The sequence below is a fragment of the Amycolatopsis sp. NBC_00438 genome (genome assembly GCF_036026695.1).
Lineage (GTDB): Bacteria > Actinomycetota > Actinomycetes > Mycobacteriales > Pseudonocardiaceae > Amycolatopsis.
Window position 1 is genome coordinate 6,711,957 of the sequence record NZ_CP107923.1, and the last position, 56,779, is coordinate 6,768,735.

The 56,779-nt window shown below is 70.1% G+C and carries 57 protein-coding genes (1 of these 57 running past the window's edge); 31 read left to right on the plus strand and 26 right to left on the minus strand.

The window, feature by feature from the left end:
- The 5 genes in view from OG494_RS30070 to OG494_RS30090 are tightly spaced (at most 10 nt apart) and all read left to right on the plus strand, a layout consistent with a single transcriptional unit that may run on beyond the window.
- Positions 1-137, plus strand: the 3' portion of a protein-coding gene (locus tag OG494_RS30070; protein WP_328444407.1) for a DedA family protein. 466 nt of this gene lie to the left of the window's left edge; the window shows 137 of its 603 coding nt (coding positions 467-603); the start codon falls outside the window, past its left edge; the stop codon is at positions 135-137.
- Complete coding sequence (locus OG494_RS30075) at positions 134-2,275, plus strand: phage holin family protein (RefSeq protein ID WP_328444409.1); 2,142 nt, start codon at positions 134-136, stop codon at positions 2,273-2,275. Before OG494_RS30070 ends, OG494_RS30075 begins: the two co-directional genes overlap by 4 nt.
- Entirely contained in the window at positions 2,272-2,502 is a 231-nt protein-coding gene (locus OG494_RS30080) for a glutaredoxin domain-containing protein (RefSeq protein ID WP_328444411.1), read from the plus strand. The genes OG494_RS30075 and OG494_RS30080 overlap by 4 nt, the downstream gene beginning before the upstream one ends.
- Positions 2,499-2,729 (plus strand): putative acetyltransferase, encoded by a 231-nt coding sequence (locus tag OG494_RS30085; RefSeq protein WP_328444413.1) that lies wholly within the window; start codon positions 2,499-2,501, stop codon positions 2,727-2,729. Before OG494_RS30080 ends, OG494_RS30085 begins: the two co-directional genes overlap by 4 nt.
- Before the next feature lie 10 nt (positions 2,730-2,739).
- The gene (locus OG494_RS30090) at positions 2,740-3,510 is read left to right on the plus strand and encodes a methyltransferase domain-containing protein (RefSeq protein ID WP_328444414.1); all 771 of its coding nucleotides are present in this window, start codon (positions 2,740-2,742) and stop codon (positions 3,508-3,510) included.
- Here OG494_RS30090 and OG494_RS30095 read toward each other — a convergent pair.
- Entirely contained in the window at positions 3,473-4,282 is an 810-nt protein-coding gene (locus tag OG494_RS30095) for a TetR/AcrR family transcriptional regulator (RefSeq protein WP_328444416.1), read from the minus strand. The genes OG494_RS30090 and OG494_RS30095 overlap by 38 nt on opposite strands.
- Positions 4,283-4,358: 76 nt before the next feature.
- On the opposite strand from OG494_RS30095, the gene OG494_RS30100 reads away from it, so the two are divergent.
- The 3 genes from OG494_RS30100 (at position 4,359) to OG494_RS30110 (ending at position 9,180) form a co-directional block, all read left to right on the plus strand.
- Positions 4,359-6,632, plus strand: coding sequence for an excinuclease ABC subunit UvrA (locus OG494_RS30100; RefSeq protein ID WP_328444418.1), 2,274 nt, complete (start codon positions 4,359-4,361; stop codon positions 6,630-6,632).
- The gene (locus OG494_RS30105; protein ID WP_328444420.1) at positions 6,629-7,429 is read left to right on the plus strand and encodes a siderophore-interacting protein; all 801 of its coding nucleotides are present in this window, start codon (positions 6,629-6,631) and stop codon (positions 7,427-7,429) included. Before OG494_RS30100 ends, OG494_RS30105 begins: the two co-directional genes overlap by 4 nt.
- A gap of 854 nt (positions 7,430-8,283) precedes the next feature.
- Positions 8,284-9,180: an aminoglycoside phosphotransferase family protein gene (locus tag OG494_RS30110; protein ID WP_328444422.1), complete on the plus strand. Its 897-nt coding sequence runs from the start codon at positions 8,284-8,286 to the stop codon at positions 9,178-9,180.
- Positions 9,181-9,403: 223 nt separating this feature from the next.
- Here the strand turns inward: OG494_RS30110 and OG494_RS30115 are convergent, their stop codons facing one another.
- From OG494_RS30115 to OG494_RS30125, 3 genes are all read right to left on the minus strand, one after another.
- Entirely contained in the window at positions 9,404-10,597 is a 1,194-nt protein-coding gene (locus OG494_RS30115) for a cytochrome P450 (protein WP_328444424.1), read from the minus strand.
- Between the two features lie 104 nt (positions 10,598-10,701).
- The gene (locus OG494_RS30120) at positions 10,702-11,265 is read right to left on the minus strand and encodes a TetR/AcrR family transcriptional regulator (RefSeq protein ID WP_328459063.1); all 564 of its coding nucleotides are present in this window, start codon (positions 11,263-11,265) and stop codon (positions 10,702-10,704) included.
- A gap of 153 nt (positions 11,266-11,418) precedes the next feature.
- Positions 11,419-12,123 (minus strand): SDR family oxidoreductase, encoded by a 705-nt coding sequence (locus OG494_RS30125; protein ID WP_328459064.1) that lies wholly within the window; start codon positions 12,121-12,123, stop codon positions 11,419-11,421.
- Positions 12,124-12,223: 100 nt separating this feature from the next.
- Here OG494_RS30125 and OG494_RS30130 point away from each other — a divergent pair, with 100 nt between their 5' ends.
- The gene (locus OG494_RS30130; protein ID WP_328444426.1) at positions 12,224-12,715 is read left to right on the plus strand and encodes a winged helix-turn-helix transcriptional regulator; all 492 of its coding nucleotides are present in this window, start codon (positions 12,224-12,226) and stop codon (positions 12,713-12,715) included.
- Between the two features lie 187 nt (positions 12,716-12,902).
- The gene (locus tag OG494_RS30135; protein ID WP_328444427.1) at positions 12,903-13,466 is read left to right on the plus strand and encodes a snapalysin family zinc-dependent metalloprotease; all 564 of its coding nucleotides are present in this window, start codon (positions 12,903-12,905) and stop codon (positions 13,464-13,466) included.
- A gap of 120 nt (positions 13,467-13,586) precedes the next feature.
- On the opposite strand, the gene OG494_RS30140 is transcribed toward OG494_RS30135, so the two are convergent.
- From OG494_RS30140 to OG494_RS30155, 4 genes are all read right to left on the minus strand, one after another.
- A complete protein-coding gene (locus tag OG494_RS30140) occupies positions 13,587-14,144 on the minus strand; it encodes a GntR family transcriptional regulator (protein WP_328444428.1) in 558 nt (185 codons plus the stop codon).
- Complete coding sequence (locus OG494_RS30145) at positions 14,141-14,284, minus strand: hypothetical protein (protein ID WP_328444429.1); 144 nt, start codon at positions 14,282-14,284, stop codon at positions 14,141-14,143. Before OG494_RS30145 ends, OG494_RS30140 begins: the two co-directional genes overlap by 4 nt.
- Positions 14,285-14,357: 73 nt before the next feature.
- Entirely contained in the window at positions 14,358-15,308 is a 951-nt protein-coding gene (locus OG494_RS30150) for an acetylxylan esterase (RefSeq protein ID WP_328444431.1), read from the minus strand.
- Positions 15,308-15,460 (minus strand): hypothetical protein, encoded by a 153-nt coding sequence (locus tag OG494_RS30155; protein WP_328444433.1) that lies wholly within the window; start codon positions 15,458-15,460, stop codon positions 15,308-15,310. Before OG494_RS30155 ends, OG494_RS30150 begins: the two co-directional genes overlap by 1 nt.
- 29 nt (positions 15,461-15,489) lie before the next feature.
- Between OG494_RS30155 and OG494_RS30160 the strand changes: the two genes are divergently transcribed.
- Positions 15,490-15,624, plus strand: a complete 135-nt coding sequence (locus tag OG494_RS30160) for a hypothetical protein (RefSeq protein ID WP_328444435.1) — start codon at positions 15,490-15,492, stop codon at positions 15,622-15,624.
- Between the two features lie 104 nt (positions 15,625-15,728).
- Positions 15,729-16,892 (plus strand): AAA family ATPase, encoded by a 1,164-nt coding sequence (locus OG494_RS30165; RefSeq protein WP_328444437.1) that lies wholly within the window; start codon positions 15,729-15,731, stop codon positions 16,890-16,892.
- 117 nt (positions 16,893-17,009) lie between these two features.
- Here the strand turns inward: OG494_RS30165 and OG494_RS30170 are convergent, their stop codons facing one another.
- Positions 17,010-18,014, minus strand: a complete 1,005-nt coding sequence (locus OG494_RS30170) for a LacI family DNA-binding transcriptional regulator (protein ID WP_328444439.1) — start codon at positions 18,012-18,014, stop codon at positions 17,010-17,012.
- Between the two features lie 156 nt (positions 18,015-18,170).
- Between OG494_RS30170 and OG494_RS30175 the strand changes: the two genes are divergently transcribed.
- The 9 genes from OG494_RS30175 to OG494_RS30215 all read left to right on the plus strand — a co-directional run bounded on the left by OG494_RS30175 (position 18,171) and on the right by OG494_RS30215 (position 28,961).
- Positions 18,171-19,247, plus strand: a complete 1,077-nt coding sequence (locus OG494_RS30175; protein ID WP_328444441.1) for an ABC transporter substrate-binding protein — start codon at positions 18,171-18,173, stop codon at positions 19,245-19,247.
- Entirely contained in the window at positions 19,247-20,803 is a 1,557-nt protein-coding gene (locus tag OG494_RS30180) for a sugar ABC transporter ATP-binding protein (protein WP_328444443.1), read from the plus strand. Before OG494_RS30175 ends, OG494_RS30180 begins: the two co-directional genes overlap by 1 nt.
- On the plus strand, positions 20,796-21,758 hold the full coding sequence (locus tag OG494_RS30185; RefSeq protein ID WP_328444445.1) for an ABC transporter permease: 963 nt from the start codon (positions 20,796-20,798) through the stop codon (positions 21,756-21,758). Before OG494_RS30180 ends, OG494_RS30185 begins: the two co-directional genes overlap by 8 nt.
- Positions 21,755-22,729, plus strand: coding sequence for an ABC transporter permease (locus OG494_RS30190; protein ID WP_328444447.1), 975 nt, complete (start codon positions 21,755-21,757; stop codon positions 22,727-22,729). Before OG494_RS30185 ends, OG494_RS30190 begins: the two co-directional genes overlap by 4 nt.
- 31 nt (positions 22,730-22,760) lie before the next feature.
- Positions 22,761-25,256: a LamG-like jellyroll fold domain-containing protein gene (locus OG494_RS30195; RefSeq protein WP_328444449.1), complete on the plus strand. Its 2,496-nt coding sequence runs from the start codon at positions 22,761-22,763 to the stop codon at positions 25,254-25,256.
- A gap of 211 nt (positions 25,257-25,467) precedes the next feature.
- Complete coding sequence (locus OG494_RS30200) at positions 25,468-26,376, plus strand: DNRLRE domain-containing protein (protein ID WP_328444451.1); 909 nt, start codon at positions 25,468-25,470, stop codon at positions 26,374-26,376.
- A complete protein-coding gene (locus OG494_RS30205; RefSeq protein WP_328444453.1) occupies positions 26,373-27,797 on the plus strand; it encodes a hypothetical protein in 1,425 nt (474 codons plus the stop codon). The genes OG494_RS30200 and OG494_RS30205 overlap by 4 nt, the downstream gene beginning before the upstream one ends.
- A 107-nt stretch (positions 27,798-27,904) precedes the next feature.
- Positions 27,905-28,300, plus strand: a complete 396-nt coding sequence (locus tag OG494_RS30210) for a carboxymuconolactone decarboxylase family protein (protein ID WP_328444455.1) — start codon at positions 27,905-27,907, stop codon at positions 28,298-28,300.
- A gap of 10 nt (positions 28,301-28,310) precedes the next feature.
- Entirely contained in the window at positions 28,311-28,961 is a 651-nt protein-coding gene (locus tag OG494_RS30215; protein WP_328444457.1) for an epimerase, read from the plus strand.
- Between the two features lie 47 nt (positions 28,962-29,008).
- Here the strand turns inward: OG494_RS30215 and OG494_RS30220 are convergent, their stop codons facing one another.
- Positions 29,009-29,680, minus strand: a complete 672-nt coding sequence (locus OG494_RS30220) for a TetR/AcrR family transcriptional regulator (protein WP_328444459.1) — start codon at positions 29,678-29,680, stop codon at positions 29,009-29,011.
- 59 nt (positions 29,681-29,739) lie between these two features.
- On the opposite strand from OG494_RS30220, the gene OG494_RS30225 reads away from it, so the two are divergent.
- The gene (locus OG494_RS30225) at positions 29,740-30,303 is read left to right on the plus strand and encodes a TetR family transcriptional regulator (protein WP_328444461.1); all 564 of its coding nucleotides are present in this window, start codon (positions 29,740-29,742) and stop codon (positions 30,301-30,303) included.
- Here the strand turns inward: OG494_RS30225 and OG494_RS30230 are convergent.
- Positions 30,296-30,712, minus strand: coding sequence for a PGPGW domain-containing protein (locus OG494_RS30230; RefSeq protein ID WP_328444463.1), 417 nt, complete (start codon positions 30,710-30,712; stop codon positions 30,296-30,298). The genes OG494_RS30225 and OG494_RS30230 overlap by 8 nt on opposite strands.
- A complete protein-coding gene (locus tag OG494_RS30235; protein ID WP_328444465.1) occupies positions 30,679-32,139 on the minus strand; it encodes a serine hydrolase domain-containing protein in 1,461 nt (486 codons plus the stop codon). Before OG494_RS30235 ends, OG494_RS30230 begins: the two co-directional genes overlap by 34 nt.
- 142 nt (positions 32,140-32,281) lie before the next feature.
- Between OG494_RS30235 and OG494_RS30240 the strand changes: the two genes are divergently transcribed.
- The 3 genes from OG494_RS30240 to OG494_RS30250 are packed head-to-tail and all read left to right on the plus strand — an operon-like array spanning position 32,282 to position 33,682.
- Complete coding sequence (locus OG494_RS30240; RefSeq protein WP_328444466.1) at positions 32,282-32,617, plus strand: ArsR/SmtB family transcription factor; 336 nt, start codon at positions 32,282-32,284, stop codon at positions 32,615-32,617.
- Positions 32,614-33,081, plus strand: a complete 468-nt coding sequence (locus OG494_RS30245) for an SRPBCC family protein (RefSeq protein WP_328444468.1) — start codon at positions 32,614-32,616, stop codon at positions 33,079-33,081. Before OG494_RS30240 ends, OG494_RS30245 begins: the two co-directional genes overlap by 4 nt.
- Position 33,082: 1 nt before the next feature.
- Positions 33,083-33,682 (plus strand): dihydrofolate reductase family protein, encoded by a 600-nt coding sequence (locus tag OG494_RS30250; RefSeq protein ID WP_328444470.1) that lies wholly within the window; start codon positions 33,083-33,085, stop codon positions 33,680-33,682.
- On the opposite strand, the gene OG494_RS30255 is transcribed toward OG494_RS30250, so the two are convergent.
- Together OG494_RS30255 and OG494_RS30260 are read right to left on the minus strand one after the other, a co-directional pair.
- Entirely contained in the window at positions 33,670-34,260 is a 591-nt protein-coding gene (locus OG494_RS30255) for an FMN reductase (protein WP_328444472.1), read from the minus strand. The genes OG494_RS30250 and OG494_RS30255 overlap by 13 nt on opposite strands.
- Positions 34,257-35,354 carry an LLM class flavin-dependent oxidoreductase gene (locus OG494_RS30260; RefSeq protein WP_328444474.1) on the minus strand — a complete coding sequence of 366 codons (1,098 nt, stop codon included), beginning with the start codon at positions 35,352-35,354 and terminating at the stop codon, positions 34,257-34,259. Before OG494_RS30260 ends, OG494_RS30255 begins: the two co-directional genes overlap by 4 nt.
- Before the next feature lie 114 nt (positions 35,355-35,468).
- Here OG494_RS30260 and OG494_RS30265 point away from each other — a divergent pair, with 114 nt between their 5' ends.
- The 3 genes from OG494_RS30265 (at position 35,469) to OG494_RS30275 (ending at position 42,778) form a co-directional block, all read left to right on the plus strand.
- The gene (locus tag OG494_RS30265; RefSeq protein WP_328444476.1) at positions 35,469-36,776 is read left to right on the plus strand and encodes a hypothetical protein; all 1,308 of its coding nucleotides are present in this window, start codon (positions 35,469-35,471) and stop codon (positions 36,774-36,776) included.
- Between the two features lie 132 nt (positions 36,777-36,908).
- Positions 36,909-38,960, plus strand: a complete 2,052-nt coding sequence (locus OG494_RS30270; RefSeq protein WP_328444478.1) for a DNA gyrase/topoisomerase IV subunit B — start codon at positions 36,909-36,911, stop codon at positions 38,958-38,960.
- A gap of 29 nt (positions 38,961-38,989) precedes the next feature.
- A complete protein-coding gene (locus OG494_RS30275) occupies positions 38,990-42,778 on the plus strand; it encodes a DNA topoisomerase (ATP-hydrolyzing) (protein WP_328444480.1) in 3,789 nt (1,262 codons plus the stop codon).
- Positions 42,779-42,830: 52 nt separating this feature from the next.
- On the opposite strand, the gene OG494_RS30280 is transcribed toward OG494_RS30275, so the two are convergent.
- The 6 genes from OG494_RS30280 to OG494_RS30305 all read right to left on the minus strand — a co-directional run bounded on the left by OG494_RS30280 (position 42,831) and on the right by OG494_RS30305 (position 48,736).
- Positions 42,831-44,009: an acyl-CoA dehydrogenase family protein gene (locus tag OG494_RS30280; protein WP_328444482.1), complete on the minus strand. Its 1,179-nt coding sequence runs from the start codon at positions 44,007-44,009 to the stop codon at positions 42,831-42,833.
- A complete protein-coding gene (locus OG494_RS30285; RefSeq protein WP_328444484.1) occupies positions 44,006-44,875 on the minus strand; it encodes an SDR family oxidoreductase in 870 nt (289 codons plus the stop codon). The genes OG494_RS30280 and OG494_RS30285 overlap by 4 nt, the downstream gene beginning before the upstream one ends.
- The gene (locus tag OG494_RS30290) at positions 44,875-45,711 is read right to left on the minus strand and encodes a MaoC/PaaZ C-terminal domain-containing protein (protein WP_328444491.1); all 837 of its coding nucleotides are present in this window, start codon (positions 45,709-45,711) and stop codon (positions 44,875-44,877) included. Before OG494_RS30290 ends, OG494_RS30285 begins: the two co-directional genes overlap by 1 nt.
- The gene (locus OG494_RS30295; RefSeq protein WP_328444493.1) at positions 45,708-46,139 is read right to left on the minus strand and encodes a type II toxin-antitoxin system Rv0910 family toxin; all 432 of its coding nucleotides are present in this window, start codon (positions 46,137-46,139) and stop codon (positions 45,708-45,710) included. The genes OG494_RS30290 and OG494_RS30295 overlap by 4 nt, the downstream gene beginning before the upstream one ends.
- 7 nt (positions 46,140-46,146) lie before the next feature.
- Entirely contained in the window at positions 46,147-47,331 is a 1,185-nt protein-coding gene (locus OG494_RS30300; RefSeq protein WP_328444495.1) for a lipid-transfer protein, read from the minus strand.
- 97 nt (positions 47,332-47,428) lie between these two features.
- Entirely contained in the window at positions 47,429-48,736 is a 1,308-nt protein-coding gene (locus tag OG494_RS30305) for a family 1 glycosylhydrolase (RefSeq protein ID WP_328444497.1), read from the minus strand.
- A 221-nt stretch (positions 48,737-48,957) separates the two neighbouring features.
- On the opposite strand from OG494_RS30305, the gene OG494_RS30310 reads away from it, so the two are divergent.
- Positions 48,958-50,133: a PepSY-associated TM helix domain-containing protein gene (locus OG494_RS30310; RefSeq protein ID WP_328459065.1), complete on the plus strand. Its 1,176-nt coding sequence runs from the start codon at positions 48,958-48,960 to the stop codon at positions 50,131-50,133.
- On the plus strand, positions 50,130-50,474 hold the full coding sequence (locus tag OG494_RS30315) for a hypothetical protein (RefSeq protein ID WP_328444498.1): 345 nt from the start codon (positions 50,130-50,132) through the stop codon (positions 50,472-50,474). The genes OG494_RS30310 and OG494_RS30315 overlap by 4 nt, the downstream gene beginning before the upstream one ends.
- A gap of 63 nt (positions 50,475-50,537) precedes the next feature.
- Here the strand turns inward: OG494_RS30315 and OG494_RS30320 are convergent, their stop codons facing one another.
- Together OG494_RS30320 and OG494_RS30325 are read right to left on the minus strand one after the other, a co-directional pair.
- The gene (locus OG494_RS30320) at positions 50,538-51,827 is read right to left on the minus strand and encodes a ThuA domain-containing protein (RefSeq protein ID WP_328444499.1); all 1,290 of its coding nucleotides are present in this window, start codon (positions 51,825-51,827) and stop codon (positions 50,538-50,540) included.
- 31 nt (positions 51,828-51,858) lie between these two features.
- Positions 51,859-53,685 (minus strand): glycoside hydrolase family 3 protein, encoded by a 1,827-nt coding sequence (locus OG494_RS30325; RefSeq protein ID WP_328444502.1) that lies wholly within the window; start codon positions 53,683-53,685, stop codon positions 51,859-51,861.
- A 145-nt stretch (positions 53,686-53,830) separates the two neighbouring features.
- On the opposite strand from OG494_RS30325, the gene OG494_RS30330 reads away from it, so the two are divergent.
- Positions 53,831-54,154 carry a mycothiol transferase gene (locus OG494_RS30330; RefSeq protein ID WP_328459066.1) on the plus strand — a complete coding sequence of 108 codons (324 nt, stop codon included), beginning with the start codon at positions 53,831-53,833 and terminating at the stop codon, positions 54,152-54,154.
- 193 nt (positions 54,155-54,347) lie between these two features.
- On the opposite strand, the gene OG494_RS30335 is transcribed toward OG494_RS30330, so the two are convergent.
- From OG494_RS30335 to OG494_RS30350, 4 genes are read right to left on the minus strand one after another with little or no spacing between them, the layout of a single operon-like run.
- Entirely contained in the window at positions 54,348-54,851 is a 504-nt protein-coding gene (locus tag OG494_RS30335) for a YbaB/EbfC family nucleoid-associated protein (protein ID WP_328444504.1), read from the minus strand.
- A 5-nt stretch (positions 54,852-54,856) separates the two neighbouring features.
- The gene (locus OG494_RS30340) at positions 54,857-55,237 is read right to left on the minus strand and encodes a YbaB/EbfC family DNA-binding protein (RefSeq protein ID WP_328444506.1); all 381 of its coding nucleotides are present in this window, start codon (positions 55,235-55,237) and stop codon (positions 54,857-54,859) included.
- Positions 55,238-55,246: 9 nt separating this feature from the next.
- On the minus strand, positions 55,247-56,374 hold the full coding sequence (locus tag OG494_RS30345) for a C40 family peptidase (protein ID WP_328444507.1): 1,128 nt from the start codon (positions 56,372-56,374) through the stop codon (positions 55,247-55,249).
- Positions 56,371-56,709, minus strand: coding sequence for a hypothetical protein (locus OG494_RS30350; RefSeq protein ID WP_328444509.1), 339 nt, complete (start codon positions 56,707-56,709; stop codon positions 56,371-56,373). Before OG494_RS30350 ends, OG494_RS30345 begins: the two co-directional genes overlap by 4 nt.
- Positions 56,710-56,779 lie beyond the last annotated feature (70 nt).

The following is a 56,779-nucleotide window of genomic DNA, read 5'->3' on the forward strand; positions in this document are numbered from 1 at the left end:
GCATCTTCGATTCACCGCTCATCGCGACGCTGCTGGCGACGGTGCTGGTCCTGCTGGTCACCGTGCTGCTGAACCTGATCGCCCGCTGGCGGCGTGCCAAATCCGAGGCGAAAGAGAAGACGGGAGACCGAGCTTGACGACGACCGCGCCGAAGGGCCGGCTGCTGCGGGGCGGCCGGGCCGTCGCCCGCGTCCTGCTGGTGTGGGCGGCGGTGACCGGCGCGCTGCGCCTGCTCGACGTGCTGCTCTCCGGCTTCCGGATGACGCACTGGTGGCAGCCGACGGTGTGCGCGCTGCTGCTGGGACTGCTGGTGGCGTTCGTCTGGCCGCTGGTCATGCGGATCGCCTACCCGCTCGCGTTCGTCACCTTCGGCCTCTTCGGCTTCCTGCTGCTCGGCGCGGGCACGCTCGCCGTGTTCAAGACCGTGCCCGGCGTCGAGATCCTCGGCTTCCGGACGGCGGTGATCGTCACCGTGGCGATGGCCGGCGTCGGCGCGCTCATCTCCAGTCTCCTGGCCATCGACGAGGACGAGATCTTCTTCCGCCGCGCGAATCGCCGCCGTCGCCGGCACGCCGCCGAGCCCGCCGACGCCGAACAGCCGCCCGGTGTGGTGTTCCTGCAGATCGACGGACTCGGCTACGACACCGTCCGCCGCGCGATCCGCGACGGCGACATGCCGACGTTCGCCGCGTGGCTCGCCGAGGACAGCCACACGCTGACGCAGTGGCACACCGACTGGAGCTCCCAGACCGGCGCGAGCGTCTGCGGCATCCTGCACGGCTCCAACCACGACATCCTCGGGTTCCGCTGGTACGAAAAGGATCGCGACCACGTGATGGCGTGCGCGCACCCGACCGACGCGGCCGAGATCGAACGGCGCCACTCCGACGGCCGCGGCCTCCTCTCCGGCGACGGCGCGAGCCGCGGCAACCTGTTCTCCGGCGACGCCGACCACGTCAGCCTCACCATGAGCTCGATCCCCGTGCTGGTCCCGAAAGGCCTGCGCCACCGGCACCGCGACCGCCTCGGCGCGGGCTACTACGCCTACTTCGCGAACCCGGTCAACGCGCTGCGGACGTTCGTCGTCGCGCTCGCCGACGTCTTCCGCGAGATCAGCGCGTCGGTCCGCCAGCGCCGCGCCGGCGTCGTGCCGCGCATCCCGCGCGGCGGCTGGTACCCGCTGGCCCGGCCGGGCACGACGGTGATCGCGCGTGACGTCGTCGTCTCGGCGATCCTCGGCGACATGCTGGCCGGACGCCCGGTCGTCTACGCCGACTTCCTCGGCTACGACGAGGTCGCGCACCACTCCGGCATCGAGCGGTTCGACACGCTGTCGGTGCTGCGCTCGATCGACCAGCAGATCGCCCGGCTGCACCGGGCGAGCCGGCTGGCGCCGCGCCGCTACCACGTCGTCGCGCTGTCGGACCACGGCCAAACCCAGGGCCAGGCGTTCTCGCAGCGCTTCGGCGAGACGATCGAGGCGTACGTCGGCCGGCTGTGCGGCGGCTCGCCGTCGCCAGCTTCGGGCAAGCGCCGCCAGGCCGAGAGCTGGCAGATCAACGCCGCGCTCGCGGAGGCCACGAAGAGCGGCGGCCTGATCGCGCGCCGGCTGCGAGGCCGCGTCGAGAACGCCGAGGGCGGCGAGGACCGGCCGCGCACGGAGTCCGGCTCCCCCGGCGCGGTCACCCGCGTGGCGCCCGGCGTCGTCGCGGTCGTGTCCGGGCACACCGCGATGGTGTCGTTCACCGAGCACGAGGGCCGCGTCGAGCTGGAGACGATCGAGCGCGAGTTCCCCGACCTGCTGCCGTCGCTGGTGGACCACCCCGGCGTCGGGTTCCTGCTGGTGCGCAGCCGCGAGTTCGGCCCGGTGGTGCTGGGCCGCGACGGCTTGCACCGGCTCGCGACCGGCGTCGTCATCGGCGAGGACCCGCTGCTGCGCTACGGCCCGCACGCCGCGGACCTGGTGCGGCGCGTCGACACGTTCCCGCACTGCGCCGACGTGATGATCAACAGCAACTACGACCCGGAGACGGACCAGTCGTCGCCGTTCGAGACGCACGTCGGCTCGCACGGCGGCCTCGGCGGCCCGCAGCAGCGCGGTTTTGTCGTGCACCCACGGGAATTCCCGCCGCCCGGGGACGTCGTCGGCGCGGAAGCGCTGCACCGGGTGTTCCGCGGCTGGCTGACCCACCTGGGCCACCCCTCGCCCGCTCCCGCTCCCGCCCCGGCCCCGGCTTCGGCCGAAACCCCTGTCGCTTCGGAGGTCTCTTCGTGAAACTGACGGTCTACGGTGCTTCCTGGTGCCCGGATGTCAAGCGCAGCCGCGCGTTGCTCGACCGCGAAGGCGTCGAGTACTCCTATGTGGACGTCGAGGCGGACGCGGCCGCCGAGACGCGGGTCCGCGCCCTGCAGGACGGCGAGCGCCGGATTCCCACCATCGTCTGGGACGACGGCACCTTCCTGGTCGAGCCGTCCGACGAGGAGCTGAGCTCACGGTTATGAAACTGCTGCGAGAGTTGCCGATCGGCACGCGAGTCGTGGTGCGGTACCGGATCGAGGGCGGTTTCACCGACGCGCTCGGCCTGCTGGTGGCCCGCGACGAGTCGACGTGCACGGTGGAAACCCGCCGCGGCCCGGTCGTAGTGGACTTCGACGCCGTCGCCCTGGCCAAGCCGGTGCCGCCGGCGCCGGTCCGGAAATCGGCTGGCGGTCCCCCGGCGTCCCTGTGACGATCGGGCCATGACGAGCTTCGACGACCTGGTGGCCGAGGCCGGCGCGGTGTCGGTGGACGGCTGGGACTTCTCGTGGCTCGACGGCCGGGCCTCGGAGCAACGGCCGTCATGGGGCTACCAGCGGCTGCTGGGCGAACGCCTGAGCGGCGTCCACGCGGCTCTCGACCTGGAAACGGGCGGCGGCGAAGTCCTGGACGGCTGCCCGTCCCTGCCACCGTTGATGGCGGCGACGGAGTCGTGGCCGCCGAACGTCGCGGTGGCGTCCGCGCTGCTGCGGCCACGCGGAGTCGTCGTGGTGGCGAGTACGGACGAGCCACCGCTGCCCTTCGCGGACGACCTGTTCGACCTGGTCTCCAGCCGCCACCCGGTCCGGACGTGGTGGGCGGAGATCGCCCGGGTGCTGCGCCCCGGCGGGACGTACCTCTCCCAGCAGGTCGGCCCGGCGAGCGTGTTCGAGCTGGTCGAGTTCTTCTTGGGCCCGCAGCCGGCGTCGTCGCGCGAGAGCCGGCACCCGGACCACGCCGTCGCCGCGGCTGCGGAAGCGGGCCTCGAGGTCGTCGACCTGCGCTCGGAGTCGCTGCGCACCGAGTTCCGCGACATCGGCGCGGTGGTCTACTTCCTGCGCAAGGTGATCTGGATGGTCCCGGGCTTCACGGTCGAGCAGTACCGGCCGCGCCTGCGGGAACTGCACGACCTGATCGAGCGCGACGGCCCGTTCGTCGCCCACACGACCCGGTTCCTCATCGAGGCCCGGAAGATCGAGGCTCGGAAGCCCTGACGATCGCCGCCTCGACGCCGTCGAGCAGCAGCTCCAACCCCGCTTCGAACGACAGCCGTGCCTCACGCTCCAGATAGGGCTCGCCATCCGGGACCGCGGCCGTGTCCGCGCCGAGGGCCGACACCGTCGGGAAGCGAGCCGGGAGATCGGGGACCAGCTCGCCGAGCAGCGCCGACCGGGCGTACCACCAGTCCTCTTCGGACTGCCCCGTCTCGCGCGACGCCTGCCGGGACTCGGCCGCCGACTGGACCGAGCCGCGCACGACGTTGAACAGCGCCGACACCACCCAGCGCACCTGCGGCAGCGGCAGGCCCGTCTCCGCCAGGACCCGCAGGAGCGTCTCCTGCACGTGGAACTCCCCCGGCCCGAGCACCGGCCGCGCCGGGGAGACCTGCAGCAGCCACGGGTGGCGCAGGTGCAGGTCCCACAGCTCGTCCGCCAGAGCCAGCGCCGCCGCCCGCCAGCCGGCCGCCAGGTCCTGGTCGGCGGGCAGTTCGCCGAGCGTCCGGTCGTACATCAGGTCGACGAGCTCGGTCTTGCCCGGCACGTACGTGTAGAGCGCCATCGCCGTGCGCCCGAGCCGTTCCCCGACCGAGCGCATGGACAGCGCCCCCATGCCGTCGGCGTCCGCGATCTCGATCGCCGTGCCGACGATCGCCTCGACGGACAGGCCCGGCTTGGGCCCGGGACCGGTGCGCGGGGCGCCGACGCGCGGACCCCACAGCAGCTCCATGGACCGCCGGGCGTCGCCCTGACCGGCGAAGACGACCACCTTGCCGACTCCTTACAGCCTAAAGTATTGTGACCTGAGCAATCACCTTACAGCCTAAAGTATCAAGAAGGACGGTATGACCTCACCCAGGCGGGCCGCCGACACCCACGACGTGATCGAGGTCCGGGGGGCCCGGGAGAACAACCTCACCGGCATCGACCTGGACATCCCGAAACGCCGCCTGACGGTGTTCACGGGCGTGTCCGGCTCCGGCAAGTCGTCCCTCGTCTTCGGCACCATCGCGGCCGAGTCGCAGCGCATGATCAACGAGACCTACAGCGCGTTCCTCCAATCGTTCATGCCGAACCTCTCGCGTCCGGACGTCGACCTGCTCGAGAACCTCAGCGCCGCCATCGTCGTCGACCAGGAGCGGATGGGGGCCAACTCCCGCTCGACCGTCGGCACCGCGACCGACGCCCACACGATGCTGCGGATCGCGTTCTCCCGGCTCGGCGAGCCGCACGTCGGCACGTCCGGCGCGTTCAGCTTCAACCTGCCCGAAGGCATGTGCCCGGCGTGCGAAGGTCTCGGCCGGGTGTCCGACCTCGACGTCCGTGCCCTGCTCGACTTCGACAAGTCCCTCAACGACGGCGCGATCCAGGTTCCCGGCTTCACGCCGGACACCTGGTACGTCCAGACCTACCTCGCTTCCGGTTTCTACGACCCGGACGCCAAGATCCGGGACTACACCCCGCAGCAGCTCGACGACCTGCTGCACAAGGACTCCTGCAAGGTGAAGGTCGGCAAGACCAACGTCACCTACGAGGGCCTCGCGGTGAAGGTCAAGCGGCTCTACCTGCACAAGGACACGGAGTCGCTGCAGCCGCGCCTGCGTGCGTTCATCGAGAAGGCCGCGGCCTTCAGCACCTGCGCCACGTGCGGGGGCGCCCGGCTGAACCAGGCCGCCTTGTCGTCGACGATCGACGGCAAGAACATCGCCGACTGCTCGGGCATGCAGATCAGCGACCTCGCCGAGTTCGTCCGGAAGCTCGACGAGCCGTCGATCGCGCCGCTGCTGGGCAACCTGCGCGACACGCTCGACTCGCTGGTCGAGATCGGCCTCGGTTACCTCTCGCTGGACCGCGAGTCGGGCACGTTGTCCGGCGGTGAGGCGCAGCGCGTGAAGATGGTGCGCCACCTGGGTTCGAGCCTCACCGACGTCACCTACGTCTTCGACGAGCCGACCGTCGGCCTGCACCCGCACGACATCGAGCGGATGAACAACCTCCTTCTCTGCTTGCGGGACAAAGGGAACACGATCCTGGTCGTCGAGCACAAGCCGGAGACGATCCGGATCGCCGACCACGTCGTCGACCTCGGCCCCGGTGCGGGCAAGGCCGGCGGGCGGCTCTGCTACACCGGCGACCTCGACGGCCTGCGCGCGTCCGGCACGCTCACCGGCCGCCACCTCGACCACCGCGTCACCCTGCGCCCGGAGGTTCGCTCACCCACCGGGCGGATCCGGATCACCGGCGCCAGCCTGCACAACCTGCGCGACGTCAGTGTCGATGTCCCGCTCGGCGTGCTGACCGTGGTCACCGGCGTCGCCGGCTCCGGGAAGTCGTCGCTGATCCACGGTTCGCTGACGCACCGCGACGGCGTCGTGGTGGTCGACCAGTCGGCGATCCGCGGTTCGCGGCGGTCGAACCCGGCCACCTACACCGGCGTGCTCGACCCGATCCGGACGGCGTTCGCCAAGGCCAACGGGGTCAAGGCGAGCCTGTTCAGCGCCAACTCCGAAGGCGCGTGCCCGAAGTGCAAGGGCCTCGGCCTGGTGTACACGGACCTGGCGATGATGGCCGGTGTCGCGTCGGTCTGCGAGGAGTGCGAAGGCAAGCGGTTCACACCAGACGTCCTGACGTACACCTTGCGGGGCAAGAACATCAGCGAAGTGCTCACGATGCCGGTCACCGAGGCCCGCGAGTTCTTCCCGTCCGGCAACGCGCGGGCGGTGCTGAACCGGCTCGCCGACGTCGGCCTCGGCTACCTGACGCTCGGGCAGCCGCTGACGACCCTCTCCGGCGGTGAGCGGCAGCGGCTCAAGCTGGCGATCCGGATGGCCGAGCACGGCTCGACGTACATCCTCGACGAACCGACGACCGGCCTGCACCTGGCCGACGTCGACCAGCTGCTCGCGCTGCTCGACCGGATCGTCGACGCGGGCAACACGGTGATCGTCATCGAGCACCACCAGGCTGTGATGGCCCACGCCGACTGGCTGATCGACCTGGGCCCCGGCGCCGGCCACGACGGCGGCCGGGTGGTCTTCGAGGGCACCCCGGCTTCGCTGGTCGCCGACGCCACCACGCTGACCGCCCGCCACCTGCGCGAGTACCTGGGGAAGCCGTGAACAGCACCGGATTGCTCGAGGTGACGGCAGTCCGGCGGGTGACCCCGCGCACGGTGCGCGTCACCTTCACCGGCGAGGGCCTCGACGCACTGGAGGCGTGGCCGGACCAGCAGCTGAAACTGCTGTTCCCACCACCCGGCCGCCCGGTGCGGCTGCCGGCCGCCGAGGACGACGTGATGCGCTGGTACCAGGCGTACCTCGAGATCCCCGAGGACGAGCGCCCGGTGATGCGCAGTTACACCGTGCGCGCCCGGCGCCCGGAGCAGGCGGAGATCGACGTGGATTTCGTCCTGCACGGCGACGAAGCGGGCCCGGCCACCAGCTGGGCCGCGGCGGCGGCCCCGGGTGACGTCCTCGGCCGCTACGGCCCGGACGCGCTCTACCGCCGCCCGCTCCCTTCGGGCGACGTCGTACTGCTGGCCGGCGACGAGACGGCGATCCCCGCGGTGTGGTCTTTGCTGTCCGAAGTGGACAATGCCGTGGTGTTCCTGGAGGTCCCGGACGAGGCTGAGGAACAGCCGATGCCCGGTGACGTCCGCTGGCTCCACCGGGACGGCGCTCCGCACGGGACGAAGCTGCTCGAAGCCGTGCGCGAAGCGAAGGTCGACGGCTCGGCGGGCGCGTGGCTCGCCGGGGAAGCCGGGACGGTCCGCGCGCTGCGCCGCCACTTGGTCGGCGAGCGCGGCATCGACAAGGGTGCCATCGAGTTCACCGGGTACTGGCGCCGCAAGCTTACCCAGGACGACGCGCCCACGCCCGAAGACCTGGCCGACGCGGCCGAAAAGCTCGGCGGCTGAGCAGGGACGCCGCTCGGACTGGCCGATCGGCAGACGTACTCGGCCATGCCCGGACCACCACGGCCGACGGCCGGTGAAGTCGCCACGCAGACGACCGACCGGCCCACCCGGCTGTGCAGCGGATGGCCCGACGGCCATCGCGCGGTCCGCACCGCTCGAGCCGACGCGACCGAAAAACTCGGCAGCGGCCGAGCGGAGACGCCACTCGGACCTACCGATCGACAGAACTGCTCGGCCATGCCCGGACAACCACAGCCGACGACCGGTGAAGTCGCCACACAGACGACCGACCGGCCCACCCGGCTGCGCGGCGGATGGCCCGGCGGCCACTGCGCGGACCGCACCGCCCGAGCCGACGCGACCGAAAAACTCGACAGCGGCCGAGGGAGACGCCACTCGGACCTACCGATCGACAGAAGTGCTCGGCGATGCCCGGACAACCACGGCCGACGACCGGTAGCTACGGCTACGGCCACGGCCACGGCCACGGCCACGATCGACCGGCCGATGCGGCCGCGCGACCGGCAATGCCGCAACCGCTGCAGGGGAACACTGCCCGAGCCAAGCGGCCTCGCGGCGGCGTTGCCCGCCGGGCGACAGCTGCGCTCGACGGACCCGGACAGCCACGGCCGCAGCCGATCGACCAGCCGGCGGACGAAATCGGCGGGGACGCGGCCGGCGGCTTCCGCCCGGCCGCGGCAGCGATGCGGGCACTCGACCGGCCCACCCGGCGGTGCGGCTGATGGCCCGGCGGCCACCGCGCGGTCCGCGCGGGAACACCGCCCGAGCCGAAGCGGCCGCCGGGCGGGGAACTCGACGGCGGCCGGGCGGCCCGCGGTGGCAGACTCACCCCGGTGCGTGCGGACATCGCGGCGGCGCTGGCCTCGTCGGGCATCGACCCGGCGTCGGTCGTGGCCGCCGGGGACATCGGTGGCGGGACCTACAACACGGCGATCCGGCTGACGCTCGCCGACGGCAGGCGGCTGGTGCTCAAGATCGCGCCGGCCGCCGTCGGGCTGGCCTATGAACACGACCTCCTCGCGACCGAGGCCGAGTACTACCGCTCGGCCTCGGGCCCACTGCCCGCGGTTGTCGGTGCCGGGCCGGGCTTTCTGCTGATGACGGAGCTGCCCGGCGCGACCTGGGACGTCTCCGACGCCGACCGGCCGCGGCTGCGGCGCGAGCTGGGCGCGGTCGTCGCTCGGCTGCACGAAGCGACGGGCGACGCGTTCGGCTACCCGCAGGACCCACCGCACCCGACGTGGACCGCGGCGTTCACGGCCATGACGGACGCGGTGCTCGCGGACGCGCTGAAGTACGGGGTCCGCCTCCCGCGCCCGGCCGCCGAGATCGCGCACCTGGTCCGCCGCCACGAGCCGCTCCTGGACCACGTGACGACGCCGGTGCTGGTCCACTTCGACCTGTGGGCGGGCAACATCCTGCTCGACGGCGGGCACGTCAGTGGGATCATCGACGCCGAACGCGCGTTCTGGGGCGACCCGGTGGCGGAATTCGTTTCGCTGACGCTCTTCCGCGGCGTGGACCGAGAACTGGTCGACGGCTACCGCGACGCGGGCGGGCCGGCGAAGTTCGACCCGCCCGCGCGGCGGCGGCTCGCGCTCTACCGCGTCTACCTGGACTTGATCATGCTCGTGGAACTGGTCCCGCGGCGGGACCCGGACGCGGGCCGCGCCGAGTTCCTCACCGGACACCTGATCGCGGACCTCGACGCCTGTCAAAGGGCGCTCTGACCGGACGCGGCACAGGAATCGGGACATGCGGCGGAGAATCGTTGTCGTCACGAATCCCACGTTACCGAACACACGTGCGAACACCATCGCTAAATCGGGTGATCCCGACGAGCGTCGGGTAAGACCCGATTTCCGTTGCGGCGTAAGCGATTCAGTGGCGCGGAAGGGATAAAGTGCCCCCGAGTTCCAGGCTACCGGTGAGCACCGACAAAACCGGAATCCGTCACCAGGTGACCGGCAGCGAATGGACGCCGTATACCAGCATGTCGTTCTTGAATTCCAGCTCCTCCACCGGAACCGCCAGCCGCAGTGCGGGAATCCGGCGGTAGAGCGTGCCGTACACCACCTGCAGCTCGACCCGCGCCAGCGTCTGGCCGAGGCACTGGTGCACGCCGTAGCCGAACGCCACGTGGTGCCGGGCGCCGCGCGTGACGTCCAGCTCGTCCGGCGAGTCGAACACCGAGTCGTCGCGGTTCGCGACGTCCGAGGCGCCGATGATGCCGTCGCCGGCGTGGATGACCTGGCCGCCGAGTTCGAAATCTTCGACGGCGACGCGGCGGCGTCCGGAGTGCGTGATGTTCAAGTAGCGCAACAACTCCTCGACGGCACTGCGCAGCAGCTCGGCGTCACCGTCGCGAACCAGGTCCAGCTGCGCCGGGTTCTCCAGCAGCGCCACCGTGCCGAGCGCGATCATGTTCGCCGTTGTCTCGTGGCCCGCCACCAGCAGCAGCTGCCCCATGCCGGCGATCTGCTCGGCGGTCATCGTGCCCAGCTGCGAGACCGCCAGTCGGCTCAGGACGTCGTCGCCCGGCGAGACGACTTTCCGTTCCACCAGGCCGGAAAGGTAGGCCAGCAGCTCGTCGGTGGCCTTCACGGCCTCTTCGGGTGTCGCGTCCATCGAGATCATCACCTTCGTGATGTCCTGGAAGAACGCGCGGTCTTCGTACGGCACCCCGAGCAGTTCGCAGATCACCAGGGACGGCAGCGGCAACGCGAACGCCGGCACGAGGTCGACCGGCTTCGGGCCCGCCAGGAGGTCGTCGATCAGGTCGTCGACGATCTTCTGGATGGCCGGGCGCAGCGCCTCCATCTTCTTGACCAGGAAGTCGCCGGTCAGCAGCTTGCGCTGGGCCGCGTGCTCGGCGCCGTCCATGTTGATGAACGACTTGACGCGGTTGCGCCGCGCCGCCGACGCCGCGCTCTGGTGCGGGTAGCCGGGCCGGTCGGAGTCGGCGCTCACCCGCGGGTCGCGCAGGATCGCGCGCACGTCTTCGAACCGCGTCACCAGCCACGGCGTGCTGCCGTTCCACAGCTTGACGCGGGAAACCGGTTCCTCGCGCTGCAGTTCGCCGAGCTCGGCCGGCGGGTCGAAGGGACACCGCCGGGTCATCGGAAACGCGGGCACACCGTCCGTCATGAGGGCCTCCCGAAGCCGCCGCACAGTTCGACAAGAAATTACATAGCTATGCTAAGCATCTTGTCGCGGCTCCGCCACACTCCGTTCAGGCGACGACCGGAAGATCACACGAATACGAGCGACAACAGCTCGTCGACGAACGGCTCGACCAGTTCGGCTCCGGTCCGGTGCAGCACGCTGTGGAACAACGCGACCCGGCCGTGCGCGCCGACGAACACGACTGCGGCCGCGCGACCAGGCGAAACCCGCAGCGGATGGCCTGCTTCAACACACCTCTCGAACGCCGCGGCCAGCCCGTCGATCACGTCCAGCAGCGGCCCCTCCGCGCGCGCGTCCGGGTCGGGCTTGGACGCGCCGTTCGCGAGCATCAGCCGGTAATGTCCGGGATGCTCCATGGCGAACGCGCAGTAGGCGTGGATCTGCGCCCGCACCCGCCCGACGACGTCGGCCTCGCCGAGCGACTCCTCCGCCGCGCGCATCGAGTCCCGCAGCCGCGCGTATTCGAAGTCCAGCAACCCCCGCACGAGTTCCGCGCGGTCGGCGAAGTGCTGGTAGATGCTCGCCGGGGCGATCCCGACCGCGCGGGCCACCCCGCGGATCGTCAGCCCGTCTTCGCCGCCGAGTTCGGCGAGCAGCCGGGCGGCGGCCGCGAGGATTTCTCCGCGCAGGCGTTCCCCTTCGCCCCAACGATTCCTGGTACGGCCGATTCCCGCGTTGTCCGGCACCCGCCCATTCATACGCCGGTGGCCGCCACGGGCGTATTCCGGGGGTCCCGAAATGACCATGGCGGCCCCAAGTCGTCCTAAGTGGACTTTGCCGGCTCAGGCGCTCAGACTCGGGTACAGCCCGGTCAGGTCACCGGCCAGCCCCGCCCGCACGGTGCGGCTGAGGTCGTCGACGAGGACCTCGAAGCGGCCTTCTTCGACAGCATCGATTCCGAGGCCGGCCGCGAACGCCGGGTCGACCTTCGGGCCGTCGACGTGCTTGGCCATGTCGGTGTCCATGTACCCGACGTGCAGCGCGGTCACGTTCGTCTTCTGCGGCGCCAGTTCCAGCCGCAGCGCGTTGGTCAGCGACCAGGCCGCCGACTTCGCCGCGGAGTAGGCCGCGACCTGCGGCGAGGTGAACCACGACAGCACCGAAAGGACGTTGAGCACGGCGCCGCCGCCGTTGCGTTCCAGGATCGGCGCGAACTCGCGCGTCACGGCCAGGGTGCCGAAGTAGTGCGTGTCCATTTCCAGCCGGATGTCTTCGAGCGAGCCGCCGAGCGCCGACGCCCCGGTGGACGAGCCGGCGTTGTTGACCAGCAGCGTGACGTCGCCGGCGATCGCGGCGGCGGCGCGGATCGACGCGGGGTCCGTGACGTCCAGCTGCAGCGGGATCACCCCCGGCAGGTCCACCGACTCCGGATTGCGCGCGGCCGCGTAGACCTTCGCCGCGCCCCGTTCGGCGAGGGCGGCCGCGAACTGCCGGCCGAGCCCGCGGTTGGCCCCGGTGACCAGCGCCACCGCACCCTTGATCTCCATGACGAACTCCTCTCGCATCTGACTTGCTCGTTGCAAGCTAGCTACCGGCGACCCTACGGCGTAAACTTGCTCCAAGCAAGCCAGCTCGAAGGGATCACACATGAGCCGCCGCATCACCTGGGAGGACGCCTCCTGCCCGATCGCCCGCGCCGCCGACGTCCTGGCCGAGCCGTGGACGCTGCTGATCCTGCGCAACGCCACCGCGGGCACGACCCGGTTCGAGGACTTCCGCAGCGAGCTCGGCATCGCCGACAACGTGCTGACGACCCGGCTCGGCAAGCTCGTCGACCGCGGGCTGCTAACGAAGCTCCCCTACCGCGACGGCGGCCGCACCCGGCACGAATACCGGCTCACACAGGCCGGGTCGGACGCGTTGCCGGTGCTTCACGCCCTCGGCGCCTGGGGTGACGCCCACACCGATTCGGTGAGCGCGTACGGCCCGATGAAGCTCGTCCACACCGGCTGCGGACAGCTCACCCGACCGGGCCGGAACTGCGACAGCTGCGGAAAACCACTGGTCAGGGACGATCTGGCGTGGCGTGGCTCATGGCTGAGCGAAGGTGAGATCCCGTTGGCCGAGCCGGTCACCTGAGCCCGGCGGGGCATCCTCGTATGCGTGGCAGCGCATGTCAACACTGCAAAATGGTTGGTAAATCACCACTAAACACGCAGTACGAAAGTCGGGTCACAAGCGACGGCCGGATCCGTAAATTCGGACCACAGCACACGCAAACCCGGCAAATTCCCCACAGCTGCCCCTACCGCGAGGAGCCGTCCCGATGTCCAGGAAGTACCTGCTGCCCGGAGCCGCTGTCGCACTGGCGATGATCGCCACCCCGATGACCGCCGCGCCGGCCTTCGCGGGCCCGGCCCAGGCCGAAGCGGCCACGGTCGTCTACTACGACACCTCGGACGCCCCCACCTTCCGCGCCCAGATCAACGCCGGCGCGGCGAACTGGAACGCGGCGGTGTCGAACGTCAAGCTCGAAGAAAGCTCCTCGGGCGCCACGCTGCACTACACCGAAGGCAACGACCCGCAGGGCTCCTACGCCCAGACCGACGGTCACGGCAGCGGCACGATCTTCATCGACTACACGCAGGCCGAGCAGTACAACCAGACCCGCATCACGGCCCACGAGACCGGCCACGCGCTGGGTCTGCCGGACCACTACGAAGGCCCGTGCTCCGAGCTGATGTCGGGTGGTGGCCCCGGCCCGTCGTGCACCAACGCGAACCCGAACTCGGACGAGTCCGCTCAGGTGGAATCCCTGTGGGCCAGTGGTTTCCGCGCGGCGGCCGCCACGCCGACCCGCATCTACGAAGTGACGATGCCGGTCAAGTGACCCAGGTTTGACGTCGGGGGAGGCCGCACCGGGCAACCGGTGCGGCCTTCGCACGTGACGGAAGGGTCGGCACGCGTGATCGAGGAGTCATCACGCGTGGTCGAAGGGTCAACACGGCTCTCAGAGGCGGGAAACCAGGCGGTCCCGGGCTACTTCCAGGTGGGCTGTCATCGCCTTGCGGGCGCCGGAGGCGCTGCCCGCGACCAGGGCGTCGACGATCGTGCGGTGCTCCGCGATCGTGTGCTCGCCGAACGGCTGGTTGTAGTTCAGCCGGAAGAAGTGCAGGTGGCAGTGGGTGCGGGCGAACGCCTGCTCCACCGCGACGTTGCCGGCCAGTTGCAGGATCAGCTCGTGCAAGCGGGCGTCGTGCGCGGTCAGGGCCTTGTAGTCGCTGTACGCATCGTCGACCGGGGCCGCCGGGCACGTCGCCAGCTCGGCTTCCAGAGCACTGACCCGCGAGTCCGACATCGACGCCGCCGCCAGGGCCGCGGACGGCGGCTCCAGCAGCAGCCGCAGCGCGTACATGTCGTCGACTTCCTTGCGGTTCAGCAACTCCGTGACGCGGTAACCGCGCAACGGTAGCCGGCCGACCAGCTCCTCGGACTCCAGCCGCGCCAGTGCTTCGCGCACCGAGGTGCCGGAGACGCCGAGCTCGCGGGCGATCTCGTCGATGTTCACCCGCGCGCCCGGATCTGGCTGCTCTTCTGCGCCATCTCGGCGAAGACGTCGTCGTCGCGCTGGTGCGCGAAGTACGCCTCGAACAGCGGCCGTTCCGCCTCCTGCAGCGCAGCCCCGGTTGCTTGTCGTCCCAGGTCCACCAGTTGACGGTATTCCCGTTGCCGCTCGCCGAGCCGCCACCGCAGGCGGTCTCATGTTGTCACTCCGAATTGGTCATGGCCGCAGGATCGGCCGGAACCCTTCGAGTACCGCCTGGACGTCGTCCGCGCCGCCGGCGTCGTGGCCGTTGTATTCCCAGACGCCGATCTGCTTCGGACCCTTGTAGGCGTGGTAGGCGCCGAAGACCGTGGACGGCGGCACGATCCCGTCCATCAGCCCGGCGGAGAACCAGGCGGGCGCGGTCGCGCGGGCCGCGAAGCCGACACCGTCGAAGTAGGACAGCACCTCGAACGTCCTCGCCACGGCGTCGCGCTTGTCGGCCAGGTACCGCGTCAGTTCGAGGTAGGGCCGCTCTCCCGCGATCAGGCTGGCCCGGCGGAAGTCGCAGAGGAACGGCGCCTGGGCGTGCAACGCGGCGACGTCCGGGACCAGGGCCGCCGTGGCCAGCGCGATGCCGCCGCCCTGGCTGTTGCCCAGCACCGCCACCCGCGCCGGGTCGACGACATCGAGCGCGCGCACGGCGTCCACCGCGCGGGCCGCGTCGGTGAAGATCCGCCGGTAGACGTAGGTTTCGCGGCTCTCGATGCCACGGGTCAGGTGGCCGGGGTACGCCGGCCCGCTGCCGACCGGGTCGGGTGTCACGCCGCCCTGGCCGCGGACGTCGATCTGCAGGTGCGCGTACCCGGCCGAGGCCCAGGTCAGCTCCTGCAGCGCGCTCCCCCGGCTGCCGCCGTACCCGTGGAACTGGATGATCGCGGGCCGCGGGCCCTCGACGCCTCGCGGCAGCCGCAGCCAGGCGCGGACCGGGTGGCCGCCGAATCCGGCGAACTGCACGTCGAAGACGTCCAAGGTGCGCAACGGCGTCTCGACCGGCGTGACTTGCAGGGCGAGGTCGTGGTCGCGGGCGTCGTCGAGGGTCGACGTCCAGAACTCGTCGAAGTCGGCGGGGGCGGCGTAGTCGCTGCGGTACTCCTGCAACGCGGCGAGACCGAGGTCGGTGAGCATCAAAGTCCTTTCAGGACGGTCGATTCGCCGGCCCGCAGCCGCAGCTCGGTCTCCCGGCCGCGGTAGCGCACGCGCACCACGTCGGCCGGGTCGCCGGACAGCCGCCGCAGCACGGCGTAGGCCAGCTCACCTTCGCGCCATTCGAGGTCCACCGCGAGCCCACCGCCACCATCTGCGACATGTGCCCGTCGGTGACGGCGAGCGGACGCAGGCGCGGCAACGCGAGGGCGATCTCGGCGCACAGCGGATCATGGACGCCGAGCGCGTCGGCCTCGGGTGCCGCTGCCGCCGTGAGCAGGCCCGCGGGCATCGTTGACCACTCCTTCGAGGTCGGTGGAACTACGTCAGACATCGGAGGACCACGCCGGACAGAGATCGGACGAATCGAGGACTGTCGGGGGTGGCGGTTAGGTTCGGGGCATGTTGACCACGCTCGCCGTCGAGAACTACCGCTCCCTGCGCGACCTGGTGCTGCCGCTGTCCGGGCTGACCGTCGTCACCGGGCCGAACGGCAGCGGCAAGTCGAGCCTGTACCGGGCGCTGCGGCTGCTGGCGGACGCGTCGCGCAACGGCGCGGTGGCGGCACTGGCCGGCGAGGGTGGGCTGCCGTCGACGTTGTGGGCCGGCCCGGAGACGATCGGGCGGTCGGTGCGGGAGGGGCGCACGCCGGTCCAGGGCACGGTGCGGACGAAGGCGGTCGGGCTGCGCCTGGGGTTCGCGGGTGACGAGTACGGCTACGCCCTGGACCTGGGCCTTCCGCAGCCCCTGGACACGATGTTCAACCTGGACCCGGAGTTCAAACGCGAGGCGGTGTGGTCGGGCCCGGTCCTGCGCCCGTCGGCGCTGCTGGCCGACCGCTCGGGCCCGGCGGTCCGCACGCGCGTCGAGTCGGGCGGGTGGGGCGCCGACCGGTTCGAGATCCGGCTGACGGACAGCATGCTGAGCGAGTTCGCCGACCCGCGAGCGTGCCCGGAACTGCTGGTACTGCGGGAACGCATCCGGTCGTGGCGGTTCTACGACCACTTCCGCACGGACGCGTCGGCGCCGGCGCGTCAGTCCCGCATCGGCACCCGGACCCCGGTGCTCTCCCACGACGGCGCCGACCTGGCGGCGGCCTTACGCACGATCATCGAAATCGGCCGGGCGCAGGAGCTGGCTTCGATCGTCGACCAGGCCTTTCCCGGTTCGCGTTTGGAGGTGGTGGCGCCGGAAAGCCGGTTCACGGTCCGCTTCCACCAGCACGGCCTGCTGCGTCCCCTGGAGGCGGCGGAGCTGTCGGACGGCACGCTGCGGTTCATCCTCTGGGTAGCGGCTTTGCTGACACCACGGCCGCCAGAACTGCTGGTGCTGAACGAGCCGGAGACCAGCCTGCACCCGGATCTCCTGCCGGCGTTGGCATCGCTGATCGCCGTCGCGGCGAAGGAGACCCAGGTGGTAGTGGTCTCACACGCCCAGCCGCTGATCAGGGCCCTGTCGGAGATCGCGGAGGTGGGCGAGGTGGAGCTGGAGAAGGAGTACGGCGAGACCAAGCTGGTGGGCCAAGGAAGGCTGGACCGCCCGTCATGGCACTGGCCCACCCGCTGAGCTGACGTACCCAGCGAGACGACACGCGTACCTGGATGGACGACTCGCGTACCCAGCGGGACGACACGGCAGCCACTCGGTTCGCTGGTCGTGTCGTCCGGCTGGGTACGCGAGTGCTCAGCGGCCCTTGGTGCTTTCGCGGATCTCCAGCGCGAACGGCGTCTGGACGTCCTGCGGCGGCGCCGACTTCTCCCCCGTGATCCGGCGGTGCACCAGGTCGATCGCCGCCTCCGCCAGGGCCGTCTTGTCCGGGGCGATCGTCGTCAGCGCCGGCAGGGAGAACGCGCTCTCTTCGTTGTTGTCGAACCCCACGATCGCGACGTCTTCCGGCACCCGCAGGCCCAGTTCGGCTACCGCTCGCAGCGCGCCGATCGCCAGCAGGTCGTTGAAACAGAAGACCGCATCGGGCCGGGACGGCAACGTCAGCAACGACTTCATCGCCGCCGCGCCGTAACCCCGGTGCCACTTCTCGGCGGGCGCGACCAGCATGTCCGAATAGGACAGTCCCGCTTCGACCAGCGCCGACCGGTAGCCCGCCAGGCGCTGGGACGACGTCCCGCGCGCCGGGTTCAAGCCGATCGCCGCGATCCGGCGGCGGCCCAGCGAGGCCAGGTGGGACACCGCCACGTGCGCGGCCAGGACGTTGTCGATGGCTACATGATCGATGGGAACGTCGACCGCGTGCTCGCCCAGCATCACCAGCGGGATTCCGCCCGGTTCGGCCGGAAAGTCCTCCGCCTGCAACGCTTCCGGGTGCACCAGCGCGCCGTCGACCAGGTGCGGGCCCAGGGACGACAGCGTCTTGCGCTCGCGCTCCCGGGTGCCCTGGGTCTGTTCGATCAAGACACTCCAGCCGCGTTTCTGGGCCGCGGTGATGACCAGGCCGGCCAGTTCGCCGAAGTACGGGATCGACAGCTCCGGCACCATCAGCGCCAGGAACCCGGTGCGGCCGCGGCGGAGGTTGCGGGCGCCGACGTTCGGGCGGTAACCGGTCGCGGCCAGCGCTTCTTCGACGCGGCGTCGGTTTTCCGGCTTGACGAAGGCATAGCCGTTCACGACGTTCGACACCGTCTTCACCGATACTCCGGCGAGCGTGGCGACGTCCTTGAGCGTCACGGTCACGGGCGATCCCTTCACCTCAGCGTGAGGTCGAAGTGTAGCGACAATTTGCCGGTTTACAACGTTGTTCCAACGATGTAAAAAGTACCTCAAGGCTCCCGCGGTGACTCCGATCACCCCGGTGAGCGGGCCACCACCGTCGCTGCCCGAGGAGTCGCTGTGCCGCTGTCCACCCGTCCCCGTCTGGTCCTGGTCACCGCGGCCGCCGCCGCGCTCACCCTCACCTCCTGCACCGCCCGGGAGGAGACGCCGGCCGCACCGTCGAGCGGCGGCGGACCGGCCGCTTCCGCGTCCTCCGCCGCGCCGTCCGCCGACGGCTGCACGCTGGCGAAGACCGGCTACCCCAAGATCGACCCGAAGACCGCGGTGATCGGCTTCTCGCAGTCCGAAAAGGAGGCCAACCCCTTCCGGATCGCCGAGACGCAGTCCATTCGCGACCAGGCCGCGAAGCTCGGCATCCCCACCGACAAGCTGCTCGTCACCAACGCCCAGAGCGACCTCAACCGGCAGATCAGCGACATCAAGTCGCTGCTCGACCGGGGCGCGCAGCTGCTGATCGTCGCGCCGTTGAACTCCGACGGCCTCCAGCCGGCGCTCGACGCCGCGAAGGCCAAGAAGGTCCCGGTCGTCACCGTCGACCGCAAGGTGACCTCGGCGCCGTGCACCGACTACCTGACCTTCATCGGCTCCAACTTCGTCGAGCAGGGCAAGCGCGCGGCCGACGCGATGGTGAAGGCGACCGGCGGTAACGGGAAGGTTGCGATCCTGCTCGGCGCGTCCGGCAACAACGTGACGACCGACCGCACCTCGGGCTTCAAGGACGAGCTGGCCAAGACGCCCGGCCTGTCCGTGGTCGCCGAGCAGACCGGCGAGTTCGACCGGTCCAAGGGCCAGGCCGTCATGGAGCAGCTCATCCAGAGCCACCCGGACCTCACCGCCGTCTACGCCGAGAACGACGAGATGGGCATCGGCGCCGTCAACGCGCTGAAGACCGCGGGCAAGACGCCGGGCAAGGACGTCAAGGTCGTCTCGGTCGACGGCACGCGCAACGCCGTGCAGCTGATCGCCGACGGCAGCTACAACGCCGTCATCGAGTCCAACCCCCGCTTCGGCCAGCTCGCCTTCGACACGCTGCAGAAGTTCGCCGACGGCCAGCCGATCGCGCCGAGCATCGTGATCACCGACGACCAGTACGACGAGTCCAACGCGGCGCAGAAGGTCGGGAACGCGTACTGATGACCGCAGCCACCGAAGAGGACGTCGCGATGACGACCGCACCGGTGCTCGAGGTGGCCGGGGTGACCAAACGGTTCCCCGGCACCCTCGCGCTCGACGACGTCAGCTTCCGGCTCGCCCCCGGCGAGGTGCACGCCCTCGTCGGGGAGAACGGCGCCGGCAAGTCGACGCTGATCAAGGTGCTCACCGGCGTCTACCAGCCCGACGAGGGCGAGGTCCGCCACCTCGGCGAGCCGGTGACGTTCAAGCGGCCGATCGAGGCGCAGCGGGCCGGGATCTCCACGATCTACCAAGAGGTCAACCTCGTCCCGCTGATGAGCATCGCCAGCAACGTCTTCCTCGGCCGCGAGCCGCGCACCAAAGCGGGACTCGTCGACTGGTCCAAGATGTACGCCGACGCCCGTGAGCTGCTCAAGGGCTACGGCATCCACGACGACGTCAAACGCCCGCTGCACACCCTCGGTGTCGGCGCGCAGCAGATGGTCGCCCTCGCCCGCGCGGTCTCGACCGACGCGAAGGTCGTCATCATGGACGAACCGACGTCGTCGCTCGAACCGCGTGAGGTCGAGACGCTCTTCGAGGTGCTGAACCGGTTGCACGCCGAAGGCATCGCGATCGTCTACGTCAGCCACCGGATGGACGAGCTGTACCGGGTCTGCGACAACGTCACCGTGCTGCGCGACGGCCGGGTCGTCCACAGTGGACCGCTGGCCAAGCTCCCGCGCATCGAGCTGGTGTCCCTGATGCTCGGGCGCGAGATCCGCCAGATCCGCGAAGAGGGCGTCACGGCGTTCGGCGAGGAACACGACGTCGAACGCGAACCGCTGCTCAAGGCGGAGCACCTGTCCGGCATGCGCCGGCTGCACGACGTCTCGGTCAGCATCCGGCCCGGCGAGGTCGTCGGCCTGGCCGGGCTGCTCGGCTCCGGCCGCAGCGAGACCGCGCGGGCCATCGTCGGCGCGTTCCCGCTCGACGGCGGATCCGTGCTGCTCGCCGGAAAACCGCTCAAGAAGGGCAAGGTCGCGGCGGCCATGCGCGCCGGGATCGCGCTGCTGGCCGAGGACCGTAAGACCGACGGGATCATCCCGAACCTGTCGGTCCGCGAGAACATCGTGCTCGCCGCGCTCCCGACACTCTCGCCGTTCGGCCTGGTCAGCAAGGCCAAGCAGGACAAGGTCGTGAAGATCTTCATGGAACGCCTGCGGATCAAGGCCGCCAGCCCCGAGCAGAAGGTGTCCGAGCTGTCCGGCGGCAACCAGCAGAAGGTGCTGCTCGCCCGCTGGCTCGCCACCGGCCCGAAGATCCTGCTGCTCGACGAGCCGACGCGCGGTATCGACGTCGGCGCCAAGGCCGAGGTCCAGGCGCTGATCGACGAGCTCGCGCAGGAAGGCCTCGGCGTGCTGCTCATCTCGTCCGAGCTGGAGGAGCTGATCGACGGCTCGGACCGCGTCGTCGTGCTCCGCGACGGCTCGGTCGTCGGGGAGCTGACCGGTGAGGGCATCACCGAGGAAAACGTCCTGGCCGCGATCGCAGCGGAGGGTGACAACGATGTCTAGTGCCACCCTGACCAGAGCGCCGGACCGGGCGAAGGTCACCGCGTGGCTGCAGAACTACGGCGTCTACCTGGCCGTCGTCGTGCTGCTGCTGTTCAACGTCTTCTTCACCGAGAACTTCCTGTCCGCGGCCAACTTCCGGACGCAGCTGGTGCAGGCCGCGCCGGTCTGCATCGTCGCGCTCGGCATGGCGCTGGTGATCGGCACCGAGGGCATCGACCTGTCGGTCGGCTCGGTGATGTCGATCGCCGCCGCGCTCATCCCGCTCTACCTCGGCGCCGGGCCCATGATGGCGGTCATCGTCGCGGTGATCGCGGGCATCCTGTCCGGCCTCTTCAGCGGCTATCTCGTGGCCTACCTGGGGATCCAGCCGATCATCGCGACACTGGCGCTGCTCGTCGGCGGCCGCGGGCTCGCGCTCGTGATCGCGCACGGCCAGCTCGTCCAGCTGCGCAACGAGGACTTCCTGGCGCTGGGCACGGGGGACGTCCTCGGCGTGCCGGTCATGGTCATCGTCGCGGGGGTGCTCGCGGTGCTGGCCGGGCTGCTGGTGCAGCGCACGACGTTCGGCCGCCAGCTGGTCGCCGTCGGCGGCAACCGGACGGCCAGTTCGCTGGCCGGGCTCCCGGTGAAGCGCGTGCTCGTCGGCGTCTACGTGATCTCCGGGGCGCTGGCCGCGGTGGCCGGCGTGCTCGCGACGTCGCGGCTCGGCGCCAGCGACCCGAACGACCTGGGGTTGCTGATGGAGCTGTCCGCGATCACCGCGGTCGTCGTCGGCGGCACGCCGCTGACCGGCGGCCGGGTCCGCGTGCTCGGCACGGTGTTCGGCGCGCTGCTGATGCAGCTGGTGCACGCCACCCTGATCAAGCACAACCTGCCGGACTCGACCGCGCAGATGGCCCAGGCGGCCATCATCGTCGTCGCCGTGTACGTCGCTCGTGAGCGGAGCCGCAAATGACCGCGACCCAGACCCCCGCGCGCAACGCGGCGTTCGCCGGGGTCCTGCAGCGCCAAGGCGCGGCCGTCGTGCTGGTCCTCGGCCTCATCGTCGCGTGGTTCGCGTTCCCGCGCTTCGGCTCCGCGGACAACCTGCGCGACCTCGCGCTGCAGGGCTCGTTCCTCGCGGTGATCGCGCTCGGCATGACGTTCGTGATCATCTCCGGCGGCATCGACCTGTCGGTCGGCTCGAACTACGCGCTCGGCGGCGTGCTCGCCGCGTACGGCGCGCAGTACGGCTTCTTCGTGGCGATCCTGCTGCCGCTGGTGGTGTGCTCGGCGATCGGGCTGATCAACGGCCTGCTCATCGCCCGCACCGGGATGGCGCCGTTCATCGTGACGCTGGCGACGCTGCTGTTCGCCCGCGGTCTGCTGCTCGCCATCACCTCCGAAGGCGCGACGACGTTCAAGATCGAGCCCGGCTCGGCGATCCTCTGGCTCGGGCAGGGCACGATCTTCGGCATCGGCGTACCGGTGTACCTGACGCTCGTCCTGTTCGCGCTCGGCGGCGTCCTGTTGCGGCGCACCGGGTTCGGTCAGTCGGTGTTCGCGATCGGCGGGGCCGAGCAGTCGGCGCTGCTGATGGGCCTGCCGGTGGTCCGCACGAAGATCGCGCTCTACACGCTGAGCGGCGCGCTCGCCGGTTTCGCCGGCATCCTCACCGCCGCGTACCTGCAGTCCGGCGTCACGGTGATCGGCGTCGGCACCGAGCTGGACGCGATCTCGGTCGTCGTCATCGGCGGCACGCTGCTCACCGGCGGCGCCGGGACGATCGTCGGCACGCTCGTCGGCGTGCTGCTGCGGGTGCTGATCCAGAACGTCATCAACCAGGTCGGCACGCTCGACTCCAACTACCAGACGGTGGTGAGCGGGGCCTTCCTGCTCATCGTCGTGGTGATCCAGCGTCTGCTGGCGCGGTCCCGAACCCGCTGAGCTCCTTTCCCCGCACCAGGAGGTCTCAACGATGTTTCGTCCTGCCCGCAGAACCCGCCGGTGGCTCACCGCCACCGCCGCGTTCGCCGTCGCGGTCGCCGGCCTCGGCACCGCACCCGCGGCGAGCGCCGCGGCCGCCCCCCAATGGCAGCGCCTGACGCCGCCGCTGTCCACGCCGTGGACCAAGGACGTCTCGCCCACCAACGCCCTGCCCGACTACCCGCGGCCGCAGCTGACCCGCGACAAGTGGCAGAACCTCAACGGCGTCTGGGAGTTCGCGAAGGCGACGCCCGGTGAGGCCGCACCGATCGGGAAGACGCTCGGCGAGCGGATCCTCGTGCCGTACCCGGTCGAGTCCGCGCTGTCCGGGATCATGCGCCACGAGACGAACATGTGGTACCGCCGCACCTTCGAGGTGCCGAAGAACTGGCAGGTCGGCAAGGGCCAGCGGCTGCAGCTGCACTTCCAGGCCGTCGACTACGACGCCACGGTGATCGTCAACGGCAAGACCGTCACCCGCCACACCGGCGGTTACGACTCGTTCGCCGTCGACGTCACCGACGCGCTGACCACGGCCAAGACCCAGGAGATCGTCGTCGGCGTCGCCGACCCGAACGACCAGGGCGGGCAGCCGATCGGCAAGCAGCGCCAGCCCGGCGACGGCATCTTCTACACGCCGTCCTCCGGCATCTGGCAGACCGTGTGGATGGAGCCGGTCGCCTCGGCGCACATCGACCGCCTCGACACCACCCCGGACGCCGCGTCCGGGACGGTCACGGTGAACGCCGTGGTCGGCGGGCCGGTCAAGCAGCGCGTCGAAGCGATCGCCTACGACCACGGCCGCCCGGTCGGGCGCGTCACCGGTGACGCGAACAAGCCGTTGAAGCTCAAGGTGGACCGGCCGCACCTGTGGACGCCGGACGACCCGTTCCTCTACGACCTGCGCGTGAAGCTGTCCACAGGGGACGAAGTGGGCTCCTACTTCGGCATCCGGTCGGTGAGCGTCGGCAAGACCGCCGACGGCAAGCAGCGGATGCTGCTCAACGGCAAGTTCGTCATGCAGGTCGGCCCGCTGGACCAGGGTTTCTGGCCGGACGGCATCTACACCGCGCCGACCGACGCGGCCCTGAAGTTCGACCTGCAGCAGGAGAAGGCGCTCGGCTTCAACATGGTGCGCAAGCACATCAAGGTCGAGCCGGACCGCTGGTACTACTACGCCGACAAGCTCGGGTTGCTGGTGTGGCAGGACATGCCGGCGATGAAGGACGACGTCGAGCCGAGCACCGCCTCGCGCGTCAACTACGAGTCCGAGATGCGGCGGATGATCGACCAGCACCGTAGCTTCCCGTCGATCGTCACGTGGGTGCCGTTCAACGAGGGCTGGGGCGACTACGAGGTCGGCCGGATCGCCGACGAGGTCAAGTCGTGGGACTCCTCGCGGCTGGTCAACGCCGAGTCCGGCGTCAACTGCTGCCGGTCCGAACCGGACAGTGGCAAGGGCGACATCTACGACGACCACACCTACACCGGGCCGGGAACGCCGGTGCAGACCGGCACTCGCGCCGCGGTCGACGGTGAGTACGGCGGTCTCGGCCTGAAGGTCGCCGGGCACGAGTTCGACCCGGCCGGCAGCTTCGCCTACGAGATGGAGCCCGACAGCGCGACGCTGACCCGGCGCTACGGCGAGCTCCAGCAGCGCCTGCTGCTGGTCGCTCAGCGGTGCGGCGTCTCGGCCGGGGTCTACACGCAGACCACCGACGTCGAGAAGGAGGTCAACGGCTTCTTCACCTACGACCGGCAGGTGAAGAAGATGGACTTCGCGGCGGTCCGCGCGGCGAACGAGGCGGTCATCAAGGGCGCCACCGGCAAGCCGGTGGCCGGACCTTCGGTGCCGGCGGGCACGCCTGGGATCGACGGCATCGCCGCCTACCCGTTCGACGAGAACACCGGCACGGTGGCCGCGGACGCGGTCGGCGACCACGACGCGACGCTCGTCGGCGGCGCGTCCTGGACCGTGGGCAAGAGCGGCTCGGCGCTGGCGGTGAACGGGTCGGGCCAGTACGCCGACACGGGCGCGTCGCTGGTGAACACCGAAGGCAGCTACAGCGCGGCGGCGTGGGTCAAGTTCAACGCCGTGGGTGACGGCTTCCAGACGGTGGTCAGCCAGGACGGCGACAGCACCAGCGCGTTCTTCCTGCAGTACTCGGGCGCGGACCACCGGCTGGCGATGAGCTTCGTCGGCACGCGGGCGCTGGCGCCCACCGCGCCGGAAGCGAACCGCTGGTACCACGTCGTCGGCGTCCGCGACGCGGCTTCGGGCACGCTGAAGCTCTACGTGGACGGCCAGCTGGCGGCCACGAAGAGCGTCTGCCTCGGCGACGCGTCCACGGGCCACACCGTGATCGGCCGCGGCAAGTACGGCGGCGGCCCGGTCGACTACCTGAACGGCGCGGTCGACCAGGTCCACGTCTACGACCGGGCGTTGTCCGACGCGGACGTGAGCGCGTTGTATTCGAGCGGTAAGTAACCCACCAACCGGAACTCGGGGCGGTCGAAGAAATTCGGCCGCCCCGAGCCGTTTCCGGACGGTTTCCGGGACAACCGGTTCCACCCTTCGCGCGTGTGCGGTAACGGTACGGCCGTACTCCACGGCCTCCGGTACGCAGGGGGTGAGCCGGTTGGGCTCTCGAAGATCGTTCCGGCCCGCGAGAGCGGGCGTCCTCACACTCGTCACGGCGGTGGTCGCTGCCGGCACGGCGGTGCTCACCGCGACGCCGGCCTCGGCCACGTCGAGCACCGAGATCGCGGCCGCATCGTGGGCCTACATCGACTCGGCCACGCCGAAGGCGAGCTACGTCAACCCGCCCGGGACCGCGCCCGTCGGCGCGCACACCTACGCCGGCGGCACGAACCACGTGTCCAAGTCGTACGTCACCTTCGACCTCGCCGCCTTGAAGGGCAACCAGTTCCAGAGCGCCTACATCAGCGCGGGCGAAACCGCCGTCACCGACTGCGCCACCCCGCGCTCGACGGAACTCTGGCTGACCGACCCGGCGAAGAAGCCGACGTGGAACAACCAGCCGGCCGAGCTGCTCAAGGTCAACGGCCCGTACCTGGACTCCTCGTGCCCCTCGGCCGAGCTGACCTGGACGGCCACCGCGGCGATCCAGGCCGCGCTCGACGCCGGCCGCACCACGGCGACCTTCGTCCTGCGGCTGCCCGAGAGCCAGCAGAACGACCCGAAGTCCGGTCGTGAGTACGACCCGAAGGCGACCCTCTTCTTCACCTACGACAAGCCGCCGGGCAAACCGACCGGGCTGACCCTCAACTACCAGCCGTGCACGACGCAGACCCGGACCGTCGCCCGGCAGGCCCACCTGAGTGCCACGGTGCCCGACGCGGACGACACGTACACGGCCGGGGAGTTCGCCCTCTGGCCCGTCGACCACCCGGACCAGCGCACGATCGTGCCCAGCATCAGCTCCTCGGTGGGCAACAACGTCTGGACCGACGTGGACTCCCGCATCACCGAAGGCGTCACCTACGCCTGGCAGGCACGGGGCAAGGACGACAGCGGCGCCACGGGCCGTGGAGCGCGACCTGCAAGTTCGCCACCGACTTCACCCCGCCCGCGACGGCGCCGGTGATCACGTCCCCCGACTACGCCACCCAGGCGCCGCCGGGAACCGGCGGCACCGGCGTGCCCGGCACGTTCGTGTTCGACGCCAAGGGTGACAAGGACGTCACCGGCTTCCAGTGGGACGGCGGGTACGTGGCCGCCGACCACCGCGGCGGCAAGGCGACCGTCCGCTTCGCGCCGAAGTCGAGCGGGCCGGAAGACCTCAGCGCCGCCGCCGTCGACGCGGCGGGCAACCGGTCCCCGACCGGCTACTACCGGTACTGGGTCGCGAGCAACCAGCCCGGGGTGAGCTGCACGCCGTACGACGACTTCATCGGGGTGGAGCGGACGTGCGCCTTCACGCCGTACGGCGCGACCCCGGTCACCGGGTACGTCTACCACCTGGGCAACCAGCCCGAGCAGACCGTGGCGGCGGGCCCGGACGGGGCGGCGACGGTGACGGTCACGCCCACCGACCCGAACCTGCCCTACCTGCAGCTGTCCGTGCAGGCCCGGCTCGCCACCGGCTACCTGACCTCGCCGAGCACCGAGACGGTGGTCAGCGAGCCCGGCGAGCCCGAGGTCGAGTCGCTGACCGCGAACCCGACCCAGAGCCTGCCCGCGCGGTTCCGGGCGCACGCCGTCCTGCCCGGGTCGGTCACGCTCACCTACCGCTGGAACGACGACGAGCCGGTCACCGTGCCGCTCGAGGCGGACGGCACCGCGACGGTCACGGTCACGCCGAAGACGTCGTCGTGGGGCTCGTTCAACGCCTACACCACGACCGCGTCGGGCCAGAACTCCGGCTGGGGCGGCGTGAACGTCGACGTCACGTCGAACAAACCGAAGGTGACGAGCGCCGAATACCCCGACAACAGCGAGATGACCGGCGCCGTCGGCGTCCCGGGGACGTTCGTGTTCTCCTCGCCCGTCCCGGGCGCGGTGAGCTACTCGTACGACTTCGGCAACGGATCGAGTGGCACGGTCCCCGCGGGCCCGGACGGCACCGCGAGCGTCGTCTTCGCGCCGAAGGTGCCGTACGTCAACGGCATCTTCGTGACCACGAAGTTCGCCGACGGCACGGTGTCCGAGCAGGGCGGTTACTGGTTCTACGTCAACTACTCGGCACCGCGGTTCGCCTGTGACCCCTCCGGCTGGTCGGTGTCGCCGGGGCAGCACATCCAGTGCACCCTGACGCCGGTGCAGGCGAACCTCGCGTCGTACGGCTACGCGCTGGGCTCCGGCCCGGAGACGACGGTGGCGCCGGGCGCCGACGGCACGGCGACGTTCGGCTTCGACGTGCCGGCGGACCAGCCGAGCGGCTCGTACCTCCAGCTGCGCCTGTGGAGCACGAACACCGCGGGCACCCGCACGGAGGAGACCGGGACCAGCTTCTACGTCTACGTGAACACGGGTCTTTCGGCGCACGGCACGTCGAAGACGATCTGATCACCCGTGACGGCCACCCTTCGTGGTGGCCGTCACGGTTGACCTGGAGCGCGCTCCAGCCCCTAGCGTCGATCCCGACAAGACCGCTGGGGGAAAGGAAAGCCGGCATGACCGACGAGCGCTTCGCACGTGGCCTGAAGACCCTGACCGAGATCGACGGCGAGAGCGGGCAGCGTGTCCTCGACAACCTCGCCGACGTCTCGCCCGCGCTGGGTGAGGCCGTCGTCTCCTGGGGATTCGGGGAGATCTACTCGCGGCCGGGGCTGGCGCCGCGGGATCGGCAGCTCGTCACGCTCGGCATGCTGACCGCGCTCGGCGGGTGCGAGCCGCAGCTGGAGGTGCACGTCAACGCGGCGCTCAACCTCGGGCTGACCGCGGCCGAGATCGTCGAGGCGCTGCTGCACTCCGCCGTCTACTGTGGATTCCCGAAGGCGTTGAACGCGACCTTCGTGGCCAAGAAGGTCTTCGGTGAGCGCGGGCTGCTGCCGGTGGCCGGGGAGTAGGGGTGGGCTCGTGCGGGTGATCCTGTTCGGCGCGACCGGCATGGTCGGGCAAGGCGTGCTGCGCGAATGCCTGCTGGACGAGAGGGTCGAGGCGGTGCTGACCGTGGGCCGGGCCCCGGTCGGCGACAGCCACCCGAAGCTCACCTCGATGGTGCGCGAGGACCTGTTCGCCCTCGAGCCGATCACCGGGTACGACACGTGCTTCTTCTGCCTCGGCCTGTCGTCGGTCGGGGTGGCGGCCGAGGAGTACGAGCGGATCACCTACCAGCTCACCCTTTCGGTTGCCGGAAAGCTGCCCGCGGACACCACTTTCGTGTACGTCTCGGGCGCGAGCACCGACAGCACCGAACGCGGCCGGGTGCGCTGGGCGCGCGTCAAGGGCGCGACCGAGAACGCCCTCGCCAAACTGCCGCTGCGGACGTTCTTCTTCCGCCCCGGTTACATCCAGCCGCTGCACGGGATCACGTCGAAAACGCCGCTGTACCGCGCGATCTACCGCGTGGGGGCGCCGCTGTACCCGGTGCTGCGCCGGCTGGCGCCGCGGGTCGTGACGACCACCGAGGACATCGGCCGCGCGATGCTGGAGGTCGCCGCGAACGGCTACGAGCGGCAGATCCTGGAGAACTCCGACATCACGGCCGCCGCGGCCCGCGCGCACTGAGCCGTCACCGACCTCGCGCGACGAGCCCGGCCCGTGGGAACCGACCCTCACCGGCCTCGTGCGACGAGCCCCGCGAGCAGGTTCGCGAGGCCCTCGGCGAGCGCCGTCGTGAACAGCTCTCCCACCGGCGGGCCGCCCAGCTCGGCGGCGGCCGCCGCGACGGCTTCGGTCGGGTTGGCGTAGGGCCACAGCCCCGACACCACGACGACCACCGCCCCGGCGAACTGCGCCGCGCCCTCGGCCGACAGCTCCGGGATCCGCTTCCGGACCAGCTCGCCGAGCCGGTCGGTGTTCGCGGCCGCGCGGCGTTTGAAGCCGCGGGCGAACTCCAGCGAGATGTTGCGTTCCAGGACCGACCCCATCGAGCTGACCAGCTCGCACAGCAGCGGACGCTCGGCCAGCGACGCCGCGAGCGTCCCGGCGAGACGTTCTTCGCGGGCGAAGCCGGGCTCGGCGGCGCCGGCGTCGGCGAGGGTTTCCTCCAGGGAGGTGAGCCAGTCCGTCCAGGTGGCGTCCAGGACTTCGAGGAAGATCGCCTCACGGCTGTCGAAGTAGCGCAGGACGTTGGACTTCGCGAGCCCGACCCGGCAGCTGAGCTCCCGCAGGCTGATCTCGGCGACCGGCCGCTCGGCGAGCAGCTCGCGCGCGGCGGCGAGGATCGCCGTGCGGCGCGCCTCGACCTGCTCCGGCCGCCGGGCGCGCTGGAATCCGCCGCTCATGGGCCGAGGTTACCGCCGGCCGGGCCGCACTGAACGTCCGTTCAACTAGAATCGGGGCCATGGCCACCCGGGATCCCGCCGCGAAGCGCCGCCAGCTGCTCGAAGCCGCGCTGGCGGAGTTCGCCGCGCACGGTATCGCCGGCGCCCGGATGGACCGGATCGCGACCCGTGCGAAGTGCAGCGCGGGCCTCGTCTACACCTACTTCGGCAGCAAGGACGACCTGTTCGACGCGGTCTTCGACACGATCGTCGAGCGCACCCTCGCCGAGACGCCGATCACCGCCGACGACCTGCCGGGGTACGCCGGCCGGCTGTTCGACAACTACGTGGCCTACCCCGAGGTGACCCGGATCTCCGCCTGGTACCGCCTCGAGCGCGCAGGCTCGGGCCGCACGATCCAGGCGATCGCGGACTCGGCCAAGGGCAAGGTCGAGGCCATCCGCGCGGCCCAGAAGGCCGGCACGGTCTCGGACCGCTTCGAGCCGGAACAGCTGCTGATGATGGTGCTGACGCTGGCGGCGATGTGGTCGGCCCAGACGGCCGAGATGATCGCCACGGCCCCCGACGACGAGGCCTACCGCCGCGCGACGGTCACCGAAGCGGTCCGCAAGCTGATCAGCTGACCGCCTTCTCCTCCCGGCGGGACTTCACCCGGCGGTAGCTCCAGATCAGCAGCGCGAACAGGATCACCGACGACAGGATCAGGCTCGATCCGGTGCTCCAGCCGCTGAACGGCAGCGACTTCACCGTGCCCCAGACGATGCCCGCCGCCAGCAGGGCGAGCCCGGCCAGCACCGAGCCGGCGATCCGCAGGGGTGACGAGACGCTCTCCTCGGCCGCCTTCATCGCGCGGTCGCGCACCGGGTCGACGTAACGCTCCAGCTTCGGGAACTCCGACGCGAGCAGCAGCAGCCCGGCGAGCACCAGCAGCAGGCCCGGCCCGGGCAGGACCAGCAGCAGCACGCCGACCACCAGCAGGATCGCCCCCGCCACCGTGATCATGATGCGCTTGGCCTGTTTACCGATGCCCACTCCGCCACTCCCCTCGTTCCGTCCGATTCTTCCCGGTTGTGCCCCCGCGTGCCACTCGCGAGTACCCGGATCCGCGCCGCGGACACCACCAACGCGCCGAGCGTGGCCGCGGCGAGCCAGCTCACGACGCCCGGCCAGACGTACAGCAGCTGCCCGAACGTGCCCCGCCTCCCGGCGAACACGACGCTCATCAGCTGCGGCAGCAGCACCAGGACCAGCGGCGGCGCCAGGCTCGGCAGCAGCCGGAGCCCGGCCCGCCACCACGACGTCCGCCGCGCCGCCCACCGCCGCGCGTGGCGGACGCCCAGCACGGCGAGCACCACCGACAGCAGGATCAGCCCGGCGAGCACCCGGTCCGCGACGACGCCGGCGGGCAACGCGAGCTCCGGCGTCCCGCCCCGGACCAGCGTCGCGAGGCCCTGCGCCAGCGAATCGGCGTCGTTGTCCAGGGACAGCCCGGTGGTGGCGAGCACCGTGACGCCGTAGCCGCCGGGCAGCAGGATCTGGGCCGCGGTGTGGCCGAACCACTCACCGTTGTGGGACAGCTGCCCGGGCCGGTAGGCGCCCCAGCCGAACGCGTAGTCGTGCCCAGGCGCCGGGGTGTGCGCCAGCGCGACCGACGCCGGCGACAGCACACCGCCGCCGTCCCGCTGCGCGATCAGCCAGCGCGTCAGGTCGGTCGCGGTGCTCAGCACGCCGTGGCTGCCGCCGGTGAACCAGTCCGGCTCGGCCGCCGGGACGGCGAAGCCGAACGCCCGCACGTAGCCGGGCGAGAGGTCCGCGGGCGGACTGTCCACAGTGGAACTGGCCGGCATGCCGAGCGGGGCGAACAGCCGGGTCCGCAGGTACCCGGCGAACGGCTGAGCGGCGACGACCTCGACGATCCGGGCGGCCACCTCGTAGTTCGGGTTGTGGTAGTGGAACTTCGCGCCCGGCTCGTCGGCCAGGCCCGCGTCCCGCAGCCGGGCGACGGCGTCGGCGAGGGTGTGCGGCTGCGGCAGCGTCAGGTCGGGGAACGCCGAGTCGGCCATCCCGGACGTCTGCTCGAGCAGCATCCGCACGGTGATCCGGGCGCCGCGCGGGTCGGCGAGGCGGAACTCCGGCAGGTAGCGCGTCACCGGCTCGTCGAGTCCGACGCGGCCGGCGTCGACGAGCTGGAGCACGGCGAACGCCGTCATCGACTTGCTCAGCGACGCGATCGGCAGCCGGGTCGACGCGGTGATCGGCGCGCCCGCCGCGTCGTGGCCGTAGCCGGCGACACGCACGACGTCGGCGCCGTGCGTGACGGCGACCGCGGCTCCCGGCAGGCCGGTGTGGTCGAGGTAGGCGCGGACGTACTCGTCGATGCCGTCGCGCGCCGGAGCGGCCGAAGCCGGGGTCGCCAGCAGGAAGAAGAACGCGCCGAGCAGCGCGAAAAGCCTGGTCATGGCGCAAAAGTAGGCCGCGGGCCCACCCGCCGTCCGCTGCCGGACGACGCGAGCCACCCCCTACTTTCGGCACCTCCTTGACCGCGGTCTCCCACGTTCTTATAGTCAACACATCGGTTGATAAACAGATTGGTTGATAAAGATGGCGGTTGACGACGAGACGCTGGATCGGGCGTTCACCGCACTCGGCGACCCCGTGCGCCGGGCCCTGATCGCCCGGCTCTCCCGCGGCGAGGCGACGGTCAACGAACTCGCCGAGCCCTTCGCGATCACCAAGCAGGCGATCTCCCGGCACCTGCAGGTGCTGGAGCACGCCGGGTTGATCAGCCGCGGCCGCGACGGCCAGCGGCGGCCGTGCCGGCTCGTCCCGGCCGCCCTGGAAGAGCTGACCGGCTGGATCGACACCTACCGGCTGGCCACCGAACGCAGCTACCGGCGGCTCGACGCCGTCCTGGAAACCTTGGAGGAAAACGGATGAGCACCACGATCACCGCCCAGCCCGGCACCCCGTTCATCGACGTCACCCGCGAAGTCGCGGCATCGCCGGAGAAGGTGCTGCGGGCCTACACCGACCCGGACCTGATCGTGCGCTGGCTGGGCCCGCACGGCATGGAGATGGAACTGCTGGAGCTGGACGCGCGGTCCGGCGGCGGCTACCACTACGTGCACCGCGACGAACGCGGCGAGTACCGCTTCCGCGGCGTCTACCACACGGTGAGCGCCGAGCGGATCATCCAGACCTTCGAGTTCGAGGGCGCGCCCGGCGACGTCTGCCTCGAGACGATCGCCTTCACCGGCCTAGGCGACGGCCGGACCCGGATCGACGGCCACTCGGTCTTCCCGTCGGTCGAAGCGCGCGACGCGGCCGTCGAAAGCGGCATGGAGGCCGGCATCGTCGACTCGTACGAGCGCCTCGACACGCTGCTCGAGAAGGACGCCTGAGATGACCGTCGCGGCGAGCTTCTGCATGTCACTGGACGGGTTCGTCGCGCGGCCCGACAACTCCGTCGGGCCGCTGTTCGACTGGTACTCCGCCGGCGACGTCGAGGTGCCGATGGTCGGCTACCCGATGACGTTCCGCGTCGCCGAGCCGAGCGCGGGCTACCTTCGGCGGCAGCTGGCGCAAGCCGAGCACAGCGCGTTCGTCTGCGGCCGCACGGTCTTCGACCACACGCACGGCTGGGGCGGCCGCCCGCCCGGCGGCGGCACGGCGTTCGTCGTCACCCACCGCCCGCCGCCCGCGGACTGGCCGGCGGAGAACCTGGCGCCGTTCACGTTCTGCCCGGACGTGGAGACCGCGATCGAGCGGGCGAAAGCCGCGGGTGACGGCAACGTCGGCGTCTCCGGCCCGGCCATCGCCCGGCAGTGCCTCGCCCTCGGCCTGCTGGACGAGCTGGCGATCGACCTCGTGCCGGTGTTCCTCGGCGAAGGCGTCCGCTACTTCGAAAACCTCGGCACCGGCGAAGCCGAGCTGGACCGGGTCGAGGTCGTCGAGGGCGAGGGCGTCACCCACCTGCGCTACCGGGTGCGCTACCGGTCCTGAGTGGACGCCAGCAGCTGGTCGAAGGGCACGAAGGACGGCGCCTCGGGCACGACGGGACGGCCCGCGGCGAGGGTCGCCAGCTCGGCGCCCGCCCGCTCGATCCGCCGCTGCAGCGCGCCTTCACCGCTGCCCCAGTCCGACGACGCCGCGTAGACGCCCGTCGCGACCGGGTCCGCCTTCAGGTACCCGAAGAGCGGCCGCAGCTGGTAGTCGAGCACGAGCGAGTGCCGCTCGGTGCCGCCGGTCGCGCCGAGCAGCACCGGCTTGCCCACCAGTGACTCCGCGTCCAGGACGTCGAAGAACGACTTGAACAGGCCGCTGTAGCCGGCGGTGAACACCGGCGTGACGGCGATCAGCGCGTCCGCCCCGGTGACCGTCTCGATGGCCCTGCGCAGGTCCGGGCTCGGGAAGCCGGTGAGCAGGTTCTTCGTGACGTCCAGCGCGATGTCACGCAGCTCGACGACCTCGACGTCGACCGACGACCCGGCCGCAGCGACGGTCGCTGCGGCCAGCCGGTCGGCCAGCAACCGGGTCGAGGACGGCACGGACAGCCCGGCCGTCACCACCGCGAGCTTCATGCCCGGCTCCCGACGAGCGCCGCGTCCTTCAGGGCCTTCAGGGACTCGTGCGTCGGCGCGTCCGGCACGTGCGCCGGGCGCAGCGCGTCGAGTTCTTTGCGCAGCACCGGGATCACGTGCTCGCCCAGCAGGTCGAGCTGCTCCAGGACGACCTTCAGGGGCAGGCCGGCGTGGTCCATCAGGAACAGCTGGCGCTGGTAGTCGCCGAAGTGCTCGCGGAAGGTCAGCGTCTTGTCGATGACTTCTTGGGGGCTGCCGACGGTCAGCGGCGTCTGGTCGGTGAACTCCTCCAGCGTCGGGCCGTGCCCGTACACCGGTGCGTTGTCGAAGTACGGCCGGAACTCGTTCCACGCGTCCTGCGACTTCGGCCGGATGAACGCCTGGCCGCCGAGCCCCACGACGGCCTGGTCGGCGGTGCCGTGGCCGTAGTGCTCGAACCGCTGGCGGTAGAAGGCGATGAGCTGCTGGAAGTGCTCCTTCGGCCAGAAGATGTGGTTCGCGAAGAAGCCGTCACCGTAGTAGGCGGCCTGCTCGGCGATCTCCGGGCTGCGGATGGAACCGTGCCAGACGAACGGCGGGACGTCGTCGAGCGGACGCGGCGTGGACGTGAAGCCCTGCAGCGGCGTGCGGAACTTGCCCTCCCAGTCGACGACCTCCTCGCGCCAGAGCCGGCGCAGCAGCGCGTAGTTCTCGATGGCGAGCGGGATGCCCTGGCGGATGTCCTGGCCGAACCACGGGTAGACCGGGCCGGTGTTGCCGCGGCCCATCATCAGGTCGACGCGGCCGTCGGCGAGGTGCTGCAGCATCGCGAAGTCCTCGGCGATCTTCACCGGGTCGTTCGTGGTGATCAGCGTCGTCGACGTCGAGAGGATCAGCTTCGACGTCCGCGCGGCGATGTGGCCGAGCATCGTCGTGGGCGAAGAGGGCACGAAGGGCGGGTTGTGGTGCTCACCCGTCGCGAAGACGTCGAGACCGACTTCTTCGGCCTTGAGCGCGATGCGGACCATCGCCTTGATCCGCTCGTGCTCGGTCGGCGTGGTGCCGGTCGTGGGGTCCGTCGTGACGTCGCCCACCGTGAAGATTCCGAACTGCATGACCTGCTCCCTTTCCGAAGGCGCGTGCCCATCTTACATGCGCGTTCAACTACTTCCAAGCAAGAGATATTCCGCCCCGTCGGCGTCCGAGGGGCACCAGCTAAGGTCAGAGGCATGGACGCGGAGTTCGCTCGGCTGGGTTTGGCAGAACGTTCGGTACGACTTCTCACCGGCCGCGACATCTGGGCCTCGATCACCCCACTGCTCAGCCCACGCCGGAACCTGGTGGCCGCCTTCGGTCACGTGGGTCCCGGCGCGGCCGCCCTGCTGCCGTTGCAGCCGGGCGACACGCTGATCACGGACGCGGGCCTGGATTCGGTGCTCGCCGGCACGACGAGCCCGCACGCCCTGCTGCACTGGGTGAAGGCCGGCGTGGCCGTGCACTCGCTGCGCGGGCTGAACGCGAAGCTGGTGATCGCCGAGGACGACCCGGCGTTCGTGGTGGTCGGCTCGGCCGACGTCACCGCCGCCGGGCCGCGGCAGCTGTTCGAGGCCGTCACGCTCTCGACGGAGAAGCACACTGTGGAGGAGGCTCAGGAGGCCTGGCTCGAATGGGCCGACCTGGCCGGGCCCTCGCTCACCGCCGGTGACCTGGAGCCGCTCCTGGAGCAGTACGGCGCCGGGAAGCTGGTCACCCCGGCGCGTCCGGCGACGCCGGCCCGCACGCCCGCGGCCCGGCCGGTCGTCACGACCCGGCAGGTGACGCCGGTCCGCCCGGCGGCCGCCACACCCCCGCCGTCCCCGGTCCGCCCGGCACCACCGGTCACGCCGGTGCGCCCGGCGCCCCCGGTCGCCCCGCCGCCGGCACCCCCGGCGCCGGAACCGGTTGCGGCACCGGCCCTCGCCGGCGAGACCGAGCCGGAAACCGCCGACACGCCCGAGACTCCCGAGACCACCGGCACCCCGGCGGCGACCGACGTCCCCCGGCCGTCGTGGCCGCGCCCGGCCGAGCTGTACCTGGTGAGCCTCGTCGAAGGCGGCGAGCCGTCGGCCGAGGCCGAGTACCGCCTCGAAGAGCTGGCCCGCGACCACACCCACCCCGGCGACGACGGCGAATCGCCGTTCCGCGTCGAGCTGTTCTGGGCCGACGACGGCCAGGGCCAGGACCCGCCGCGCACGCTGCGCGCCGGCGTCCACGTGGTCCGCGTCTACAGCCAGAAGCAGGGCCGGGCGCTCGTCGGGTCGCGGATCGAGGCCCCCGGCCTCGTGCTGCACGCCTACATCGACGAGTACGCCTACCCGCGTCGCACGTACTGCTACATCCTGACGCGCGAGACCGAGGCGAGGCCGGCGTTCGGGGACCTGCGCAAGGGGCTCGCCACGATCGGCGAGAAGCCGAACTTCCGGAACAGCTTCCAGGTCCCGCGGAAGATCGAAGCCGTGCTCAGCCTGTGGCCCGACCTGGGTTTCGACCCCCGCTAGCGGACGGCGCTCGCCACTCCGGGGACGGAGCGCGCGGAAGTTGTCGGGGTGGGCGGATATCCTGCAGTACGGTGCAGGCCGAGTCCGCACCCACCAGAACCTTCGCGAGCCACGATCCGGGAGAACGACCCTGTGACTGCCGAGACCTTGTACGGGGCCGATGACCTGACGCATCTCGAGGGTCTCGAAGCCGTCCGCAAACGCCCCGGGATGTACATCGGCTCCACCGACAGCCGTGGTATCAACCACCTCTTCTCCGAGGTGGTGGACAACTCCACGGACGAAGGTGCCGCCGGCCACGCGACCAGGATCGTCGTCACGCTGCACGCCGACGGCAGCGTCCAGGTCGACGACGACGGCCGCGGCATCCCGACCGACACCCACGCCAAGTCCGGTTTGTCCGGCGTCGAGCTGGTACTGACCCGGCTCCACGCCGGCGGCAAGTTCGGCGGCTCCGGCTACAAGACCTCCGGCGGCCTGCACGGCGTCGGCGCCTCGGCGGTCAACGCCCTGTCGCACCGCTTCGACGTCACGGTGAAGCAGAACGGCAAGGTCCACCAGATGTCGTTCAAGCACGGCGTCCCCGGCACCTTCGACGCGCCCGGCCCGAAAGCGAAGTTCACCCGCCACTCCGGGCTGAACATCGTCGGCAAGATGAAGCGCGGCGAGCGCAGCGGCACGTCGATCCGCTACTGGTACGACGCGCGCTACTTCGAGTCCGGCGCGGCGCTGGACATCGAGGGCGTGCGGGCGAAGCTGCGCAACACCGCGTTCCTCGTGCCGGGCGTCACGTACGTGCTGCGCACGGCGATCGAGGACACGATCAACGAGGAGACGTTCCACTTCCCGCACGGGCTGGTGGACATGGTCGACTTCCTCACCCCCTCGGGCGAGAAGCCGGTCTGCGGCACCCTGCTGATCACCGGCGAGGGCACCTACAAGGAGAACGCGGCGGACGCGGCGGGCGTCATGCAGTCCAATGTGGAACGCCGCGCCGAGATCGAGGTGGCGCTGCGCTGGGGCACCGGCTACGAGCGCACCGTCGAGTGCTTCACCAACACGATCCGCAACGTGCACGGCGGCACCCACCGCCGCGGCTTCGACCGGGCGATGGCGAAGGCGTTGCAGGACGCCATCTCCAAGACCCGCGGTCTGCTCAAGCCCAAGGAGGACATGCCGACGATCGAGGACGTCCTCGAGGGCATGACCGCCGCGGTGCACGTCCGGCTGCCGGAGCCGCAGTTCACGTCGCAGACCAAGGACGAGCTGTCCACCGCCGGCGTCACCCGCGTCATCCAGGGCATCGTCGACAAGCACGTCAAGGCCTGGACCGAGGACCGCAAGACCAAGTCCGAGGCCAAGGTCGTGCTGCAGAAGGTGGTCGACGCCTCCCGCGTCCGGCTCACCCAGAAGCAGCAGAAGGACGCCGCGAGGCGCAAGACCGCGCTGGAAGGCGCTGCGATGCCGCCGAAGCTGGTCGACTGCCGCACCACCGGCGTCTCGCGCAGTGAGCTGTTCCTGGTCGAGGGCGACAGCGCGCTCGGGTCGGCCCGGATGGCGCGCGTCTCGGAGTACCAGGCCCTGCTGCCGCTGCGGGGCAAGATCCTGAACGTCCAGAAGGCGTCCCTGGGCGACACGCTGAAGAACGCCGAGATCGCGTCGATCGTGCAGGTCCTGGGCGCGGGCACCGGCCGCACGTTCGACCTGACGACGATGCGCTACGGCCGGGTGATCCTGATGGCCGACGCGGACGTCGACGGCTCGCACATCCGGACCCTGCTGATCACCCTGTTCGCCAAGTACATGCGCCCGGTGATCGAAGACGGCCGGCTGTACGCGGCGATGCCGCCGTTGCACAAGCTCGTCACCAAGGGCCGCAACCCCGAGACGCACTTCACCTTCACGCAGCAGGAGATGGAGACGAAGTTCGCCCAGCTGGAGCGGGCAGGCAAGAGCATCGTCACGCCGGTCCCGCGGTTCAAGGGCCTCGGCGAGATGGACGCCGACGAGCTGTGGGACACCACGATGAACCCGTCCACCCGCTCGGTCCGCCGCATCACCATGGACGACGCCGAAGCCGCCGAGAGCGCGCTGGAACTGCTGATGGGCGAGAAGGTCGAGCCCCGGCGGAACTGGCTGGTCGCCTCCTCGGACCGGATCGACCGCGACGCCATCGACGCTTGATATTTTCGTAGCTACCAAGGAGTTCTGCCGTGGCACGCCGCAAGGGCCCCACCACCAAGGTCGATCCCAGCGCGTTCGACTCCGCCGGTGCGAACGTCTTCGACAACTCCCTGAAGACGGAGATCGAAGACTCCTACCTGGAGTACGCGTATTCGGTCATCCACTCGCGCGCCCTGCCCGACGCGCGCGACGGGTTGAAGCCGGTGCACCGCCGGATCCTCTTTTCCATGCACGAGCAGGGTTACCGGCCCACGCACGCGTACGTGAAGTCGTCCCGCGTCGTCGGGGACTGCTTCGTCCGCGGCGCACTGGTGTCGACCCCGGGCGGACTGCGGCCGATCGAAGAGATCGAGATCGGCGACCATGTCCTCGACGGGCGCGGTGAAGCCGTTCCCGTCACCGAGGTCTACGAAAACCCGGCTTCCGATCTCGTGCGTGTCACCTGGTCCAACGGGCACACGATGCTCGTCACGCCGGGTCAGCGGTTCCGGACCGTGGCCGACGACTCGACCTTGACCTGGACGGACGCGCGCGACCTCACCGGGCGGCTGACCGTCGCCTACGGGAACGCCCGCCGGGACGAGCGGCCGGCGGGCGGCGATCGCTACGCCTACCTCCTCGGCTTGATCACCGCCGAGGGCTTCGCGGTCGACCGGAACCGCGACGCGGACGGCCGGGTCCGGATCCACATGTGCGACGTCGAGCCCCTCGACGTGGTGCACGACTGGGCGGTGACCAACGGCCTCGGCGTATCCCGGGGAACCCGCGTCGCGGCGAAGCCGGGCTGGCGCGACCAGCACATCCTCACTTTCTCCCGGCACGACGGCCTGCTCGCGGCCGGGAGCCCGCTCAGCGACGCGAAGGCCGTCCCGGCGGAAGTCCTCGCGAACCGGCCGTCCTGGGCGCCGTTCCTCGCCGGAATCTTCGACGGCGACGGGTACATCCGCAAGGACCACCGGGAGATCGTCTACGTCAGCACGAGCGAAACGCTCGTCCGGCAGGTATACGCGATGCTCGCGGATCTGGGGATCCACGGTCATCACTGGAGCAACACGAAGACCGACGGCCACAAGACCCTGCTCGGCCTGTCCGTCAGCGGATCGGACGCCGCCGTGCTGGCCCACGTCCTACTGCCGTGGACCAAGATCGGCTACAAGAAGAGCGGGCTGGAAAGGCTCACCGAGATCGCCTACGGCTACGGCGGCAAGCAGGGCAACGACCGCCTGCCCGCCAAGGCGGTCATGGCCGAATTCTCGGCGGCCCACACGGGCGGCGGCTGGTTCCGGGACACCGACGGCAACGCCTTCCGCGCTTCTTTGTCGGCGGTGAGCGGCGCCGAGGTCCGTTACGGCAAGGACCGGCACGGCACCGCGCTGGCCGACCGCTCGTTCCCGCTCGGCCGCGCGTGCCAAGACGGCTGGATCGACAAACTGCGCCGGATCGGCTCCCCGCTCGCCGACAACCTCGACGCGTTGAAGGGGTTCTCGTTCCTCAAAGTCGTTTCGGTCGAGCCGGTCGCGGCGGACGTCACCTACGACATCCAGGTCGGCACCGAAGCACACGAGTTCGTGGCCGAGGGTTTCGTCGTCCACAACTGCATGGGCAAGTACCACCCGCACGGCGACACCGCGATCTACGACGCGATGGTCCGCCTCGCGCAGGACTTCTCCCTGAACGCGCCGCTGATCGACGGGCACGGAAACTTCGGCAGCCCAGACGATGGACCGGCTGCTTCGCGTTATACCGAGGCACGTATGTCCCCCGAAGCCATGCAGCTCGTCGGTGAGCTGGGCGAGGACACCGTCGACTTCCGGCCGAACTACGACGGGTCGCTCGAAGAGCCGACCGTGCTGCCCGCGGCGTTCCCGAACCTGCTGGTCAACGGCACGTCCGGGATCGCGGTCGGGATGGCGACGAACATGATCCCGCACAACCTCGGCGAGGTCGTCGCCGCGGCGCGGTGGCTGATCACGCACCCGACCGCGACGCTCGACAAGCTGATGGAGTTCGTCCCCGGCCCCGACCTGCCCACCGGCGGCAAGCTGCTGGGCCTCGACGAAGTGCGTCGCGCGTACGAGACCGGCCGCGGTGTCGTCCGGATGCGCGCGAACGTCGAGACCGGGCCCCTCGAAGGCAGCCGCGGGCGGCAGGCGATCACCGTCACCGAACTGCCCTACGGCGTCGGCCCGGAGAAGGTGATCGAGAAGATCACCGACGAGGTCAACAAGTCCAAGCGGCTCACCGGCATCGCCGACGTCAAGGACCTCACCGACCGCGAGAACGGCACGCGGCTCGTCATCGAGTGCAAGGTCGGCGTCAACCCGCAGGCCCTGCTGGCCGACCTCTACCGGCTGACGCCGCTGGAGCAGTCGTTCGGCATCAACAACCTGGTCCTCGTCGACGGCCAGCCGCAGACCCTCGGGCTCAAGGAGCTGCTGGAGGTCTTCCTCCGGCACCGCTACGAGGTCGTCACGCGGCGCACGAAGTACCGGCGCCGCAAGCGCGAAGAGCGGCTGCACCTGGTCGACGGCCTGCTGATCGCCCTGCTCAACATCGACAAGGTGATCAAGCTCATCCGCGAGAGCGAGAACGCGCAGGCCGCGAAGGACGGCCTCATGACGCGCTTCAAGCTCTCCGAGATCCAGGCGACCTACATCCTCGACACCCCGCTGCGCCGGCTGACCAAGTACGACCGGCTCGAGCTGGAGTCGGAGCAGGAGCGGCTGCGCGAGGAGATCGCGGAGCTGAGCAAGATCCTCGACGACGAGTCCGTGCTGAAGAAGCTCGTCTCGTCGGAGCTGGCGAAGATCGCGAAGGACTTCCCGACCGAGCGCCGCACCGCGCTGATCGACGGCGACCTGAAGGAGGTCCTGGCCGCGTCGAAGCCGTCCGGGCCGCTGGAGGTCACGGACGACCCGTGCCAGGTGATCCTGTCGGCGACCGGGCTGGTCGCGCGCACGGCGGCGGAGTCCGAGGAGTCGACGGAGACACGCCGGCGCAACGGCCGGGTGAAGCACGACGCGGTGTCGGCGGTGGTGCACACGACCGCGCGTGGCCAGGTGCTGCTGGTGACCAGCCGCGGCCGGGCGTTCAAGACGGACGTACTGCCGTTGCCGGTCCTCCCGGAGCAAGCGGGCACGGTCTCGCTGCGCGGCGGCATGGCGGCCCGCGAGCTGATCCCGCTGGAGAAGGGCGAGACGGTGGTCGGCATTGCGCCTTTGGGCGAGCAGGCGGCGGGCTCCCCGGGCCTGGCGCTGGGCACGCGAGCCGGCGTCGTGAAGGTGTGCTCGCCGGAGTGGCCGGTCCGCTCGGACGAGTTCGAAGTGATCTCGCTGAAGGACGGCGACGAGGTCGTCGGCGCAACGTGGCTGCGGGACGGCACGGAGACGCTGGCGTTCCTGACGTCGGAGGCCTCGCTGCTGAAGTACGCGGCGTCGCTGGTCCGCCCCCAGGGCTTGAAGGGCGGCGGCATGGCGGGCATCAACGTCGGCGCGGGTTCGGCGGTCTTCTTCGGAGCGGTCCGCACGGACGACGACGAGCACGGCGAGCCGATGGTCATCACGGCGACGGGCGTGAGCGTCAAGGTAACGCCGTTCAGCGAGTACCCGGCCAAGGGCCGAGCCACGGGCGGCGTCCGGGCGCAGCGGTTCTTGAAGGGCGAGACGGAGTTGCGGGTGGCCTGGATCGGCCCGCGGCCGGCGGGTTCAGCCCGCAACGGCGACCCGGTGGAGCTGCCGGAAGTGGACGTCCGCCGCGACGGCTCGGGTCACGCGCACCCCGGCCCGGACGTGGTGGGCCACCTCATCGAGCGCGACTGACGGTTGTGAGTGGTAATTCGGGTCAGAACCCGAATTACCACTCACGACCCGGTCAGGCCAGCAGGGCCTTCGCGATGTGGGTCACCTGGATCTCGTTGCTCCCCGCGTAGATCATCAGCGACTTCGCGTCCCGCGCCAGTTGCTCCACCCGGTACTCCGCCATGTACCCGTTGCCGCCGAACAGCTGCACCGCCTCCATCGCCACCTCCGTCGCGGCCTCCGACGAGTACAGCTTCATCGCCGACGCCTCGGCCAGCGATGGGCGCTTGCCCGCCCGCAGCTTGGCCACCGTCTGGAACACCATGTTCTGGACGTTCAGCCGCGCCACCTCCATCTTCGCCAGCTTCAGCTGGATCAGCTGGAACCGGCCGATCTCCTGACCCCACAGCTTCCGCGATTTCGCATACGCGACGCACAGCCGCTGGCATTCGTTGATGATCCCGAGCGACAACGCCGCCACGCCGACGCGCTCGGCCGCGAAGCTTTCCCGCGCGTCCGACGAACCCGACGACGACAGCAGGCGGTCCGCGCCCAACCGGACGTCGGAGAAGAACAGCTCGCCCGTCGGGGACGACATCATGCCCATCTTCTTGAACGCCTTGCCCTGCACGAACCCCGGCATGCCGCGATCCAGCACGAAGGCGAGCACCGGCCGGTCGCGCGGCGGCGACCCGTCGTCCAGCTTCGCGTAGACGACCACGACGTCCGCGTGCGGGCCGTTCGTGATGAACGTCTTATGGCCGTTCAGCACATATTCGTCACCAGAAAGACGGACCGTGGTCTGCATGCCGCCGAACGCGTCCGACCCCGAGTCCGGTTCCGTGATCGCCCACGCGCCGATCTTCTCGAACGTCGCCAAGCCCGGCAGCCAGCGTTCCTTCTGCGCCTGAGACCCCTTCGCCAGGATCGTCGCCGCGGTCAGGCCCAGCGAAACTCCGAGAGAAGCCACGATGCCCAGGCTCACTCCGGCCAGCTCGCTGATCGCGATCAGCGCCAACGTCTCCTGGCCGCCCAATGAGGAAGACGAGCCGGAGGACGACGGAGACAAGACCCGGGAGACCGCTTCAGCGGCGAGAACATCCAGCCCGAATGCCTTGAACAGCTTCCGGATGATGTCGTACGGCGGCAGCTGACCACTCTCGAGAAGATCCAGCTGCGGGCGGATCTCCTTCGTGATGAACTCGCGGATCGAGTCGCGGACCAGCAGGTCCGTCTCGGACCACTCGATCACGGCAGCCTCACCGCGATGTCGTCGATCGCCCACGGGCCTTCGGTCTCGATGACCTTGACGTCGTGCCAGCCGGCCAGTTCCGAGATCGCGCCGCCTTGCACCGCGAACACCTTCCCCGTCAGAGCGCACTTTTCGGTAGCCAGATACGCCACCAGCGGCGAGATGTTCGCCGGCGAGAACGCGTCGAACTCGCCTTCGGAGACCGGCGCCGCGAAGATCGCGCCCATGCCCGGGGTCGCCAGTGTCAGCCTGGTCCGCGCGATCGGGGCGATGGCGTTGACGCGCACCCCGTACCGCTCCAGCTCCGCCGCCGCGACCAGGGTCATCGCCGCGATGCCCGCCTTCGCCGCGCCGTAGTTGACCTGGCCCGCGTTCGGCAGCGTCACCCCGGACGCGGACGCCGTGTTGACCACTGCCGCCGCGACCGGCGTACCCGCTTTCGACTGGGCTTTCCAGTACGCCGCCGCGTGGTGCAGCACCGCCGCGTGGCCCTTGAGGTGCACCGCGATGACGTCGTCCCACTGCTGCTCGGTGATCCCGGCGACAAACGCGTCGCGCAGGATGCCCGCGTTGTTCACCACGACGTCGAGCTGCCCGAACTCCGCAACGGCCTGGTCGACCAGTTCCGACGCGCCCGCCCACGACGTCACGCTCGACGTGTTGGCCACCGCCTCCCCGCCCAGCTCACGGATCTCCGCGACGACGTCGGAAGCGGGCCCGGAAGAGGAACCACTCCCGTCGTTGTCACCGCCGAGGTCGTTGACGACCACCCGCGCGCCCTCGCGGGCGAACAACAGCGCGTGCTCCCGCCCGATCCCGCGGCCCGCGCCGGTGATCAGCGCGACGCGCCCGTCGAGTGCACCCATCAGCTGTCTCCGATCTCGGCGAGGCCGTCCTTGACGACGACCTTGTCCCCTACGGTGGTTTCGAAGGCGAAGGTGCCGGAACCCGCGTCCCAGATCGACGTCGAGAGGTCCTGGCCCGGTAACACGGGCGACGCGAACCGCACGGCGAGCCGGCGAAGGCTGTCCACATCGGACCCCGCGACCTCCGTCAGCAGCGCCCACGACGTGAACGCCATGGTGCAGAGGCCGTGCGCGATGATCCCCGGTAATCCTGCGGCACGAGCGACGTCTTCGTCGAGGTGGATCGGCATCGGGTCGCCGGCGGCCGGGCCGTAGCGGAACGTCTGGTCGTCGTCGACGTGCTGGCTGACCTTCGCGACCGGCGACGAAGCACGCAACGCGTCGTCGAAGCGGTGACCAGGGCCGAGCACCCCCTGCTTCTCGCCGGCGTCGAAACCGCGGACGAAGAACGTCACGTACTGCTCGTTGACCAGCTCGCCACCCGAAGTGCATTCCAGGTAGACCGTCGCACGGGTGCCCTTCGGCAGGCCTTCGAACCCGGTCATCTTGGCCCGCGACACCAACGAATCACCGGACCGGATCGGGCGGTGGAAGCGGAAGTCCTGCTCGCCGTGCAGCACCTTGCCGAACAGCGACGTCGGCACGACTTCGAGGGCCGGTTCCAGCAGCGACTGGAACACCGGCACGATCGCGAACACCGGGCTCGCGACGTCGCCCGCGCGGTGCGCCGGGATCGGATCGTTGGCGGCAAGGGCGTATTCGACGAGCCGCTCGCGCGTGACGTCGAACGTCACGGGCTCGGTCCACTTGTCCAGCCCGGTGGCGTCGAACTTCATGCGACCAGGGCCTTGAACTTCTCGAGGGACTCGTCGAGGTTCTTCTTGCCGTCCTTCTCGACGGCCTTGCCGAGCGCCCCGACGATCATCTGGCCGGTGAACTCGGCCTCGATCGAAGCCGCCGAGCCGGCACCGGCCGCTGCCACCGACAGCGCGAACCGGATCTTCACCCCGGCCATCCCGGTCCCGGAGATGACCAGCTTGTGCGGCGCGTCGTACTCGTCGACGGTCCACGTGATCGTGTTCGCCATGCCGAGCATCGTGACGACCTCGGACACCTGGGCACCCTGCGCGAACTCGGCCGGGACGTCGCCCTTCCACTTGGTGTGGATGGTCAGCCACTTCTCGAAGTTGTTCGGGTTCGAGAACTCCGCCCACACCTTGTCCGGCGTGGCGGGCAGTTCGACGGACGCGGTGATCTGGCCCATGTCTCTCCTAGGCTCGCTGGTAGGCGGTGACGACGGCGGCGCCACCGAGTCCGATGTTGTGCTGCAGCGCGGCTTGCACGCCGTCGACCTGGCGCTTGTCGGCGTCGCCACGCAGCTGCCAGGTCAGTTCGGCGCACTGGGCGAGGCCGGTCGCGCCGAGCGGGTGTCCCTTCGAGATCAGGCCGCCGGACGGGTTGACCACCCACTTGCCGCCGTACGTCGTGGCTCCGGAATCGACGAGCGAACCGCCGTCACCCTCGTCGCAGAGGCCGAGTGCTTCGTAAGTCAGGAGTTCGTTGGCTGAGAAGCAGTCGTGCAGCTCGATGACCTGGAAGTCGGCGGGCCCCAGTCCGGCCTGGTCGTACACCTGGCGTGCCGCTTGGCGCGTCATGTCGTAGCCGACGATGTTCTTCGCGCTGCCGTCGAAGGTGCTGCGGAAGTCGGTGGTCATGGCCTGCCCGACGATCTCGACGGCCCGCTCGGCCAGGCCGTTCGTCTCCACGAAGGCCTCGCTCGCGAGGATCGCCGCGCCGGAGCCGTCGGACGTCGGTGAGCACTGGAGTTTGGTCAGCGGGTCGTAGATCATCCGCGACGCGAGGATGTCGTCGAGCGAGTAGACGTCCTGGAACTGCGCGTACGGGTTGTTCACCGAGTGCCGGTGGTTCTTCTCGCCGATCTTCGCGAAGTGCTCGGCGGTCGTGCCGTACGCCTTCATGTGCTCGCGGCCGGCGGCGCCGAACATCCACGGCGCGGGCGGGAACAGCACCTCGGAGATCTCGGCGAGCGCCTGCATGTGGTGGCCCATGGGCTGCTCGCGGTCGTCGAACGTCGACCCGAGCGAACCCGGCTTCATCTTCTCGAAGCCCAGCGCCAGCACGCAGTCCGCGCGACCGCCGCGGATCGCCTCCGCGGCCAGGTACAACGCGGTCGAGCCGGTGGAGCAGTTGTTGTTGACGTTGAGCACCGGGATCCCGGTCATGCCCAGCTCGTAGACGGCGCGCTGCCCGGACGTCGACTCGCCGTAGACGTACCCGACGTAGGCCTGCTCGACGGCGTCGTACCCGAGCCCGGCGTCCTCGAGGGCGTGGGTCCCGGACTCCTTCGCCATCTGCGGGTAGTCCCAGTTCTCGCGCCGGCCCGGCTTCTCGAACTTCGTCATCCCGACACCGACGACGTACACCTTGTTCGCCATGCAACAAACATACAGACCGGCATGTATTTATCAAGCCCAGAAGACGCATCTTTCCTAGCGAAAGCTCGGCTTTTTGTTACACAAGTGGCAGGTGGGGTCAGCTAAGCGGGGCCAGGGGGCCTGGGTAGCGGGCCGGGTCGAGGCAGCTGCCCAGGCCGTCGACGAGCGAGCAGAAGCCCGGCGGCCGGACCGGCGTGTAGCCGGCCGGGACGCCGTGGCCGTCGATCAGCTGGCGGTACGTCGTGACCGCGTCCGTCGGGCGCCGAGTCAGTGACGGGTCGGTGGCGGCGTCCACTGTGTACAGACCGAAGCGCGGCTGGTAGCTGCCCCACTCGTAGTTGTCGGTGAGGCTCCAGTAGTTGTAGCCGATCACGTTCATGCCGTCGGCCTTCGCGCGCTGCACCCAGTAGATGTGGTCACGCAGGTGGTCCGAGCGCGTGTAGCCGTCCGGGCGCGCGTTGCCGTTGTCGGTCGGCATGCCGTTCTCGACGACGTACAGCGGCAGCCCCGGGAACTTCCGCGCGTAGTACCGCAGCGCGTAGTAGATCCCGTCCGGCTGCGGCGTCACCTTCCAGAACTCACCACTCGCCGCGTGGATCGCGCTGAGGTTGTCGAGGCTCGCGCCGTAGTAGTAGTCCAGGCCGGCGAAGTCGAGCTTGTCGCGCACCTGGTCGAGGAACGACGCGTCCAGCACCCCCTGCACCGCCGGGACGTACGCGGTGTTGCTGGACACGAGCGCGCCCGGGTCCAGCTGGTGGATCAGGTCGTACGCGGCACGGTGGACGCGCACCAGCCGGGCCTGCGCCCACGGCAGCTTCCACCCGGCGAGCCCGCCGTTGGCGGTCTCGTTCTGCAAGTAGACGGTCGGTTCGTTGATCGTGATCCACAGCGCGCCGAGGCCCTTGTAGCGGTCCACGACGCGGCGGGCGTTGGCCAGCCAGGCGTCGACCGTGCGGTCGCTGTCCCAGCCGCCCTGGTCGGCGACCCAGCCGGGGTAGACCCAGTGGTCGAGGGTGATCATCGGCCGCATCCCGGCGTCGAGGACGTGCCGGACGACGTCGTCGTAGTACGCCAGCTCGGTCTCGTCGACCTGGCCCGGGCGGGGTTCGATCCGGGCCCACTCGACGCTGAAGCGGAACACGTTCACGCCGAGCTGCTTCGCGCGGTCGATGTCCGCCACATAGTTGTGCCGGAAGTCGACGGACTCGCGGTAGGGCTCCTTGATCGACGACGTCTTCGCCTGCTCGTAGCGGCGCCAGTTGCTGTCGGGTGCCGAACCCTCCGCTTGGTAACCCGAGGTCGCGACACCCCAGAAGAACGGCTGGGTGACGGCGACCGCCGGCGACGTCCCCGCGAGAAGACCCGCGAGCACCGTCAGGACCACGAGGACTGAGCTGCGCCGCATCGCTTCCCCATTCATGAAGGAACTTCATGTTAGTGCCGCGGTGACTCGCCGCACATCCACCGAAGGACGGAAGACAATCAAGGTTAAGCAAGGCTAACCTCACTTCGATCTTCACGAAGCCCGGGGGACGTCATGACTGCCGAAGCACCTGCTCTGACCAGGACCGATCCACCAAACGCGCGGTACGGCGCTGGTACCGGCGCAAGCCCGTACGACGCGCGCTGGTCGTCACGCACCGGTGGACGTCGCTGGTGCTCGGGCTGCTGCTGGTCCTCGAGACCACCGCCGGCGTCATCCTGCTCTACCGCGCCGAGTACTTCCGGGCCACGCACGGCGACTTCTACGCGCACACCGAGAGCGCGCACCCGCTCGGCCCGCAGCAGGCGCGCGACCTCGTCAAGCAGGCGCACCCGGAGTTCGCCGCGGCCTGGGTGAGCAACGACGGCGGGATCATCGCCGTCGGCGACGCCGACTACACCACGGCGTACGCCGTCGACCCCGGCAGCGGGCACATCACCGGGCCGCAGAAGCTCACCGACGGCGTCATGGGCTGGCTGACGAACCTGCACGACTGCGCGTTCACCTGCAAAGACGACCCCGGGTACGTCTCGTGGCTGGCCGCGCCGGTGCCGTCGATCGGCTTCGCCTGGCCGCCCGGCACCAACTGGGGCCTGCTGATCCTGGTCGTCCTCGGGCTGCTGATGATCCTGCTGGCGATCACCGGGATCGTCGTCTGGTGGCCGGGCTTCAAGAAGTTCTCGCACGGCTTCCGCGTCCGGCTCGGCAAGGGCCGCTTCGCGCGCGACTACGACCTGCACAACGTGATCGGCCTCGTGTCGGTGCCGTTCGTGCTGATGTGGGGCGTCACCGGCGCCGCCTTCTACCTGCCGCCGGTGGAAAACGCGTGGCTCGCGATCACCGGCGGCACCACGCCGGACGAGGCGAAATACAGCTTCACGGCGAACCCGGCCGCGCCCGGCACCCCGGAGATCGGCATCGACCAGGCGTCGTCGGCCGCGCTGGCCGCGTCTCCCGGCACCGTCCGCTACCTCGTCCCGCCAGCCGTAGGCACGGACTACTACTCGGTGTCGATCGCGGACGACGGCTACCAGCCCTACGGCGCCCGCGCGTTCTTCGGCGGCGACCGCACGGTGTACGTCGACAGCCACGACGCCACCCACGTGTCCTCTGTGGACGCGACACCGGAACCGACGGCGAACCGCTTCTACAGCAAGGTCTTCGAGGCCGCGCACTTCGGCTGGCTCGTCGACGGCTGGTGGCGGCTCGTCTGGGTCGTCCTCGGCCTGGCGCCCTTGGCGCTGATGCTCACCGGCATCTCGACGTGGCTCTTCCGGCTGGGCACGAAACGCCGTCGCCGCAAAGCACGCCGGGCGTGATCGAGCCCCTGGCCTTCGCGACGACGATGCTCTGCCTGCTCGCTGGCGTCTTCGCCCTGGTCACCGCGGCGCTCGGCCGCTACCGCTGGCCACCCTGGCGCCCACTGGCCGTCCTGATCGAACTGGCCCTGCTCGCCCAAGCGATCGCCGGCTTGGCCTCCGCTCACCACCCGGCGGAACCCGGCACGCACGTCGCCTACCTGCTCACTTCCTTGGCGATCCTCCCCGCGGCCTTGGCCTGGGGCGCCCGCGACACCACCCGCTCGGCGGGCGCACTCCTGGCCGTCGCGCTGCTCACCCTGGCCGTCCTGGTCATCCGCCTCCAGGCCACCTGGCGCTGAAGTCCGTGAAGGCCACCTTGAGGGACTCTGAGTCCCTCAAGGTGGCCTTCACGGACTTTCCCTCTAGCCGACCTTGAACGACTGCGCCGCGCTGCCGTTGCACGTCGACTGGACCAGCTGGACACTGTCCGCTGTGGACGATGCCGGCACGGTCAGGCACTTGCCCGTGTGCCGGACGGCGAAGTGGTAGTACCCGCTGCCTTCCGACACCGGCTGCCACTGCTGGTTGTCACCGCCGCCGTAGGCCCACAGCTGCAGGCCGGCGTTGTCGGTCGTCGCCACGTTCGCGACGTCGATGACCTGGGCGGCGTTGTTCCGGTTGTTGATCCGGTCGTACCCGCCGCTGGTCGGCGCGAACTGGAACTGCTGCGCCGTGGTGCCGTTGCAGGCGTACTGCTGGATCACGGTGCCGTTGGCGCTGGCCGCGGCCCGCGCGTCGACGCACTTGCCGTTCGCCTTGTTCGACACGGCGTACCAGGCCGACGGGTCGATCGAGCCGTCCGGCGGCGGGGTGGTCGTGCCGCCGCCACCGAGCCACTTGAGGCCGTCGAGCAGGAACCGGTTCTGGTCGGCGCTCTCGAACGTCGACGACAGCGCGGTGTTCGTGTCGTAGTTCATCGCGTTGTGGCCGAAGTTCGAGTAGATCATCTTGTAGTTCTTGTTGGTCCACGAAATCGGGTAGTACCCGCTGTTCCAGGTCTGGCTCGGGTCGGTGCCGATCGGGAACGTGGACTGGTCCATCGACGCCAGGATGGTGATGTTGCTGTTCTGGCGCAGGTCGTTCTGCCAGGCGTACCACTCGGACGTCGAGGACCTGATCGTCGCCGGCAGGTTCACCGTCGACGGGTGCGTGCGGTTCTCGATCTTCAGCGTCTCCGGCGTCGGGCCCCACGTGTTCGTGGTGAACCGGCCGGTGCCGAGGAAGTCGTTGTGGAACCAGTTGGCGTACGACGGCGTCGAGCTGTCGTTGTAGGCCGTGACGTGGAAGCCGTAGAACCCGCCGCCGGCCTGCATGTACCGCTGGAAGCCCTGGAACTGCGCCTGCGATTGCGGCTGGTCGTCGAGGAACAGCACGACCTGGTACTGGTCCGGGGTGATGGACGTCAGCTGGTTCCAGTTGGTCGTCGAGGTGTAGGTGAAGCCGTTGGCCGCCGCCTGCTGCGGGAACCAGACGTTGGCCTCTTTTTCGAAGCTGATGTGCGCGGCGTCGTAGGTGCCGCTGTAGAAGGCGAGCACTTTGAACGGCGTCGCGGCGTGCGCGACGGGGGCCGCCGGGCTGCCGAGGCTGAGCCCCAGCAGCGCGGCGAAGAACGCCAATATCCGGATCAGGGGGCGGCGGGTTCTGGACGGCATGCGTGTTCCTTCCGGTGGGGGCGGGGACCGATCACCAATGGCGGGAGTAGTGGAGGCCGTAGCCGAACGGGAACAGCGCGGGCCGGCCGTCGCCGACGTTGATCGGCTGCTGGCCGGCGCTGCGCATCCAGGTCACCGGCAGCTTCCCGGTCGGGTTGTAGTCGCCGAAGAGGACGTCGGCGACACCGGCGCCCTCGCTGCCCGGCAGCCACGACTCGACGAGCCCGGCCCAGTCCCCCACCTGTGCCGCGATGTCGAGCGGCCGCCCGGACACCAGGACGACGACCGTCGGCACGCCGGAGTCCTTCAGCTTCTGCAGCGTCGCGAGGTCCGTGTCGTCCAGGCCCATCCCTTGTGGACGGTCGCCCTTCGTTTCGGCGTAGGGCGTTTCCCCGACGACCGCGACGGCGACGTCGTAGCTCTGGTCGATCCCCGTGCCGTCCTTGGCGTAGGTCACCTTCGAGGAGCTGCTCCTGATGCCCTGCAGGATCGTGGTGCCGGGGATGACCGGACCGCTGGTGCCCTGCCAGCCGACCGTCCAGCCGCCGGACTGGTTACCCATGTCGTCCGCGTTCTTGCCCGCCACGAAGATCTTTCCGTGCTTCAAGAGCGGCAGCACGTGGTGGTCGTTCTTCAGCAGCACCTGGGATTCCCGGACGGCCTGGAGGGCCAGGTCGCGGTGGTCCTTGCTGCCGATGGTCTTCAGGAACCGCCGGTCGGTCAGCGGGTGCTCGAACAGGCCGAGCTCGAACTTCTTGGTGAGGATGCGGCGGTTCGCGTCGTCGATGCGCGACAGCGGCACCCGGCCCTGCTGCACCAGTGTGCGCAGCGTGTCGATGAACGTCTGCCAGTTGTACGGCACCATCACCATGTCGATGCCGGCGTTGATCGAGGCCTCGACCTCTTCCGGGGTGAAGCCGGTCTTGCCGTCGATCTTGTCGACGCCGTTGTAGTCCGAGACGACGATCCCCTTGAAGCCCAGTTCCTTCTTGAGGACGTCGTTGATCAGGTACGAGCCGGCGTGCATCTTGACGCCGTTCCAGCTGCTGTAGGAGATCATCACCGAGCCGACCCCGCGGTCGACGGCGGCCTTGAACGGCGGCAGGTGGACCGCGCGCAGTTCCTGCTCGCTGATCTCGGTGTTGCCCTCGTTGACGCCGCCGGTCGTGCCGCCGTCGCCGACGTAGTGCTTGGCGGTGGCCATGACCGAACCGGGCTGGTCGAGTCTCGTTCCCTGCAAGCCGGTGATGACGGTCGACATCTCGGTGGCCAGCTGTGGGACCTCGCCGAACGACTCGTAGGTGCGGCCCCAGCGGTCGTTGCGGGCGACGCACAGGCAGGGCGCGAAGTCCCAGTCGATGCCGGTGCCGGAGACCTCTTCCGCGGTGGCGCGCCCGATCTTCTGGACCAGCCGCGGATCGCGCGACGCGCCGAGGCCGATGTTGTGCGGGAAGACGGTCGCGCCGTAGACGCCGTTGTGGCCGTGGACGGCGTCGACACCGTAGACGAGCGGGATGCCCAGCGGCGTCGCGAGCGCGGCCTTCTGGAAGCCGTCGTACATGTCGGCCCAGGTGACGGGCGTGTTCGGCGTCGGCTGCGAGCTGCCGCCGGAGAGCAGCGAGCCGAGCCTGCCGGTCGTGACGTCGGCCGGGGATTTCACGCCGAGGCGTTCGGCCTGCATCATCTGGCCGAGCTTGTCGTCGAGCGACATGCGGCCGAGCAGATCGGCCACCCGGACCTTGACGGGCCGCCAGGAGTCCTTGTACGCCGGGCCGTTCCCGGCGAGGGCGGGGGTTTCCGACGTCACCAGCAGCCCGACGGCCAGTGTGCCGATGGCCAGTCCGCGTCCGAGACCCATCCGGGTCCTCCTCGTCGAGAGACCAAAATTCACGCCTTGAATTAATGCATATATATCGGCAGCTGGTCCAGACCTCTGGGCGATCTCGGTTGCCACTCACCGGGACTGCGGGTTCCGGTCGTGAACCGACCGGCCATGGCTGCCGATCCCGGTCCGTTGCCTCACGGACGAGGACGCGGCGAAGCGCACGACGGTCAGCGAGCTGACGCCGGGAGGTTCGGTCCGCCACCTGGCGACGGGCGAACGCAGGTGGCCGCAGGTCCTGCGTTCCGCCGACGGCTCGCTCCCCGAGGGAATGCTGGACGTCGATCAGTACTCGATGAGCGGAACACTGTCCTCGTGGCTTTCGGCCTACGCGTCCGTGGCCGCCGCGACCGACGAGGACGTGGCTTCGCTGCCGTCACTGGACGTCTCCGTGCAGCTGCCGGCCACGCCGCGGTCCCCGCCGGAGCCACGGTTCCGGTCGTGAACTGACCGGCCACGGCTGCCGATCCCGGTCCGCGGCCTCACGGACGAGGACGCGGCGAAGCGCACGACGGTCAGCGAGCTGACGCCGGGAGGTTCGGTCCGCCATCCCTGGACGGCGCCACCTCCACCGCCCAGCCGAGCGGAACTGTCGGTGGCCGGCGGTAGCGTGGAAAACGGGGGCTGCTCGGAACCGGTCAGCGGTCCGAGCGCAGGGAAGCCGGGTCGAACGTGTCCCAGTACGCGTCCTCGTCCTCGACACTCGAAGCGGGAGCAGGAGCAGCAGCTGCGGGAGGAGCGGAGCCGAGGCGTTCCTCGCGCAGCCGCTGGAACTCCTCCACCGTCATGCCCGGGTCGTCGTCCTCGGCTCGGGCCGGCGCGGGCAGGCCCGTCATCTGCTCGATCATGAACGTCATGTCCTCGCCCAGCAGCAGCGCGACCTTGTTGTAGCCGTCCTGGGTCGCCTCGCGCATGGCCGCCTGGGCGATCTCCACCACCAACGGCCCGAGACGCTCACCCAGGTTCACCGCCGACGGCGCCAGCCACACCCGCAGGAGCTTGCCGCGGGCGTCGACCGTCACCTCGACCTGGCCGTCGAGGTCGTGGGCCGTGCCGGACGCCGAAGCGAGCAGCTCGTCCACCTTGGCCAGCGCCTCTTCGCGCGCCCGGGCCTGGGAAATCAGCTGACGCGTCGTGGGCATCGCGCTCACCTTCCGTAGGAGACGGACTCGGCGTCCGGGTCGTCGTCCGGGATCGGTTCGTAGCCCAGGGTTTCCAGCTGCGACGCGTCCACGACCGGGGCCAGCGCGTGGTACATCCGGTCGCCCGCGCGGCGGGTCGCGCGCTGGGCCAGCTCGAGGATCTGGTCGGCGATCACCGACGACCCGTGCCGCAGCGCGGAGCGGTGGATCGTCAGGCCCGTCAGCAGCCCGCCGGGCGCGACCTGGACCTCGATGGCGCCGTCGCCGGAGGCCGCCTTGCCCACCACCGGGCCCGAGCGCTCGAAGCGCGCGGAAGCCTCCGCGCCCGCGCGGTCCGCCTGCTCGGCGACGCGGGACGCGGCCAGGTCCATGTCGAAGTCAGCCACTGTGCGAAGTTACCCCGTCGGCCGGTAGAACCCGATGAACGACTGTCCCGCGTTCGTGGTGCGGATCTTGCTGATCTGGACCGGGTCGCCGGCCTCGACCATCTGGCCGTCGCCGATCACCATCGCCACGTGCCCGGACCAGACGACCAGGTCGCCGGGCAGCAGCTGGTCGATCGAGGGCACCTCGGCGCCGACCGTCTGCTGCGCCGCCGTCCGCGGCAACTGCAGGCCCGCGTCCTGGTACGACGTCATGGTCAGGCCGCTGCAGTCGAGGCCCTGGCCGCGCGCGGTGCCACCCCAGACGTACGGCACGCCCAGCTGGGAAAGCGCGTTGCGCACGGCCTTCGCGGCGGTTTCGTTGGGCGCCATGACGGTCTTGCCGCCGGGCAGGTTGATGCCGACGCCGGTGCCGGGCTGCGGCGGGACCGCGACCGGCAGCCGCGGCTTGTGCACGGCGCCGCCACCACCGCCGCCGCCTCCCCCACCGCCGCCGCCCCCGCCATCGGAGCCGCCGCCGGAGTACCCGCTGTTGCTGTTGAAGGACTGGCCGACCTTGGTGTCGGACGCGCTGCTCGCCGACGTCGTCTGTTCCGGGCCACCGAGCTTGGTGCCGATGTCGGTGAGCTGGTTGATGGTCTGCTCGCTGAACGTCGCGGCCTGGCCGGTCAGCTGGCTGATCTTGGTCTGCAGCTTCATCAGGATGTCGCGCGACGCGGCGCCGCGGCTCTCCGGCGGCTGGATGCTCTTGACCGCCGCCAGCGCCTTCATCGACGCCGAGATCTCCTTGATGATCTGGTCGCGGACCTGGTCGTTCTTGATCTGGCCCAGGTTCAGCGTCTCGGCCGCCTCGGCGACGGCCCTCTCGATCTCGGCGCTCTCGTCGAGCAGGTCCTGGACTTCCTGCTCCAGGCTCTTGGACGTCGCGGTGGCGCGGTCGGTCGTCGAGCCGGAACTGGCCGAAGTCAGGTTGACGCGCTGCGCCGACGCGGTGTCGTGGGTCTTGCCCATCGACGTCTGCAGCGCGACGTGCCCGTCGCGTGCGCCGCTGATCGCGGCCGGGTCGTGGCGCAGTTTGTCCGCGAACTGGTTCGTGGTGTCCAGGCCGTGCCGGACGAGCAGGTCGGCGTGCTCGGTCACGTGAGGTCCGTCCCAAGCCGCCGGACGACGTCGCCGTGCTCGGCCTCGACACCGGCGTAGTTGCGGTCGGTCTGGCGGGCGGCGTCACCCATCCGGCTCCAGCCACCGCCGACGCGGTGCAGCTTCTCCTGCAGCGCCCGCATCCGGCCGGTATAGGCGCCGGAGAAGCCGGACTCGCCGCCCATCTCCGAGAAGCCGTGGCCACCGAGCGTCACGTGCGGGCCGACGTGCTTGTCGGCCGCGCCTTTGACGTCTTCACCGAGCGGGTCGACTTCGCGCGCGTACCGCGTGTACGCGCCGTCGTCGACGTGAAACCCCGAATGCGAACCGTCCACTGGCCCTCCCTGTCACCAGGGATGCGACGTGCGCGCGCCACCCCCGGTTCCCCAACCCTGCGGGACAAGC

Excerpts from the sequence above, each read along its gene's own strand:
- OG494_RS30295 (WP_328444493.1), bottom strand. The coding sequence starts at position 46,139 with ATGGGCCAGATCACCGCGTCCGTCGAACTGCCCGCCACGCCGGACAAG.
- OG494_RS30180 (WP_328444443.1), top strand. The coding sequence starts at position 19,247 with ATGACCGCAGCCACCGAAGAGGACGTCGCGATGACGACCGCACCGGTG.
- OG494_RS30235 (WP_328444465.1), bottom strand. The coding sequence starts at position 32,139 with ATGACCAGGCTTTTCGCGCTGCTCGGCGCGTTCTTCTTCCTGCTGGCG.
- OG494_RS30285 (WP_328444484.1), bottom strand. The coding sequence starts at position 44,875 with ATGGGTGCACTCGACGGGCGCGTCGCGCTGATCACCGGCGCGGGCCGC.
- OG494_RS30255 (WP_328444472.1), bottom strand. The coding sequence starts at position 34,260 with ATGAAGCTCGCGGTGGTGACGGCCGGGCTGTCCGTGCCGTCCTCGACC.
- OG494_RS30150 (WP_328444431.1), bottom strand. The coding sequence starts at position 15,308 with ATGCTCACCGACCTCGGTCTCGCCGCGTTGCAGGAGTACCGCAGCGAC.
- OG494_RS30305 (WP_328444497.1), bottom strand. The coding sequence starts at position 48,736 with ATGCGGCGCAGCTCAGTCCTCGTGGTCCTGACGGTGCTCGCGGGTCTT.
- OG494_RS30135 (WP_328444427.1), top strand. The coding sequence starts at position 12,903 with ATGTCCAGGAAGTACCTGCTGCCCGGAGCCGCTGTCGCACTGGCGATG.
- OG494_RS30100 (WP_328444418.1), top strand. The coding sequence starts at position 4,359 with ATGACCTCACCCAGGCGGGCCGCCGACACCCACGACGTGATCGAGGTC.
- OG494_RS30300 (WP_328444495.1), bottom strand. The coding sequence starts at position 47,331 with ATGGCGAACAAGGTGTACGTCGTCGGTGTCGGGATGACGAAGTTCGAG.
- OG494_RS30090 (WP_328444414.1), top strand. The coding sequence starts at position 2,740 with ATGACGAGCTTCGACGACCTGGTGGCCGAGGCCGGCGCGGTGTCGGTG.
- OG494_RS30225 (WP_328444461.1), top strand. The coding sequence starts at position 29,740 with ATGGCCACCCGGGATCCCGCCGCGAAGCGCCGCCAGCTGCTCGAAGCC.
- OG494_RS30325 (WP_328444502.1), bottom strand. The coding sequence starts at position 53,685 with ATGGGTCTCGGACGCGGACTGGCCATCGGCACACTGGCCGTCGGGCTG.
- OG494_RS30320 (WP_328444499.1), bottom strand. The coding sequence starts at position 51,827 with ATGCCGTCCAGAACCCGCCGCCCCCTGATCCGGATATTGGCGTTCTTC.
- OG494_RS30220 (WP_328444459.1), bottom strand. The coding sequence starts at position 29,680 with ATGAGCGGCGGATTCCAGCGCGCCCGGCGGCCGGAGCAGGTCGAGGCG.
- OG494_RS30240 (WP_328444466.1), top strand. The coding sequence starts at position 32,282 with ATGGCGGTTGACGACGAGACGCTGGATCGGGCGTTCACCGCACTCGGC.
- OG494_RS30125 (WP_328459064.1), bottom strand. The coding sequence starts at position 12,123 with ATGGAGATCAAGGGTGCGGTGGCGCTGGTCACCGGGGCCAACCGCGGG.
- OG494_RS30195 (WP_328444449.1), top strand. The coding sequence starts at position 22,761 with ATGTTTCGTCCTGCCCGCAGAACCCGCCGGTGGCTCACCGCCACCGCC.
- OG494_RS30165 (WP_328444437.1), top strand. The coding sequence starts at position 15,729 with ATGTTGACCACGCTCGCCGTCGAGAACTACCGCTCCCTGCGCGACCTG.
- OG494_RS30115 (WP_328444424.1), bottom strand. The coding sequence starts at position 10,597 with ATGACGGACGGTGTGCCCGCGTTTCCGATGACCCGGCGGTGTCCCTTC.
- OG494_RS30260 (WP_328444474.1), bottom strand. The coding sequence starts at position 35,354 with ATGCAGTTCGGAATCTTCACGGTGGGCGACGTCACGACGGACCCCACG.
- OG494_RS30335 (WP_328444504.1), bottom strand. The coding sequence starts at position 54,851 with ATGCCCACGACGCGTCAGCTGATTTCCCAGGCCCGGGCGCGCGAAGAG.
- OG494_RS30130 (WP_328444426.1), top strand. The coding sequence starts at position 12,224 with ATGAGCCGCCGCATCACCTGGGAGGACGCCTCCTGCCCGATCGCCCGC.
- OG494_RS30210 (WP_328444455.1), top strand. The coding sequence starts at position 27,905 with ATGACCGACGAGCGCTTCGCACGTGGCCTGAAGACCCTGACCGAGATC.
- OG494_RS30185 (WP_328444445.1), top strand. The coding sequence starts at position 20,796 with ATGTCTAGTGCCACCCTGACCAGAGCGCCGGACCGGGCGAAGGTCACC.
- OG494_RS30250 (WP_328444470.1), top strand. The coding sequence starts at position 33,083 with ATGACCGTCGCGGCGAGCTTCTGCATGTCACTGGACGGGTTCGTCGCG.
- OG494_RS30265 (WP_328444476.1), top strand. The coding sequence starts at position 35,469 with ATGGACGCGGAGTTCGCTCGGCTGGGTTTGGCAGAACGTTCGGTACGA.
- OG494_RS30085 (WP_328444413.1), top strand. The coding sequence starts at position 2,499 with ATGAAACTGCTGCGAGAGTTGCCGATCGGCACGCGAGTCGTGGTGCGG.
- OG494_RS30290 (WP_328444491.1), bottom strand. The coding sequence starts at position 45,711 with ATGAAGTTCGACGCCACCGGGCTGGACAAGTGGACCGAGCCCGTGACG.
- OG494_RS30245 (WP_328444468.1), top strand. The coding sequence starts at position 32,614 with ATGAGCACCACGATCACCGCCCAGCCCGGCACCCCGTTCATCGACGTC.
- OG494_RS30190 (WP_328444447.1), top strand. The coding sequence starts at position 21,755 with ATGACCGCGACCCAGACCCCCGCGCGCAACGCGGCGTTCGCCGGGGTC.